The following is a 54818-nucleotide window of genomic DNA, read 5'->3' as shown; positions in this document are numbered from 1 at the left end:
TAAACACCGCGAGCGAATATACCAGAGCTAATCAAGTCGGTAAACTAATACCCCAATTGCTAAAAAGTTCGCGAATTACGTTTAATCCGTTTCAACTGATTGGACTGGCCACCTGATTGCTGCCCAGCAAAAGGTTAAGCGAAACCTTCTGACCATCCAGTAGATTCTGCTCGGGTTTGCCGAATGCGTAGCCCTGGCCGAAGTTTACGCCGATTTCCTTCAGCTTTACCGCCGTACCTGCCGATTCGACGAATTCGGCGATGGTTTTCTTGCCGAGTTTTGAGGCAATTTCCACCATGGATTTGACAAGTATTTGATCGGTTTCGTTGTCGAGCAGGTTTCTGATGAATTGACCGTCGATTTTCACGTAATCGACCGGAAAGGTTTTGAGATAGTTGAACGAACAAAAGCCGGCGCCGAAATCGTCTAGCGCGAATTTGCAGCCTAAGGCTCTGATTTTGTTAATCATGTGCCGGGTTTTTTCAAAATTGTCCACGGCGGCTGTTTCGGTGATTTCGAAGGTCAAACGGTTGGCGTCTATCCAGGTCATTTCCAGTTTATCCTTAATAGTGGATAGTAAATCCGGATACTGAAACGCGGTACTTGAAAGGTTCACGGCCAGGGAAATATAAGACATGTAAGTGGGCAGTGCCGCCAGAAAGTCGATGGCATTTTCAACGACCCACAGGTCTATCGCGTGAATCAAGCCGGTTCTTTCGGCTACCGGAATAAACTGATCCGGCGTGATGACTTCATTGCCTTCGCCGCGCATGCGCAATAACACTTCATAGTGCGAAACATTGCCATCAGACAGCTGTACCACCGGCTGGAACACCAGAAATAGCTGGTTATCCCGCAAGGCCTTGCGAATAAGCGGCACCCAGTAAATGTCGCGGCGTCTTTCCTTGACGATGAGATCATCGCTGTTGTAGACGCAGATTTTGTCTCTGCCGGTGCTTTTTGCAAAGTTGCAGGCTTGGCGGGCATGTAAAATCATTTCGCCCGGATGAAACGCGGAAACGGTATTGTCCAGCGCGGCAATGCCGATGGAAACCGAGGCGCTGTAAGACACTTCGCCGGTGAAGAACCGAAAATTGTCCACGGTGGTTTTGATGGTTTCCGCGAGAATCTGTGCTTGCTTTTTAGTTTTGTTTTCCAGGAATAAACAAAACTCGTCGGCGCCGATACGGGCGAATAAACTGCCGGCTGGTAATAGCTTTCGGACCAGAATGGCCATTTCGACCAGTAAACGATCACCTACTTCAAAGCCTTCCAGTTCGTTAATCAGGCTGAAGCGGTCCACATCAATGAATAATAGAGACCCGTCTTTTTGCGTTTTATTGCTGTGATTTAATACCAATCTCAGCTGACGTTCGAAACTGCTGCGATTGAATAAGCCGGTTAATTCGTCGTGGGCAACCAGAAACTTGAGTTTGGCATCAATAACGTTTTTGGCGGCCAATTCATTGATCAATTGTTCTTCCTGACGGTGGCGCAGTTGGCGTTCCTGTTTCAGGCTCAGCAAAAATTTTACTGCCAGTATCAATTCCTGGGTATTGACGGGGGTGTTGATTTTGTAAGTTAGACAATTGTCCTGTTGCGGTTGACAACTGTCGAGCTCACAGGCAAAGCTGTCGTCGTTCAGAATTACTACCGGAATGACCGATACCGAATTGGCGCTGGATAAACTCTGGCACATTTCCCGAGCTTGGCAAAGCGGCAGCCTTGCGTTCAGCACGATCAGACCGATCCTGTCGGGTTGATCGGCGTAAGGCTTTAATATCTCGTAAATTTGTTCGCCATTTTCAGCTACACGAATATCGGTAAAACCCTTCGTTTTCAATGTGGAAACGATTTTTTGAGCGGAGACTTCATTATGCTCCGCAACGACAATCAGTTTTTCTTTGAGCGCGTCATTGGCAATCATCTAATACCATCCAGGTATTGGCATAAAATCGGGAGCAGTCGGCATAAGGTCAGGAGGAGGGCAGCATTTAATAAGCTTGTATTTTCATATAATTGGTCTAGGTTTAAGCGCAGCCTTTAATGCTATTTCTATGCTATTGGTTTTCAGTATAGGTGTAAATTTAATTTTTTAGAATTATTGATGATAGCTTACTCACCGTCCACATTAACTGTTGCCGATTTGCTGAGAGGTGATTTGCAACTCGCCTCGCCGCCGAATGCCTATTTTTTGTTGAAAAAAATAGTCGAAGACCCGAATAAGACTGCGAAAGACGCGGCTGTGGTGATCGAAGCCGATGCGGCATTGGCGGTAAAGCTACTGAAGATAGTGAATAGTGCTTTTTATGGTTTTCCGTCCCAAATCAGTTCGATTACCAAAGCCATCACCATGATTGGTACCCGTGAGTTGCAGAATCTGGTGCTGGGTACCTTGATTGTCGAACGTTTTTCCGATTTACCCGGACAACATTTCTCCATTCACGATTTTTGGGCCAGAAATTTGCGTTGCGCGTTGATTGCACGCGAATTGGATATTCATTTCGGCAAGCACTATGCCGACACCGCATTTCTGTGCGGTTTGGTCCACAACATCGGACAATTGGTGTTTTATCGGCGGATTCCGGTATTGGCCCGGGAAGTCGACTTATTACTGCAATCGCAAACCCCGCTCGCGGTGGACGAAGAGGTCACGGTAGAGCAGAACGTGATCGGTTTCGACCATTTTCAAGCCGGCGCCGAGTTGTGCAAACAATGGATGTTACCGGACGTTATTGTGGAAAGTATTCGCTTGCATTGCTTTCCTGATTTGATCGGGCCTTACGCCGATTTGGCCGCCATGGTCAGACTGGCGAACTGCTTGAGCCGAATCGAAAACCCCTACGACGCTCACGCAGTAAGCGCATTGAATCTGACACCGGAGCAAATCAGTTTCATACTGGACAAAATCAGCGACGAGTTCGAAGTCATTTTTAAATTGTTTTATCCCACTGTCTAAGCCCGCTTGGGTTCTTATCATTATCGGTATATCTGTTGCTTAAAGGTGACAGGGGCCGAGCTCGACTATCCCATCATCAAGCTGCCGATACGCTAACGACTTGTATCGAATGCGGTTTTTGTCGCAAAAAAACAACGGATAGGCCAATTAAATTCGTTTTGTCATAAAGTTGTCATATTGCCTCCATACAATGCGCTCAAGCTCGCTGGTCGTTGTGATCTTTGAGTAACGCATTGATTTATATAATTATTGGAGAAATTTGATGAGACTTTCTAAGCTGAGCCTGGCAGTGGCAGCCGTTATTGGCTCGGGTATTTGCGCCGAGGCGATGGCGCTGGATTTGTATGTTGATGCCAAAACCAAGCAGATTTTTGCCGAGCCAGGTCCGGGCCGGACCAAGCTGGGTTCATTTGAAAAAGTCGAAGATACCGCCGCGCAAAAAGCTGAAGCGCAAGCGCAGAAGGCTGAAATAGCACAAATCAAGGAAGATTTGGCTTTGAAAAACAACGAGTTGAAAGCGCTGGATGAGCACATTAAAGATCCTAAATTCAGCGAACTGGAGCTTAACGAGAAAGGAATTAAATTCGAGAGTAAGGATGGCAACTTCGAAATGGCTATCAATGGCAGGATGCAGGTTGATGCGCAAATGAATGTTTCCGATGGGTCACCCATTAGTAACTCAACAGCTACACCTAATGACACGCAACAGTTAGCCGATGGTGCCAATATCAGACGTGCCCGTCTCGGTGTTGAAGGTAGCTATTATCACGATTGGGAATACAAATTTGAATATGACTTTAGCCGCGGAGGTAACTCCGGTGTAGCAGCGGGTATTACTGATGCTTACATTAATTGGAGAGGTTACGATCCGCTTGGAGTAAAAGTAGGTTCATTCAAAGAGCCCTTCAGTTTGGAAGAAGCGACCAGCAACCGTTGGCTGACCTTCATCGAACGTAACATGGCAGTCAATGCGTTTTCAGACAATCCAAATGCCTATAAAACCGGTTTTGCTTTGACATGGTCAGATCCTCGCTGGACTGCTGCGGGCGCTATTATGACTGAGCCTGTTGGTGGCGGTTGGGCGTATACCTCTTCTAGGGGTAGCAACGGCAATAACAACCGTAACGGCGGATCTGGAGATATGGGCTGGGAACTGACAGGCCGTGTTACCGCGTTACCTTGGTTTGAAGATAAAACCAAGTTTTTACATGTTGGTGCGTCGGGATCGCAGCGCTATTTGAATGACGCTGGAAACAACAATGCTATGAGATATCAAGCAGCTATAACCAACGTTGATAGAACCGCTATCATTGATACTGGAACAGGCATATTCGACAACGTCTCCACTATTACCAGAATGGGTGGTGAATCTGCATTAGTCTATGGTCCTTTTTCTGCTCAAGCCGAGTACATACAAGCCGACCTTTCTGGCCGTGTTAATAACAACGAAAGCCTCAATGGTTACTACGGATATGTTAGCTATTTCTTGACCGGCGAGTCTCGCGCTTACAAGACTAAAACCGGTGCGTGGGATCGCTTGAAACCTAAACGTCACTTTGACATGAAAGGTGGTTTGGGTGCTTGGGAAGTTGCCGCAGGTTATGACTATCTTGATTTGAATGATAAGAATGTTAGAGGTGGCCGAGCTGCCGTGGCGAAGTTTGGTTTGAATTGGTATCCAAATTCGCATATCAAGATGATGGCTAACTACATTCATGCTCTGGAAATTCAACGCCCAGGTACCAGCAGCTTAACTGCGCCAACAAACGGTGCGGGCTACGATGGTTCCAAACTTGACGCCTTCGAACTGCGCGGACAAGTTGACTTCTAAGCCAAGCTTTGAGAGGCAAGGATAGCCTCGCGTAAAATCAAAAAAACCGCCTCGATCTTGAACGTTCCAGGCGGTTTTTTTATGGATGCGATCTGGAACTATCACGTCAAAGATATCAAAGTATGGGAAATGAATCTTGCTACGGCTCTGTCTGCTAGACTAATAGTCCGTTTAGACTTCGTCAATATTATGACAGAACAACAATCTCTAGCCCGATATGGCTGGCTATCCATTGCTGCCGCCGTCAGCACCATCGCACTAAAAAGTTACGCCTATTGGCTGACCGACTCCGTGGGCTTACTGTCCGATGCGTTGGAGTCGCTGATCAATTTGGTGGCGGCGATCATCATGCTGGTGGTACTGACTATTTCTGCGCGGCCACCCGACGATACACATGCTTATGGGCATGAAAAAGTAGAATATTTCTCCAGCGGTGCGGAAGGCATCATGATTTTGCTGGCGGCTTTTAGTATTGGCTACGCGGCCTGGGAACGCTTGTGGAATCCGCTGCCGCTTCAGCAACTTGATCTGGGGATAGCGGTTTCGGTGTTTGCTTCTCTGATCAATTTGGCGGTTGCCCGAGTTTTGATTGGTGTCGGCCGCCGTCGGCAGTCGATTACCCTGGAAGCCGACGGTAAGCATTTGATGACCGATGTCTGGACGACAGTCGGGATTTTGGTCGGCATCGCCATTATCTCGGTGGCAAACCGTTTCGAGCCGAGTCTGGCGTTTGCCAGGCAATTGGGGCTGAATGGCTGGGAAATACTCGACCCGATTATTGCCATAGGAGTGGCGTTAAATATTGTCTGGGCCGGCTTGCAATTGATTCGCCGGACCGTGTCCGGTTTATTGGATGCGGCCTTATCGCAGGAGGAAATTGCGGAAATCGTCGCTGTGTTGGATGAATATGTGGCCGGCCAACGTATTGCTTATCATGCGTTACGGACTCGTTACGCCGGCGCCAGACGTTTCATGTCGGTGCATGTGTTGGTACCTGGGAGTTGGACAGTGCAGCAGGGTCATGATTTGCTGGAAGCCATCGAGCAGCGAATCAAGGACAGGTTCGACAACATCGACATCGACACGCATCTAGAACCTATCGAAGATGCCGCGTCTTGGGAGCATTGAGCACGCGGTTAGGGATGCAACGGCTTGGATTAAGCTTCAATCAGATTTAATTCCACTTCTTCCGCGCTGTCTCCGGCAATTTTAAAGCCGCGCATTTCCAATACGCCCTTGGTATTTAAGGAAATGATCAAATGCAGTGCGTCCGGATAGCTGGCTTCCTGGATGTCGGTCGCTGACGGTTGGGCCGGCGTGTGCGGGTGCGAGTGGTAGATAGCAAATAGCGTTTCGCCTTTTTCGCGGATTTGGCGCATCGCCTCGATTTGCTGGCTGGCGTCTAATAAAAATCGGGTCTGCGGCGTGGCGGCGCTATTTTCCACTGGATAACAACTCGCCGGCATACCGGTACTGTCCGCGCCGATTAGACCGCAAACCTCGGTATCCGGGGATAGTTGCGCCAAGTGCAGTAACTGGTTGGTGAGCTTGCGCGGTAGAGAAATTTCTTTGTGGTTCATAGTGGTTTCCATATTCCCGATGTCACTCGTGGATTGCCGGATAAATCAGCATGGGTGTTGACCTGCTGGTAGCCAAATTCGTGAAAAATGGCTTGTACCTCGGATTGCTGATTGTAGCCGTGTTCGACCAATAATTGGCCATTGTCTTTTAAATGCAGACGCGCTTGCTCGGCAAGCTGATGAATGTCTTGCAGGCCGTTGTTGGGGCTGATCAACGCGCTGTCAGGCTCAAAGCGCACGTCGCCGATGGTTAGATGCGGGTCGTTATCGACGATGTAGGGTGGATTGCTAACGACTAAATCAAAGTCTGTTTCTTCGATGTTTTCGAACCAGTTCGATTGCACAAAACGCACATTGCCGGTCTTGAGTTGCTGCGCATTGCATTGGGCCAGCTCTAAAGCCGCCGAGCTTAGATCGCTGGCAAATACCTGGGCTAATGGTCGTTCGGCGGCCAAGGTGACGGCAATTATCCCGGAGCCGGTGCCGAGATCGATGATTTTACAGGGCTGGTCGGCAGGTAATAGCGACAGGCTGAGCTCTATAAGCAATTCGGTGTCGGGTCTGGGGATCAAGACATTCGGGCTGACTTTGAAATTGCGCGACCAGAATTCGCGTTGGCCGGTTAAGTAGGCAACCGGCGTGCCCTGCGAGCGCTGCTCTACCAATATTTGAAACTGAGCGTTTTGTTCCGCGCTGGGCTGATGTTCCGGCCAAGCTCTGAGAAACGAGCGGGTTTTGTTTAGGCAGTGGCAAAGCAGAACTTCCGCGTCCAGCATTGCGGTTTCGGATGTGGCGCTTAGCTTTGCGCTTGCAGTGGCTACCAGGCTATGAATCGTATTGCTGGTATCTGTCCATATAGGTTGCTTAGACATTACCCAGCTGAGTCAACAATTCTGCCTGATGTTCATGAATCAGCGGTTGAATCACATGCTCCAATCCGCCTTCCATGATTTCTTCCAGCTTATAAAGCGTCAGGTTGATGCGGTGGTCGGTGAGTCGGCCTTGCGGGTAGTTATAGGTGCGGATACGCTCGGATCGGTCGCCGCTGCCCACTTGTAATTTGCGGCTTTCCGATTGTTCCGCGTGTTGCTTTTCCTGGGCCGCCGACATCAAACGGGCCTGCAATACCGACATCGCGCGGGCGCGGTTCTTGTGTTGAGAGCGTTCGTCCTGGCATTCGACGACCACACCGGACGGGATGTGGGTAATACGGATCGCCGATTCGGTGCGGTTGACGTGTTGGCCGCCGGCGCCGGAGGCGCGGTAGGTGTCGATGCGCAGGTCCGCCGGATTGATGTCGATTTCGTCGACCGCATCGACTTCCGGCATGATCGCCACGGTGCAGGCCGAAGTATGCACGCGGCCTTGCGACTCGGTTTCCGGTACCCGTTGCACGCGGTGGGTGCCCGATTCGAACTTTAATTGCGAATACACGTTTTGGCCGGCCACGCGCATGATGACTTCTTTAAAGCCGCCGTGTTCGCCGCGGTTCTCGTTGATAATCTCGGTGCTCCAGCCTTGCCGTTCCGCATAGCGTTGATACATCCGTGCGAGGTCGCCGGAGAAGATCGCCGCTTCGTCGCCACCGGTGCCGGCGCGTACTTCCAAAAACACGTTGCGGTTGTCGTTCGGGTCTTTTGGCAGCAGCAGGATTTGCAGTTGTTGGGTCAATTCCTCGCGTTGGGCTTCGGCGGCCTGGATTTCTTCTTTGGCCATTTCCCGTAACTCCGGGTCGCTGTCTTTAGCCATTTCCTGGGCTGATTCGAGATTGGCTTCGTTTTCCTGATAGATTTTGTAACAGGCGACCAGCGGCTCGATTTGCGCGTATTCCTGGCTCAGGCTGCGGAATTGGTTTTGATTGCTTTGTACTTCCGGTTGTGACAGTAGGGCGGTGATTTCTTCGAAGCGTTCGCCGAGGTTTTCCAGTTTGGTTTGTATCGAGGGTTTCATTCAGTGGCTTATCGTAATTTGAAAATTTCGCGGGAAGCGGCGATCAGGTCGTGGCGTTCGTTGGCGCCGGCCTCGCGCAGTTGCGCGCAGGGTGTATGGATCAGTTTGTTGGTCAAGGTGTAAGCGAGGCGCTGTAATACTTCGTCGGCGGCTGCGCCGCTGTTGAGTTGGGCTAAAGCTTTTTGCAAGGCTTCGTCGCGAGTTTGCTCGGCCTGAGTGCGGAAATCGCGGATGGTTTCCTGTGCGCCTTGAGAACGTAGCCAGGCCATAAAGTGTTCGACTTGAGTGTCGATAATTTCCTCGGCCTGCTCGGCGGCGCGGCGGCGCGAGTCCATGTTTTGATTGACGGTGTTTTGTAGATCGTCAACCGTATACAGATAAACATCGCGTAGCTGCGCAACTTCGGCTTCGATGTCGCGCGGCACGGCCAAATCGACCATGAACATCGGTTTGTGCTTGCGGATTTTGATCGCGCTTTCTACGCGGCCTTTACCAAGGATCGGCAATTGGCTGGCGGTGGACGATACGACAATGTCTGCTTCCGCCAAGTGATTCGGCAACTCGGCGAGGTTGATCGCGTAGCCGTTGAACTGCATCGCCAAGGCATGGGCTTTGTCGTAAGTGCGATTGGCAATGATGATGCGGCCGATGCCGTGTTGGTATAGATGGCGGGCGGTGAGTTCTATCGTTTCGCCGGCACCTATCAATAAAGCGGTTTGTTCGCTGAGTTTGTCGAAAATTTGTTGTGCCAGTTGCACGGCGGCAAATGCGACAGACACCGGGCTGGAGCCGATGGCGGTGTCGGTGCGGACCTTTTTAGCAGCGGAAAACGTGTGTTGAAATAATTTGCTGAGATTTCGACCCAAGGTGCCGGCTTGTGAAGCGGCATGGTAGGCGGTTTTCATTTGGCCGAGAATTTGCGGCTCGCCCAGGATCATCGAATCCAGTCCGCAGGCCACGCGGAACATATGTCTTATCGATTGGCTATCTTTGTAGCTGTAAAGATAAGGAGTGAAGTCGGCGGGTTTGATCTGTTTGGTGTCGGCTATCCAATTTACCAACGAGGATTGGTTGTCGCTGTCGGCCTGATAGTAAAATTCGGTGCGATTGCAAGTGGATAGAATGGCCGCCTCGCTGATTTCGCGAAGATTCCACAAGTTTTTCAGCGTGTTATCGAGCATGTCCGTCGGGAACGCCAAGCGTTCGCGGATGGCGACCGGCGCTGTATTGTAATTTATCCCTACGGCAAGAAGAGTCATCGGTTGCGAACAATAGCACAAGAAAAGTGCACTATTTTAAGGAATGCGCTGTTTTTGTCCAAATACAATGAAACGACAGTCTGATTCAGGGGCTTTTTCTGGTAATCTATCGACAATAGTTTTTCAAAAGTGGGTCAATTGATTGCATGAAAAAATGGATAGCCATCGCAATGTTTTTATCGATGTCAGGATGTGCGGTTTCTCCTGAGAAAGAGCCTGAGGCAGAAGGTTTGCCAGTCAAGCCTGAGGGTTTGGAAAGCAGAGTTAATCGCAACACAGTGATCGACGAAGAGGTGCTGTATTTGCTGATGGCCGCGGAATTGGCAGGGCAGCGTAATCAGTACCATTTGGCCATGGATGCTTATTTGCAGGCCGCTAAGCGAGTGGATGATCCGCGGATTGCGGAGCGGGCAGTCAAAATCGGTTTGTTTTTAAAAGACGAGCAGCGTACCCGTGAGGCCTTGACGGTTTGGTTGTCTAAGGACGGTAAGAATTTAGCGGCGAGAAAGTTTGCCGTGTTACTGGCGATTAAAAATTCAGATCAAAAGGCGGCTGTCGAAAATCTCAATGCCATGCTGGCAGATGATCCGGCCGGTTTTGAGGCTGGTGTGCTGGAAATGACCAAGTTGATGGAAAAAGAAGGTCGCACACAATTTACCTATGACGTGTTGGAAGAGTTGGCTGTTGAGCATCCTAATCAAGCCAGTGTGTTTTTCTTGCAGGCAGTTTTGGCGTCGGTTCTGCAAAATAACGAGTTGGCCCAGCAGAAAGTTAATCAAGCATTGTTAATCCAGCCTGATTGGAATAAGGCTGTGATCTTGCAGGCACAGCTGGCCGGACGCTCCGGCGACTTGTCTAAGGCGCGCGCCTCTTTGGAAAAGGCGCTTAAGGCGGCGCCGGAAGATAGGATGCTGAGAAAGATGTTGTTGGAAGTGTTGGTTAACGGTCACGACTACGACGATGCGATAAAGCTTTGCCAGAGTGTGCTGGAAGACAAGCCGGATGATGCTGAAACGCTGTTTACCTTGGCTTTGGTATATATGCAGCAAAGCCAGATCGATAAGGCTGAAAACGTACTTGAGAAGTTGCTGAATAATCCCGAGTGGGAAGGGCAGGCTAGTTTTTACTTGGGCAAGATTGAAGTTGATCAACAGCACCCCGATAAGGCATTAACTTGGTTTGATCGGGTGAGCGACGGCAATTACGCATTCGACGCGGATATGGCAGCGGTGTCTTTGTTGATGAATCAAAAACGCTTCGACGAGATCGAGGCCCGCATCAAGCGCATGGATAACAAATATCCTGAGCAGCATTTGCGGGTCTTGATGGTTAAGGCAGAGCTCTACAATCAATTGGGTAAATACCAGGAAGCTTTTGATGTTCTGACACTGGCTTTAAAAGACATGCCCGATAATCGCGAAGTACTATATGCACGGGCATTGGTTGCCGAACGCTTGGATAAGCTGGATGTGCTTGAATCCGACCTGCAGAAAATTTTAGAGCAAAAGCCGGACGATGTGGGGGCGCTGAATGCGTTGGGTTATACGTTGACCGATAGGACACAGCGCTATGAGGAGGCGGCCAAATATTTGGAGCGCGCTCTCAGTTTGCAGCCCGATGAGGCGGTAGTAATAGACAGCTACGGATGGTTGCAGTTTAAGCTCGGAAAGCCTGAGCGGGCGCTGGAATTTTTGCGTAGAGCCTACGAGAAGCAGCCGGAAAATGAAATTGCCGCGCATATTGCCGAAGTGCTTTGGTCTTTGGGTGAGAAAAAGGAAGCAAAAGAGCTTTTCGACAGTGTTTATAAAAAATCTCCTGATGACGAATATTTGTTGGAGTTTAAAAAACGCTTTTTGCAAAACGGGCAATGATTTTTAAGGGCGGTGTGTTCTTGTTGGCTGTGGCGTTCTTGTCCGGCTGTTCTTTATTGTCAGAAAAGCCGAGCGACGCCTACCGTTTGCAAGATATGAGGGTGTTGCAACAGCAACAGCAATGGTATTTTGAGGGGCGATTGGCTCTGGTTGATGAGAAGGATTCGTTTTCTGCGTCGGTGAGTTGGCGGCATCGCTCTGGGAGAGATGATATTGAGCTTTCGGGGCCATTGGCTCAGGGTAAGCTGATGATCACTGTCGAAGCTGATTTCGTAGCGGTGGATGACGGCGACAATCACAAAGAATTTCGCGGGCCTGCAGAAGAGGTGCTGGCGGAGCAGTTAGGTGTCGCGATTCCTGTGAGCGCTTTGAGGTATTGGGTGCTTGGCTTGCCTGATCCGGAGCAGTCGTTTGTCGAGCAGGTTGATGGATTTTTTCAGTCTGGGTGGCGGGTTGGTTTCAGAGAAATTCAGCATGTTAACGCCTTAGTACTGCCGAGAAAAATCAATGCGGAAAAAGATAAGACAAGAATCAAATTAATAGTGGATCAATGGGATTTGTCGTGACGGGAATGCAAGAACAGGTGGTGGGTTGGGGTGAGAAATGGCCTGCGCCGGCTAAGTTGAATCTAATGCTGAGAATCACCGGGCGTCGCCCAGATGGCTATCATTTACTGCAAACAGTATTTCAGATTATTGATTTGTGTGACTGGATAACATTTTATCCTGCGGAAAATGGCCGGGTTTATTTACGTCATCCAATTCCTGGTGTCCCGGAACACGAAGACTTAACCGTTCGCGCCGCCAACTTATTGAGACAATATACTGGGTATGCATCCGGGGTGTGTATTGATGTCGAAAAGAATCTGCCTATGGGTGGTGGCTTGGGTGGTGGTAGTTCCGATGCTGCTACTACGCTGGTGGTGCTGAATAGGTTGTGGAATCTGCATTTACCATTAGAAGCGTTGATGGAGTTGGGCTTGCAGCTTGGTGCCGATGTGCCTGTTTTTGTCTATGGATACACCGCTTGGGGTGAGGGGGTTGGTGAGGAATTAAAGCCCATAACGATTCCGGAACAATGGGTCGTGGTAATCAAGCCGGATTGTCATGTGAACACGAAACAGATTTTTTTGACGGAAGAGTTGACAAGAGATAGCAAATCCATCACAATGCGCGACTTCATTGCAGGCGATTGGCGGAATGATTGTCTTCCGGTTGTTAGCAAATTATATAAGCCGGTGAGTAATGCATTGGATGCATTATCTCAATATGCAGAAGCAAGATTGACGGGGACTGGGGCTTGTGTGTTTGCTCAGTTCGATTCGGAAGAGTCGGCGCGTGAGGCATTTTCTGAGTTGAGTCAGAGTTGGTTAGTTTATTTGGCTCGAGGACTTAATGTTTCGCCTCTGCATGAAAAATTAAGACAAGGATCTGTTTAATCAATTTAATGGGCTGTCGCCAAGCGGTAAGGCACGAGGTTTTGATCCTCGCATACCAAGGTTCGAATCCTTGCAGCCCAGCCATAATCTCCACACAATAGTTCCTTAGGAGTGCTTGAATGCGTGAGGCCTCGGTAATGGTATTTTCCGGGAATGCCAATAAGGCGTTGTCTGAAGGTATTGTGAAGAAGCTCAATATGCGCCTCGGCATGGCCACGGTTGGTCGTTTCAGTGATGGCGAGATTTTTGTTGAGATAGAAGAAAATGTTAGGGGTAGGGATGTATTTGTCATACAGCCTACCTGCGCGCCTACCAACGAAAATCTAATGGAATTGTTGGTAATGATCGATGCTATGAGGCGAGCGTCTGCGGCGAGAATAACAGCCGTTATGCCGTATTATGGTTACGCGCGGCAAGATAGGCGCTCAAGGTCGGCTAGGGTGCCCATTACTGCAAGATTGGTTGCGGATATGATAGGTAATGCTGGGGCTGACAGGGCGTTGACTGTTGACTTGCATGCAGATCAAATCATGGGATTCTTTGGGATTCCGGTTGATAATGTGTATGCTTCGCCAATTTTGCTAGGTGATATTTGGCGGCAAGAATACGAAGATTTGATTGTGGTTTCACCGGATGTTGGTGGTGTTGTGAGGGCTAGAGCCATCGCAAAGCGTCTGGGTGATGCTGATTTGGCGATAATCGACAAGCGAAGGCCGCGTCCGAATGTGTCGGAGATAATGCATATCATCGGCGATGTAGAGGGTCGTACCTGTGTCATGGTGGATGACTTGGTTGATACGGCGGGTACTTTGTGTCACGCGGCAGGGGCGCTCAAGAAAAATGGTGCCAAAAAGGTTGTTGCATACTGTACTCATCCGGTGTTGTCTGGTGCGGCCGCGGAAAATGTTAAAAATTCCGTTCTTGATGAATTGGTAGTTACAGATACGATACCGTTAACTACAGAATTGTCCGGGATTGATAAGATTAGGCAGCTAAGCGTTGCGGAAATGTTGGCAGAAACAATACGTCGAATAGCGGTGGGCGAGTCTGTAAGCTCGCTTTATGTTGACTGATAAGAATTAAAGTAGTGCTTGTGGAACAAGCTTTTGGAGAAAAAAATGGCTAACGTGTTTGAATTTGTTGCAGAAGCTCGCAGTGCCTCGGGCAGTAGCGCGGCCAAAGTTGTTCGTCGTCAGGGTAAGGTCCCGGCAGTAGTATATGGTGGTAGCGGTGCTCCTGAGATGTTATTGCTGGATCATAATGAAGTGGTTAAGCATTTGGTGCATGAGGCGGTTTATTCCCATGTGCTTGATCTTAAAATCGACGGCAAAACAGAAAAAGCTGTTCTTAAGCATATACAAAGGCACCCTGCAAAGCCGATAGTGCTGCATATGGACTTTATGCGGGTTGATGATACGCATAAATTGAAAGTTCATGTTCCTTTGCATTTTATCAATGAAGCTATTTCGGTAGGCGTTAAAAAAGGTGGTTTGGTCAATCATGCAATGGTTGATGTGGAGGTGTTGTGTATGCCTTCTGCTTTGCCGGAATTCATTGAAGTAGATTTGGCTAGTGTAGATGTTGGTTCGACAATACATTTGTCTGATTTGATTTTGCCGGCTGGTGTTGAGATTGCAGCGTTGCAGCATGGTGCTGAGCATGATCATCCGGTTGCTCAAATAGTCAAGCCAAGATCTGTGGAATCTGCTGACTAATAGTGTTTGAAGTCTTGTTTGAATGATTAAGTTGATTGTTGGTCTGGGTAATCCTGGGCGGCAGTACGAAAAAACCCGGCACAATGCCGGGTTTTTGTTTGTGGAGTATCTGGCGGGGCTTGCTGGTGCTGGTTGGTCGAGCAGTAGTCAGTTTTCCGGAGAGGTGGCTGAATGCAATATTGGCGGATACGGGCTTGTATTGCTAAAGCCGATGACTTTTATGAATAAAAGCGGCTTGTCTGTCGGTAAGTTTTTGCGATATTACAAGTTTAAGTCCGAAGAAATGCTTGTGGTTCATGATGAGCTTGAGCTTCCCGAGGGCGTTGTCAAGATGAAAAAAGACGGGGGGCACGGTGGGCATAACGGGTTGCGTGACATTATTGCTCATATCGACACCCGTGATTTCTACAGGTTGAGAATTGGTATAGGTCGTCCTGTCGCGGGGGTGGGTGTGGCGGACTATGTGTTGTCCAGTTTGTCTTGTGATGGTCAGGCTCGAATGCTGGGTTTGTTTGGCGAGTTAGCGAAAAGCATGGATGCGTTGGTTTTGGGTGATTTGAATTCAATTGGAGTTTGATTGTTACTTCAGCTGAATTAAAAAAAACACTTGACTGGGGTTTTTGAAACAAGGATAATTGATCGAATAAGTAACGGAGGGGTTCCCGAGCGGCCAAAGGGATCAGACTGTAAATCTGCCGGTTCTACCTTCGGAGGTTCGAATCCTCCCCCCTCCACCACCAAATTTATGGGATCTGCGGGTGTAGTTCAATGGTAGAACTCCAGCCTTCCAAGCTGATTGCGTGGGTTCGATTCCCATCACCCGCTCCATTTCGGGGTAAATTACTCGCTCATATAGCTCAGTAGGTAGAGCACTTCCTTGGTAAGGAAGAGGTCACCGGTTCAAATCCGGTTATGAGCTCCAGATTTAGGTTTGTTTTTGTCGTAGTTAGGGTGTTCCAAAATGGCTAAAGAAAAATTTGAAAGAAAGAAACCGCACGTAAACGTAGGCACCATTGGTCACGTTGACCACGGTAAAACCACATTGACAGCGGCATTAACAAAAGTCATGGCGGAGCTGCAAGGCGGCGAAGTTAAGGCTTTTGATCAAATCGACAACGCCCCGGAAGAACGTGCGCGCGGTATAACCATTTCTACGTCACACGTAGAGTACGAATCAGCCAACCGTCACTATGCCCACGTTGACTGCCCTGGTCACGCTGACTACGTTAAAAACATGATTACCGGTGCTGCCCAAATGGACGGCGCGATTTTGGTTTGCTCTGCTGCGGACGGTCCTATGCCGCAAACGCGCGAGCACATTCTGTTATCACGTCAAGTCGGTGTGCCTTACATTGTTGTGTTCTTGAACAAGGCCGATATGGTAGATGACGCTGAGTTGATTGAGCTGGTTGAAATGGAAATTCGCGAGTTATTGAATCAATACGAATTTCCAGGTGACGACACTCCCATTATCGTTGGTTCCGCATTGAAAGCTTTAGAAGGCGAGCAAAGCGAAATTGGTGTACAATCAGTAGTGCGCTTGGTTGAAGCGTTGGACAGTTACATTCCCGAGCCAGAACGCGCGATCGACGGCAAATTCTTGATGCCTATCGAAGACGTGTTCTCAATTTCAGGTCGCGGTACCGTAGTAACCGGACGTGTTGAGCGGGGTATCATCAAAGTTGGCGAAGCCGTCGAGATCGTCGGCATCAAAGATACCGTTCAAACGACCTGCACGGGTGTGGAGATGTTCCGCAAACTGCTTGATCAAGGTCAAGCGGGCGATAACGTCGGTGTGCTGTTGCGTGGTACTAAAAGAGAAGACGTGGAACGTGGTCAAGTATTGGCGCACGTTAACTCCATTAAACCGCACGCTCATTTCAAGGCGGAAATCTACGTCCTGTCTAAAGAAGAGGGCGGTCGTCATACTCCATTCTTTAATGGCTATCGTCCGCAGTTCTACTTCAGAACGACCGACGTAACCGGTGCGGTAGATTTGCCAGAAGGCGTGGAAATGGTTATGCCTGGCGATAACATCGCCGTTACCGTAAAACTTATCTCACCGATTGCGATGGAAGACGGCTTGCGTTTTGCGATTCGCGAAGGTGGTCGCACCGTGGGTGCGGGTGTTGTTGCTTCTATTATCGAGTAATAGCCGTTTTTGATTCAAAAAATATTTTCTGAATAGGTCAGTAGTTCAATTGGTAGAGCAGCGGTCTCCAAAACCGCAAGTTGGGGGTTCGAGTCCCTCCTGGCCTGCCATTCAGAAAATCTTCATAATTTAATTCAAGTTGACTAAATGAACGCACAGGCAGAAGAAGTCTCCTCAGTGGTGGACATCGTAAAGTTGGCTTTATCTTTGGTTTTTGTTGTTGTTGGCATATCAGCGTTCTATTATTTTTCTGATTTGCAGCTTCTTTACCGCGTTTTAGTTTTGGTGGCTGTTTTAGCGGCTGCTATAGCTGTTGCTTTTACTACTGCTAAGGGTCGCGGTCTATGGGGCTTTATGCTGGAGTCCAAGCAAGAATTCAAAAGGATAGTGTGGCCCACTAAAGACGAGGCGGTTCGTACTACGCTGATGGTTTTTTTGATGGTATTCATAGTCGGCTTAATACTGTGGTTGCTAGATATGTTTTTGTTTTGGGGTGTTCAGCTTTTGATGAGCCAGGGGATTAAATAATGTCGCTTCGCTGGTATGTCGTTCATGCGTATTCCAATTTTGAAAATAAAGTCAAGCAGGCTCTTGAAGAGCGTATAAAACGCGAAGGTCTGGAAGAGTTTTTTGGAAAAATTCTGGTCCCTACTGAAGAAGTTGTTGAAATGCGCATGGGTCAGCAGCGTAAAAGTGAAAGGAAATTCTTTCCCGGATACGTGCTTGTGCAAATGGAATTGAATGACGAAACATGGCATTTAGTAAGAAATGTTCCTAGGGTGTTGGGCTTTATAGGCGGGGCATCAGATAGGCCGTCACCAATCTCAGAAAAGGAAGCAATGGCAATATTAAATCGTGTCGAAGAGGGTGTGAATAAGCCACGGCCCAAAGTATTGTTTGAAGTTGGGGAAGTTGTTCGGATTACTGATGGCCCATTTAAAGACTTTAACGGCAATATAGAAGAAGTCAATTACGAGAAAAGCCGGTTGCGCGTATCGGTTCTTATTTTTGGTCGATCTACACCGGTTGAATTAGAATTTGGACAGGTTGAAAAAGTCTAGCCTACAATTTGAGATTTTTACGAATCCCTGTCATTTGCATGGCCGGGATTTTTGTTTGTTGGGGAGCTGAAAAGCGTTTGCACCCGTTAGGAGTATAAAATGGCAAAAAAAATTGATTCGTACATCAAGCTGCAAGTTAAAGCGGGTGAGGCTAATCCTAGTCCACCAATTGGTCCTGCATTGGGTCAGCGTGGTGTCAATATTATGGAGTTCTGCAAGGCATTTAATGCAAGAACTCAGGAAGTCGAAAAAGGTCTGCCTTTGCCGGTTGTTATCACGGTTTATAGCGATAAAAGCTTCACTTTCATTACCAAGACTCCGCCAGCGTCAGTATTGTTGAAAAAAGCAGTGGGTATTAAAAGCGGAAGCAGCAAGCCCAATTCTAATAAAGTTGGCACAGTTTCACGTGCGCAGTTGGAAGAAATCGCTAAAACCAAAATGGAAGATTTGAACGCAGCTAATTTGGAAGCGGCCATAAGAATTATTGCGGGAAGTGCTCGCAGCATGGGCTTGAACGTGGAGGGCGTGTAATGGCAAAAGTAACTAAAAAAGCAAAGGCTATCAAAGAAAAGGTAGTTAGAAGCAAACAATATTCGGTTGCCGAAGCTGTAGCACTATTAAAAGAGTTTGCCAATAGCAAGTTTGATGAGTCTGTGGATGTGAGTGTTAACTTGGGTGTTGATCCTCGTAAATCTGATCAGAACGTTCGTGGCGCTTCCGTGTTACCGAACGGTACCGGTAAAACAGTAAGAGTTGCTGTATTTACGCAAGGCCCAAATGCGGATGCGGCTCGCGAAGCGGGCGCGGACATCGTTGGTATGGACGATTTAGCTGAGCAAGTAAAACGCGGCGAAATGAACTTTGATGTGGTAATTGCCTCACCTGATGCAATGCGTGTAGTGGGTCAATTAGGTCAAATCTTAGGCCCAAGAGGCCTGATGCCAAACCCGAAAGTAGGTACCGTAACGCCTGACGTTGTAACAGCAGTTAAAAATGCCAAATCAGGGCAGGTCAGATACCGCACAGATAAATCAGGCATTATTCATTGCTCTATCGGTAAAGTATCTTTCGATGAAACTGCGCTCAAACAAAATTTGGAGTTTTTGATTTCAGATCTTAAAAAAGCTAAACCGACGGCTGCCAAAGGCGTCTATTTGAAAAAGATTGCATTGTCCTCGACCATGGGTCCTGGCTTGTGGATCGATCAAGGCAGTATCGACATTTAAGAATTTAACAAGTTGTAAGGCTTTGGGTTGCCGAGTTATCGGCAACCGTCAAAGACCGTAGGTGCGAAAGCTTAATTTTCCTACGCAGACGGGAGCTGGAGCCGCAAAGTTGGTGAAAGGGACCGTGAAAGGGGCATCGAAAGATGCGTTTCATAGATCCGATGGATAATCGGAAAGTACCGGAGGTAGATGTGGCACTCAATTTAGATAGCAAAAAAGTTGTCGTAGAGGAAGTTGCTGAATTCGCCGCTAAAGCCCATTCCGCGATCGCTGCGGAATATCGGGGTCTGACAGTTACCGAATTGACGGAACTGCGTAAAACCGCGAGAGAAACGGGCGTTTATTTGCGCGTAGTCAAAAATACACTGGCTAAACGTGCTGTCGCTGGGACTGAGTTTGAATGTATGCAGGAAGGGCTGGTCGGTCCTTTAATACTGGCATTTTCCATGGAAGATCCAGGCTGCGCTGCACGGCTCATCAGCGAATTCTCCAAAGGCCATAACAAACTGATCGCGAAAGTAGTGGCAATCGGTGGTCAGGCTTTTGATGGATCGGAGCTAGATAGATTGGCAAGATTGCCAACCCGTGATCAAGGTATCAGTATGCTGATGTCGGTCATGAAAGCACCGGTTGAGAAACTCGCACGTACTCTGGCTGCAATCAGAGACGAGAAAGAAGCGGCATAATCTCGCGTTAACCAGTTAAAACTCATTAATTTTAGAGGAATATACAATGGCAATTTCACAACAAGACATCTTGGAAGCAGTCTCTAACATGACTGTGATGGAAATCGTTGATCTGATTTCAGCGATGGAAGAAAAGTTTGGCGTTTCTGCTGCTGCGGCAGTAGCGGTTGCAGCTCCTGTAGCGGCGGCTGTTGTTGAAGAGCAAACCGAGTTCGATGTTATCTTGACCGGTTTCGGCGAAAACAAAGTAGCGGTTATTAAAGCGGTTCGCGGTTTGACAGGCTTGGGCTTGAAAGAAGCGAAAGACGCTGTTGAAGGCGCACCTACTACTGTTAAAGAAGGTGTTAACAAAGCCGAAGCCGAAGCGGCGAAAAAAGAGCTTGAAGAAGCTGGCGCAACTGCCGAAATCAAATAAGCATCTTGGCTGCATACCAGGCATAAGCCTATCAAACCGGGCTGACGGCATTTTGCCGTCGGCCTTTTACTGTTTCTAAAACAGTAGTAAATAATCTCTGACGACGAAGGTATAGAAGCAATATGGCCTATTCTTTTACCGAAAAAAAGCGTATCCGTAATAATTTTGGGAAGGGTTCCGAAGTATTGGAAGTTCCCTATCTTTTGGCAACACAAATTGATTCGTATGCAAATTTTTTGCAGTCCGGCATAGAGCCGGATAAACGGCGTAATCAAGGGCTGCATGCCGCATTCTCCAGTGTCTTTCCGGTAGTAAGTCATTCCGGCTATGCCGTATTGGAGTATGTTAAATATCGCTTGGGGGAACCCGCATTCGATGTAAGAGAGTGTCAACAGCGCGGCGCTACATTTTCAGCGCCTTTGCGTGTTTTAGTGCGTCTAGTTATTTATGATAAAGACGCGCCTGCTAATACCAAAGTCGTTAAGGATATTAGAGAGCAGGAAGTTTACATGGGTGAACTGCCTCTGATGACCGACAACGGTACATTCGTGATTAACGGCACTGAACGGGTCATTGTGTCGCAGTTGCACAGATCGCCCGGTGTATTTTACGACCACGACAAAGGTAAAACCCATTCGTCCGGCAAGTTGTTGTTTAATGCCCGAGTCATTCCTTATCGCGGCTCATGGTTGGATTTCGAATTTGATCATAAAGACGCCGTTTACGTGCGTATAGACAGACGTAGAAAAATTCCGGCGACTATTTTGTTACGGGCTTTGGGATATGAAAATGAAGAAATGATCAAAATTTTCTTCGAAACCAACAAGTTCTCATTGAGCGCCGAAAAATTAATGTTTCACGTGATCCCGGATAGGTTGCGTGGTGAAATGGCTGTTTTCGATATTAAGCACGACGGTAACGTTGTTATCGAAGAGGGTCGCAGAATTACTGCCAAACATGTTCGCCAACTGGAAAAATCCGGTGTCACTGAAATCGAAGTGCCTAGGGACTATCTGTACGGAAAAATTCTAGGCCATAATGTTGTCGATACATCTACCGGCGAGCTGTTGGCCAGTGTTAATGACGAAATCACCGACAATTTATTGCAGAAGTTGATCGATGCGGGTGTTCGCGAGATCGATACACTGTATGTTAACGATTTGGATAGAGGTCCTTACATCTCCAATTCGATGCGTTTGGATACCACCACAAATCGCCTGGAGGCATTGGTGGAAATCTACAGAATGATGCGTCCTGGCGAGCCGCCTACAGTAGAGTCTGCGGAAAACTTATTCGAAAACCTGTTCTTTACTGACGAACGTTACGACTTATCCGCCGTTGGCCGGATGAAATTCAACCGTCGATTGGGGCGTGAAGAAACCGAAGGCCCGGGCACGCTAAGCAAAGAAGACATCATCGATGTTTTGAAAGAACTGATCAAAATTAGGAACGGTAACGGTACCGTGGACGACATCGACCATTTGGGAAACAGACGTGTACGTTCTGTTGGAGAAATGATCGAAAACCAGTTCCGCATCGGTTTGGTTCGAGTCGAACGAGCTGTCAGAGAGCGTTTGACATTGGCGGATTCCGAGGGCTATATGCCACAGGAGATCATCAACGCTAAACCTGTGTCTGCGGCTGTCAAGGAATTCTTTGGTTCCAGCCAGTTATCGCAGTTTATGGACCAAAACAATCCGTTATCGCAAGTTACCCACAAACGCCGGGTTTCGGCACTGGGTCCTGGCGGTTTAGCCAGAGAACGTGCCGGGTTCGAGGTTCGTGACGTTCACACCACTCACTATGGTCGAGTTTGCCCTATTGAAACACCAGAGGGCCCGAACATTGGTTTGATTAACTCATTGTCTGTCTACGCCAGAACCAACGAATACGGCTTCTTGGAAACTCCGTACCGGAAAGTGGTCGACGGTAAAGTAACCGATCAGGTCGATTACATTTCCGCAATCGAAGAAGGCGAATACGTTATCGCGCAGTCCAGCGTGGCGGTTGACGAAAACGGCAAATTGGTTGAAGGCTTGGTGTCTTGTCGTTACAAAGACGAATTCACCTTGGCTTCGTCCGAAACCGTGCAATATATGGACGTATCGTCCAAGCAGATCGTATCCGTGGCGGCATCCATCATCCCGTTCTTGGAACATGACGACGCGAACCGGGCGTTGATGGGTTCGAACATGCAACGTCAAGCGGTTCCCACTTTACGTGCAGAGAAGCCTTTGGTTGGCACCGGTATGGAGCGTGTCGTCGCGAAAGACTCGGGTGTAACCGTGGTAGCAACTCGTGGTGGTCGTATCGAAGCGGTTGATGCGGGGCGTATCGTAGTACGTGCGAATGACGAAGAGACCGTTGCGGGTGTGCCAGGCGTGGATATCTACAACTTGATTAAATATACCCGTTCTAACCAAAACACCTGTATCAACCAAAAACCACTGGTTAAACTCGGCGACATCGTCAGAGCCGGCGATATTTTGGCGGACGGCCCTTCGACCGACATCGGCGAATTGGCCCTGGGTCAAAACATGTTGATAGCCTTCATGCCCTGGAATGGCTATAACTTCGAAGACTCCATTTTGGTGTCTGAGCGAGTAGTAAAGGAAGATCGCTTTACGACTATTCATATCGAAGAAAAAACCTGCGTAGCTCGCGAAACCAAGCACAGTCCGGAAGAAATTACTGCGGATATTCCAAACGTTAGTGAAGAAGCCTTATCCAAATTGGATGAATCCGGGATTGTATACGTCGGTGCGGAAGTAAAAGGCGGTGACATTCTAGTGGGTAAAGTGACGCCGAAAGGTGAAACGCAATTAACGCCAGAAGAGAAATTGCTGAGAGCCATCTTCGGCGAAAAAGCAGCCGATGTGAAAGACACGTCGCTACGTGTGCCGGGCAACGTGCGCGGTACTGTGATCGATGTTCAGGTTTTCACTCGTGATGGTGTGAAAAAAGACAAGCGAGCCCTGGAAATCGAAGATGCGGAAATCAAGCGTTACCGGAAAGACTTGGATGACCAACTGAAAATCGTCGAGCACGATATTTTCGCTCGGGTAAAAACCTTGTTAGCTGGTAAAAAAGCCGAAAAGGGTCCGAATGGCTTGAAAAAAGGCGAAGAAATTACCGCTGATTATCTGGATGGCTTGGTGCCTTCCGAGTTGTTGAAAATCCGCACACAAGACGAAGATGTCAACGTGCAATTGGAGACCGTTGCCGAGCATGTAGAGCAGCAACGTAAAGAGTTCGACGAGCGTTTCGAGCAGAAAAAGAAAAAAATCACCATGGGCGACGATTTGGCGCCGGGCGTGTTGAAAATGGTCAAAGTTTATTTGGCTGTTAAAAAACGTATTCAGCCGGGCGACAAGATGGCCGGCCGTCACGGTAACAAGGGGGTTATCTCCCAAATCGTGCCGATTGAAGACATGCCGTATACCGCTGACGGTAACCCCGTCGACATTTTGTTAAATCCTCTTGGCGTACCATCGCGGATGAACGTTGGTCAGGTGTTGGAAACGCATTTGGGTTGGGCATCTAAAGGCTTGGGTATCAAGATCGGTAAGATGCTGGAAGCTCAAGCAAAAGTCGCGGAAATACGTGGTTTCATGGAGAAAATTTACAATTGCAGCGGCCGAAAGGAAGATCTGAATTCGTTTACCGATAAAGAAATTCTAGAGATGGCGGTCAACTTGGTTGCCGGTGTACCGATGGCGACCCCGGTCTTCGACGGGGCTTCGGAAGAAGATATTCGTACCATGTTGCGTTTGGCCGATTTACCGGAGCACGGGCAAACCGTACTGTACGATGGCTTAACAGGCGAACCGTTTGAGCGTGAAGTTACTGTGGGTTACATGTATATGCTGAAACTGAATCACTTGGTGGACGACAAAATGCATGCGCGTTCGACCGGCCCTTACAGTTTGGTAACGCAGCAACCGTTGGGCGGTAAAGCGCAATTCGGTGGTCAGCGTTTTGGTGAGATGGAGGTCTGGGCTCTGGAAGCTTATGGCGCCGCGTACACATTGCAAGAAATGTTGACTGTCAAATCCGATGACGTGACAGGCAGAACCAGAATGTATAAAAACATTGTTGATGGCAACCATTCAATGGAAGCCGGCATGCCGGAATCATTCAATGTCTTAGTGAAAGAGATTCGTTCGCTGGCAGTGAATATCGAAATGGAACAAGACTAATTCTGTTCTTTGCGAGATAGATTCTGGACAATATCGGATAACATTTAAAGGGGATAAGCTCTTGAAAGATTTAATGAATTTCTTAAAACGTCAAGGTCGCACAGATGATTTTGACAATATCCGGATTGGATTGGCTTCGCCGGACATGATTCGTTCATGGTCTTATGGTGAAGTGAAAAAGCCTGAGACAATCAATTACCGCACCTTTAAACCGGAACGTGACGGCTTGTTTTGCGCCAAGATTTTTGGACCCATCAGCGATTACGAGTGCTTGTGCGGTAAATACAAGCGTCTAAAACATCGCGGCGTTATCTGTGAAAAATGCGGTGTCGAAGTTACCCTATCTAAGGTACGCCGGGAGCGAATGGGCCATATCGATTTGGCCAGCCCGGTGGCGCATATTTGGTTTCTGAAATCACTGCCTTCCCGGATTGCTTTGCTATTGGATATGACATTGCGTTCGATCGAACGGGTATTGTATTTTGAAACATTCGTCGTGATTGATCCGGGCATGTCTCCGTTGGAGAAAGGCCAGCTTCTGACCGACGAAGAATATTTGAACGCTGTTGAAGAACACGGCGACGATTTCGTTGCAAAAATGGGTGCCGAGGCGATCTATGATTTGCTCAAATCAATTGATTTGAAAGAGGAAATTAACACGCTACGTGAAGAAATCAACGCAACGAATTCCGATACCAAAATCAAAAAATATTCGAAACGTCTGAAAGTTATCGATTCTTTGCTGGCTTCTAATAATCGTCCGGAATGGATGATTATGACAGTGTTGCCAGTATTGCCACCCGAGTTGCGCCCATTGGTGCCATTGGATGGCGGTCGTTTCGCAACCTCCGATTTGAATGATTTATATCGTCGGGTAATCAACAGAAATAATCGCTTAACACGTTTGCTGGATTTGAACGCGCCTGACATCATCGTTCGCAACGAAAAACGCATGCTGCAAGAGGCGGTCGATGCGTTGTTGGATAATGGTCGCCGCGGTCGTGCTATCACCGGTAGCAACAGACGTCCTTTGAAATCTTTGGCCGATATGATCAAAGGTAAGCAAGGTCGTTTCCGGCAGAACTTGTTGGGCAAGCGCGTCGATTATTCCGGACGGTCGGTTATCGTGGTGGGGCCGACATTAAGGCTCCATCAGTGCGGTTTGCCGAAAAAAATGGCTTTGGAGTTGTTTAAACCTTTCATATTCAGCAAATTGCAGTTGCGTGGCTTAGCGACGACGATCAAAGCAGCCAAGAAAATGGTGGAGCGTGAAGGTGCGGAAGTATGGGATATTCTTGAAGAAGTAATTCGTGAGCATCCGGTATTACTAAACCGTGCTCCGACGTTGCATAGATTAGGTATTCAAGCATTTGAGCCGATTTTGATCGAAGGTAAAGCCATTCAGTTGCATCCCTTGGTTTGTAGTGCGTTCAACGCCGACTTCGACGGCGACCAAATGGCCGTGCATATTCCGTTGTCTATTGAGGCGCAGTTGGAAGCGCGTACCTTGATGATGGCAACTAACAATATTTTATCGCCCGCCAACGGTGAGCCAGTAATCAATCCTTCCCAGGACGTGGTTTTGGGTTTGTATTACATTACACGTGAGAAAATTAATGCGGTAGGCGAGGGTAGTGTATTTGGCGATTTGTCAGAGGTAATGTTAGCGCTTGACGCTAAAGCTGTTGAATTGCAAAGTAAAATAGAAGTGCGCGTCACCGAGAAATTGAAAACTCCGGAAGGCGACTTCGAAACCATTGTCAGTAGAAAGAAAACTACGGTAGGGCGCGCAATCGTTTGGGGTATTGTGCCAGACGGTATGCCTTACGAATTGGTCAACGTCGACATGACCAAGAAGAATATTTCCCGGCTGATCAACTATAGCTACCGCTATCTCGGTATCAAAGAAACCGTGATGTTGGCAGATAAGATCATGTACCTGGGATTTAAATATGCCACGCGCTCCGGGGTGTCTTTCGGTATCGAAGACATGGAAATTCCCGTCAAGAAAGCTGACATCATTCGTTCCGCCGACGCCGAGGTTAATGAAATTCAAAACCAGTACGCCTCCGGTTTGGTTACGGACGGTGAGCGCTACAATAAGGTCGTTGATATTTGGTCTCGCGCCAATGATCAGGTCGCGAAAGTAATGATGGAAGGTTTGGGTGAAGACGAAGTTGTCAACTCAAAAGGCGAGAATGTAAAACAAAAATCGTTCAACTCCATCTTTATGATGGCCGAGTCCGGTGCGCGGGGTTCCGCCGCACAGATTCGCCAGTTGGCGGGTATGCGGGGTTTGATGGCTAAACCGGATGGCTCCATTATTGAGACGCCGATTACTGCGAACTTCCGTGAAGGCTTGGACGTATTACAGTACTTTATTTCAACCCACGGTGCTCGCAAAGGCTTGGCGGATACCGCGCTGAAAACCGCTAACTCGGGTTATTTGACTCGACGTTTGGTCGACGTCGCACAGGATTTGGTGATTGCTGAATCTGATTGTGGTACACAAAACGGTCTGACCATGATGCCGATTATTGAAGGCGGGGACGTGGTTGAGCCGTTGGCAGATCGGGTGTTGGGAAGAGTCGCGGCGATAGACGTAACCGATCCCGCCGGCAATAATATTTTGATTCCTGCCGGCACCATGATTGACGAAAATTTGGTCACGGTTCTGGAAGATAACGGCGTTGACAAGATGTTGGTGCGCTCTGTGATTACTTGCGAATCGCGGCAAGGTGTTTGTGCCAAATGTTACGGGCGTGATTTAGGGCGCGGTCATTTGGTTAACATTGGTGAAGCCGTGGGCGTTGTGGCGGCACAGTCAATTGGTGAACCTGGTACTCAGCTGACGATGCGGACCTTCCACATCGGTGGTGCTGCTTCGCGGTCTGCTGCGGTTAGCAACGTGCAAGTTAAATCCAGCGGTACTGCAAAGCTCAATAACCTAAAAACCGTTAAGAACAGAGAGAGCAATCTTGTTGCGGTATCTCGGTCTGGCGAGGTTGGGGTTATGGATGATTACGGTCGTGAGCGTGAGCGTTACAAAATTCCCTACGGTGCCGTATTGTCGGTGGGTGATGGTAGCCCGGTCAGTGCTGGGGATATTATCGTGAACTGGGATCCGCATACTCACCCGGTTATCACCGAGGTAGACGGTTTTATTCAGCTGATTGATTTTATGGACGGGATCACCGTTCAAGAGCAGTCAGATGATGTCACTGGCTTAACCTCGCGAGTGGTTACGGATCCTAAACAAAGAAGCTCAGCCGGTAAAGAGTTGCGGCCTATGGTTCGTCTTCTTGATGAGCAAGGTGGGCAAATCAATTTGCCGGGTACTGATATTCCAGCTCAATACTTTTTACCAGCAGGCGCTATCGTTGGGGTTAAGGACGGTGGGGAAGTAAAGGTTGGTGACGTTTTAGCGAGAATTCCGCAAGAATCCAGTAAAACGAGGGATATTACCGGTGGTTTGCCAAGGGTTGCTGATCTGTTTGAAGCACGAAAAACCAAAGACCCTGCTATTTTGGCGGAGGCAACCGGTATGGTCTCCTTTGGTAAAGAAACTAAGGGTAAGCAGCGCGTCATCATCACGGATTCGGAAGGCGAGCAATACGAAACCCTAATTCCAAAGTGGCGGCATATCACCGTATTCGAGGGTGAGTTTGTTGATAAAGGCGAAACCATCGCTGAAGGTGAGCTGACCCCGCATGATATTTTAAGACTGCGCGGTATCGAAGAATTGGCCGACTACCTGGTAAAAGAAATTCAAGATGTATATCGTCTGCAAGGTGTAAAAATCAACGACAAGCATATTGAGGCAATCATCCGCCAAATGCTCAGAAAAGTCGAGATTACCGCCTCTGGAGACACGGATTTCGTCAAAGGAGAACAGGTAGAACGTACCATGATTAACTTAGTGAACGACCAAGTTGAACGTGAAGGTAAGATTCCGGCTAGTTACGATTCTTTGTTGCTGGGTATCACGAAAGCATCGTTGGCTACCGAGTCATTTATTTCGGCGGCGTCGTTCCAAGAGACGACTCGGGTGTTGACAGATGCGGCGGTAAGAGGTATCAGCGATAGCTTGAATGGCTTAAAAGAGAACGTCATTGTTGGTCGTCTCATACCGGCGGGTACTGGTTTGGCCTACCATGAACAACGACGTAAGAGAAGAGCGGCGGACTCTGGTTCCGGTTCAGAAGCTTCTACCCAGACCATTGAAGCGGTCGATGTGGAGGAAGCGTTGAAACAAGCTTTGAATGTAGAGTAGAGAACCTTAAAAACACTTGACCTAGGTCTATTGTAAAGGTATCATGCTCTGCTCACATCAGCCAATAGGTTTGGGCGGAGCTGTATTGATCTGTGATCGCGCAGATTCCTTTATTGCTTATTAAACATTGCATATTCGGAGTAGTTAAGAATGGCCACGATCAATCAATTGGTCCGTAAGCCTCGTGCTAAAAAAATAGAAAAGACTAACGTTCCAGCGTTGGAGGCTTGTCCGCAAAGGCGCGGGGTTTGTACCAGGGTTTACACCACAACCCCGAAAAAGCCGAACTCGGCTTTGCGTAAGGTTGCTAGGGTGCGGCTGACCAATGGGGCCGAAGTAAGTAGCTATATCGGTGGTGAAGGGCACAATCTTCAGGAGCACTCTGTGGTGCTGATTCGGGGTGGTCGTGTGAAAGATTTACCTGGTGTGCGTTATCACGTGGTTCGGGGGAGTCTCGATACTTCTGGTGTTAAGGATAGAAAATGTGGTCGCTCCAAATATGGCGCGAAAAGACCTAAGAAATAAAGGTTGATAACAGATGTCAAGAAGAAGAGTTGCTGCAAAAAGAGTCATCAATCCAGATCCGCGTTTTGGTAGCGATATGCTGTCAAAATTCATGAATATGATTATGGAGGATGGTAAGAAGTCTGTCGCTGAGAAAATTGTTTACGGTGCTTTGGATGTTATCGAAGGTAAAGGTCATAAAGAATCTTTAGATTTGGTTGCAAAAGCATTGGAAAACGTTCAGCCGCGCGTTGAGGTTAAGTCTCGCCGGGTTGGCGGTGCTACTTATCAGGTGCCTGTCGAAGTGCGTCCTGCCAGAAGGTTGGCGCTGTCTATGCGCTGGTTGATTGATGCGGCGCGTAAGCGTAACGAAAGAACCATGGCGGCTAAGTTGGCGGGTGAGTTGTTGGATGCCTCTGAGGGTCGAGGAGCGGCTGCAAAGAAACGCGAAGACACGCATAGAATGGCTGAAGCTAATAAAGCGTTTGCTCATTATCGCTGGTAAGAAAAGTTAAGCAGGGTAGTTGTTGTGGCTCGTAAGACGCCTATAGAGCGTTATCGTAATATAGGCATTATGGCGCATATAGATGCCGGAAAAACAACCACGACCGAGCGGATACTGTTTTACACCGGGGTTTCGCACAAGATGGGCGAGGTCCACGATGGTGCTGCGACAATGGATTGGATGGAGCAAGAGCAGGAGAGGGGTATAACAATTACTTCTGCTGCGACTACGTGTTTCTGGTTGGGGATGGAAAAACAATACCCGGAGCATCGAATCAATATTATAGATACGCCTGGGCATGTCGATTTCACTATAGAAGTGGAACGGTCTTTGCGTGTTTTGGATGGTGCGTGCGCTGTTTTTTGTGCTGTGGGCGGGGTGGAGCCTCAGTCGGAAACGGTCTGGCGCCAGGCAAACAAATACCATGTGCCAAGGCTGGCATTTGTAAACAAGATGGATCGTTCCGGCGCAAATTTTTTGCGCGTTGTTGAGCAAATTAAATCTCGGCTTGGTAGCAATGTAATCCCAATGCAGTTGCCGATCGGGGCGGAAGAGAGCTTTAAAGGCGTTGTAGATTTGCTGAAAATGAAGGCAATCTATTGGGAAGATGCCAACATGGGTGTGAGTTTTACGGAAACGGAAATTCCAGTAGAAATGGAAGAATCTGCTGTAAATTGGCGCGAGCGAATAATTGAAGCCGCTGCAGATGCGTCCGAAGAATTAATGGATAAATATCTTGAAAAAGGTGTTTTGACAAACGAAGAAATAAAGCTGGGTATAAGGGCGCAGGTTCTGCGGAATAAGTTGGTTCCGGCTTATTGTGGGTCGGCCTTTAAGAACAAAGGTGTGCAGTGTGTTCTTGATGGTGTGATTGATTTTTTGCCATCCCCTCTCGATATAAAGCCCGTAGAAGGTCTGTCAGATGCTGGCATTAGTTCGACTCGTAATGCTTCTGATGATGAGTCCTTCTCAGCGTTAGCATTTAAAATAGCCACTGACCCATTTGTTGGAACCTTGACATTTTTTAGGGTTTACTCCGGTTTGGTAAAGTCTGGAGATGCGGTTTTGAATGCCGGTAAAGGTAAAAAAGAAAGAATAGGACGCATTGTTCAGATGCACGCCAATAGTCGCGTCGAAATCAACGAAGTGAGGGCTGGCGAGATCGCTGCGCTGATCGGGCTGAAAGACGTCACCACTGGTGATACTCTTTGTGATATTGAAAAGCCAATTCTGCTTGAGAAAATGGAGTTTCCTGAGCCTGTAATTGCTGTGGCTGTTGAGCCTAGGACAAAAGCTGATCAAGATAAAATGGGTGCTGCGCTGGCTAAGCTTGCGCAAGAAGATCCCTCCTTTAGAGTTGGTAGCGACCCTGAGTCGGGTCAGACAATAATTTCAGGAATGGGCGAATTGCATCTTGAAATTATCGTTGACCGGATGAGAAGAGAGTTTAATGTTGCCGCAAATGTTGGGGCGCCCCAAGTTGCTTATAGGGAAACTATAAGGCGTGCTGTGGAATGCGAAGGAAAATTCATCAGGCAATCTGGGGGCAAGGGTCAATACGGGCATGTTTGGCTCCGGTTGGAGCCAAAAGAGCCGGGCACTGGTTATGAATTTGTGAGTGAGTTGGTTGGCGGTGCTATTCCCAAGGAGTATATCCCGGCCATAGACAAGGGTGTGCAAGAGCAAATGGAAAATGGCGTTTTGGCAGGTTTTCCGGTTGTTGATGTAAAGGTTAGTTTATTCGATGGTTCATATCATGATGTCGATTCGAATGAAATGGCTTTCAAGATAGCAGGATCTATGTGTTTCAGGGATGGGGCTAAGACTGCAAATCCTGCGTTGCTTGAACCCATTATGAAAGTCGAGGTGGTAACACCCGAGGATTATATGGGTGAGGTAGTGGGTGACATTAATCGACGGAGAGGTGTCATTCACGGAATGGAAGATGTTCCGGCCGGAAAGGTAATAGAGTGCGAAGTCCCTCTTGCCGAAATGTTCGGTTATGCCACGGATCTTAGGTCGGCGACTCAGGGCAGAGCAACGTACAGTATGCAGTTTGAAAGATATAACGAAGCACCTGCAAGCATTGCGGAAGCGATTATTAGAAAAGTATCTTAAATTTTTTACATATCAGGTATTGAATCATGGCTAAAGAAAAATTTGAAAGAAAGAAACCGCACGTAAACGTAGGCACCATTGGTCACGTCGACCACGGTAAAACCACATTGACAGCGGCATTAACAAAAGTCATGGCGGAGCTGCAAGGCGGCGAAGTTAAGGCTTTTGATCAAATCGACAACGCCCCGGAAGAACGTGCGCGCGGTATAACCATTTCTACGTCACACGTAGAGTACGAATCAGCCAACCGCCACTATGCCCACGTTGACTGCCCTGGTCACGCTGACTACGTTAAAAACATGATTACCGGTGCTGCCCAAATGGACGGCGCGATTTTGGTTTGCTCTGCTGCTGACGGTCCTATGCCGCAAACGCGCGAGCACATTCTGTTGTCACGTCAAGTCGGTGTGCCTTACATTGTTGTGTTCTTGAACAAGGCCGATATGGTAGATGACGCTGAGTTGATTGAGCTGGTTGAAATGGAAATTCGCGAGCTGTTGAATCAATACGAATTCCCAGGAGACGACACTCCCATTATCGTTGGTTCCGCATTGAAAGCTTTAGAAGGCGAGCAAAGCGAAATTGGTGTACAATCCGTAGTTCGCTTGGTTGAAGCGTTGGACAGTTACATTCCTGAGCCAGAGCGCGCGATCGACGGCAAATTCTTGATGCCTATCGAAGACGTGTTCTCAATTTCAGGTCGCGGTACCGTAGTAACCGGACGTGTTGAGCGGGGTATCATCAAAGTAGGCGAAGCCGTCGAGATCGTCGGCATCAAAGATACCGTTCAAACGACCTGCACAGGTGTGGAAATGTTCCGCAAACTGCTTGATCAAGGTCAAGCGGGCGATAACGTCGGTGTGCTGTTGCGTGGTACTAAAAGAGAAGACGTGGAGCGTGGTCAAGTATTGGCGCACGTTAACTCCATTAAGCCGCACGCTCATTTCAAGGCGGAAATCTACGTCCTGTCTAAAGAAGAGGGTGGCCGTCATACTCCATTCTTTAATGGCTACCGTCCGCAGTTCTACTTCAGAACGACTGACGTAACTGGTGCGGTGGATTTGCCAGAAGGCGTGGAAATGGTTATGCCTGGTGATAACATCGCCGTTACCGTAAAACTTATCTCACCGATTGCGATGGAAGACGGCTTGCGTTTTGCGATTCGCGAAGGTGGTCGCACCGTGGGTGCGGGTGTTGTTGCTTCTATTATCGAGTAATCAAGATGGCTAATCAAACTATCAGAATCCAATTAAAAGCCTTTGATCATAAATTGATTGATCAGTCGGCGGGTGAGATAGTAGAAACAGCAAAGAGAACGGGCGCCCAAGTAAAGGGCCCCATTCCTTTGCCTACTAGAAAAGAACGTTTTACTGTATTGATTTCACCGCATGTTAACAAAGATGCTCGTGATCAATATGAACTGAGAACTTACAAGAGGTTGCTTGATATCGTTGAGCCAACCGATAAGACCGTTGACGCCCTGATGAAGTTGGATCTGGCGGCTGGGGTTGATGTTCAAATTAAGCTTAAATAGCAGCAAGTAATAATTTAGAGGGATTGGCAGATGTCAATAGGTCTTATTGGTCGTAAATGTGGTATGACCAGAATATTTTGCGAAGATGGCTCTTCGGTACCAGTTACCGTACTTCATGTAGACTCCAATAGAGTCATACAGGTGAAGAGCGTTGAAACTGATGGTTATCGCGCTATTCAGGTAGCGGCGGGTGATGTGAAGTCTTCAAAAGTCAACAAAGCAATGGCTGGGCATTACGCATCTGCCAATGTGACCGCTGGACGTGGTTTGTGGGAATTTAGACTTAGCGAGAGCGAAGCCGCCGAGTTTTCGGCAGGTGCAGAGTTAAAAGTTAACGTGTTTGAGGCTGGGCAGGTAGTGGATGTGTCCGGTACAAGTATCGGTAAAGGCTTTGCAGGTACTGTTAAGCGCCATAACTTCAGAACGCAAGACGCGACGCACGGTAATTCACGCTCCCATCGGGTGCCTGGATCTAGTGGTATGAACCAAACTCCGGGCCGCGTGTTTAAGGGTAAAAAAATGTGCGGGCATATGGGAGCGGTTAAAACTACGATACAGAATTTGACTATCCATGCTGTAGATGCTGAGCGGAACCTGATTTTAGTCAGAGGCGCTGTGCCTGGTGCCAAGGGTGGTGATGTAGTTATCACGCCTGCAGTAAAAATGTTAAATAAAGGTTAATTTATGACTTTGCAAATACCTGCAATCAATAATCAAGAGTCTGTACAGGCGCTAGATGTCTCCGAATTAGTGTTCGGACAGGATTTTAACGAAACCCTGGTGCATCAACTGGTAACCAAATATCTTTCAGCAGCAAGGGCGGGTACTAAAGGCCAGAAGAATCGTGCTGCTGTGAGTGGCGGCGGCGCTAAGCCATTCCGCCAAAAAGGTACAGGTCGTGCGCGAGCTGGAACAACCAGAAGCCCGGTGTGGCGGACAGGTGGTGTAGCATTTGCTGCTCAACCAAGATCTTTTGATCAGAAATTGAACAAAAAAATGTACAAGGTTGGTATTAGATCTATTTTTTCTGAGTTGTTGAGGCAGGGTAGATTGGCTGTGTGCAACGACATAACGCCGGCAACACCAAAAACAAAAGACTTTTTAAGCAAGATAAAGGGTATCGATGCAAAAAGACTGCTGGTGGTTGCGGACGACCTAAATGAAAATTTAATTTTGGCAGCGAGAAATATTCCTTATATAGCGGTAGTCACTCCAAGTAGTGTGGATCCGGTGTCTTTGGTTTCAGCGGATAAGGTGATTGCTACGGCAACAGCGCTGAAACAGATTGAGGAGCGTTTGGCATGAGTATTGAGCAGATCAAATTAGCAAGTGTTTTGTATGCGCCAATTGTGTCGGAGAAAAGTTCCAACGCTGCGGACCAAAGTAATCAGTTTGTATTCAAAGTTAAAAAATCTGCAACAAAATTGCAGATTAAAAATGCTGTTGAACTGATGTTTGGTGTTGAAGTAGCTGCCGTTCGTGTTCTGAATGTTAAAGGAAAAGTAAAACGATTCGGACGAACATTGGGTAAGCGATCCGACTGGAAAAAAGCTTATGTTAAGCTTCAGCCTGGTCATAACATTGAATTAGCGACAGCATAATACTTTAAAGCAAATAAGGAGCGGTAGAAGAGCATGGCTATTCTAAAATCAAAACCGACATCTCCGGGTTCTCGGTTTGTAGTGCGTGTACAAAATAATGATTTGCATAAGGGTAAGCCATTTGCGCAACTACTTGACAAAAAAAGCAATACTGGCGGTCGTAATAATCTTGGTAGGATAACCACTCGGCATATTGGTGGTGGACACAAAAAATTCTACCGGATAGTAGACTTTAAGCGCGACAAAACTGATATCCCAGCATTGGTGGAGCGTATTGAGTACGATCCCAACCGAACTGCGAATATTGCGCTGATTCTTTTTAAAGATGGTGAGCGCAAATACATAATCGCTCCAAAAGGGATAGAGGTTGGTCAAGAGATATTGAGCGGGGAAACAACGCCGGTTAAACCTGGCAACTGTATGCCTCTGCGAAATATGCCTTTGGGCACCACAATTCATTGTATCGAGCTAAAGCCAGGAAAAGGCGCGCAAATAGCTAGAAGCGCAGGAACCTCTGTTCAATTGGTTGCTAAAGACGGCGCATACGTCACTATCCGGCTACGCTCTGGAGAGATGAGAAAAGTTCCTTCAGATTGCAAAGGCGTAGTTGGTGAGGTCTCAAACTCTGAGCACAATCTTATTTCATTAGGAAAAGCAGGTGCGAAAAGATGGCGCGGTGTTAGACCTACTGTTAGAGGTGTGGCGATGAACCCCGTAGATCATCCTCATGGTGGTGGTGAAGGCAGAACCTCGGGTGGTAGACATCCTGTTTCTCCTTGGGGGACGCCAACAAAAGGCTATAAAACTCGAAAAAACAAACGTACTGATAATATGATTGTCAGACGCCGTAAGCAAAAATAAGAGGTATTTGACGTGCCACGTTCAATTAAAAAAGGTCCATTTATAGATCATCACTTGCTTAAAAAAGTCGAAGAAGCGGTGAGAGCGAATAATAGGAAACCGATTAAAACCTGGTCTAGAAGGTCAATGATCAGCCCTGATATGCTGGGATTGACTATTGCGGTACATAATGGGAAGCAGCATGTGCCGGTATTGATTTCAGAAAATATGGTCGGGCATAAGCTGGGTGAGTTTTCACCTACAAGGACTTATAAAGGCCATATAGCAGACAAGAAATCAAGATAAGGAGTGAATGTGGAAGTTTCGGCTAAATTAAGTAATGCTCCTCTTTCTGCGCAAAAAGCACGGCTTGTGGGGGATCAAATACGCGGGTTACCTGTTGAAAAAGCATTGAATTTGCTTAGTTTCAGCTCTAAGAAAGCTGCTGCGATAATCAAAAAAGTTCTAGAGTCGGCAATAGCTAACGCGGAACATAACGAAAGTGCGGACGTTGACGAATTAAAGGTTTCGACTGTATTCGTTAATGAAGGCAGAACGTTAAAGAGAGTTAGCGCAAGGGCGAAAGGACGTGCAAATCACATCCTAAAAAGAACTTGTCATATAACAATTAAAGTAGCAGAGAAATAGAGGTAGCAAATGGGACAAAAGGTACATCCCACTGGGATTCGTCTCGGGATAGTAAAAGACTGGACTTCGAGATGGTATGCAAATAGCCAGAATTACCCTGTATTTCTATTGCAGGATTTGAAGGTTAGAGAATATATCAAACAAAAGTTAGCTCATGCATCTGTTAGCAGGGTGCAAATAAATCGCCCTGCGAATAATGCCAATATTACTGTACACACCGCTCGTCCTGGGATTGTGATAGGTAAAAAAGGCGAAGATATCGATGTGTTAAGGCAGAGCATATCCGCGATGATGGGGGTTCCTGTCCAATTAAACGTCGAAGAGATTCGTAAGCCAGAGCTTGATGCGTATTTAGTCGCAGAAAGCATAGCTCAACAGTTAGAAAAGCGGATCATGTACCGCCGAGCGATGAAGCGAGCTGTGACGAACACCATGCGTTTAGGCGCTGAAGGTATAAAAATCACTGTTGCTGGCAGGCTAAATGGAGCTGAAATTGCCAGAACGGAATGGTATCGCGAAGGTCGTGTGCCGCTTCATACGTTGCGGGCTGATATTGATTACGGAACGGCTGAAGCGAAAACCACTTACGGAATTATCGGTATTAAGGTTTGGATATTTAAGGGTGAGGTTTTTGATATGGATGCTCATGCAGCGTCATTGAACGCCGACTCAAAAAAATAGTTGAAGGGGTATATAAGAGATGCTTCAGCCAAAAAGAACAAAATTTCGCAAACAACATACCGGTAGAAATAACGGTACGGCATTGCGTGGTTCGTCAGTGAGCTTCGGGGAGTATGGTTTGAAGTCAGTTAGCCGTGGTAGAATGACCGCCCGGCAAATTGAAGCCGCGAGGAGAGCGATTAGTCGTCACGTGAAACGGGGTGGGAAAATTTGGATCAGAATTTTCCCAGATAAACCTATTACGAAAAAACCATTAGAAGTTCGTATGGGTAAAGGTAAAGGTAGTGTAGAATACTGGGTTGCTCAGATCAAGCCCGGCACAATGCTGTTTGAAATTGAAGGTGTTTCCGAGGAATTAGCGCGAGAGGCTTTTGAGCTGGCCGCTGCTAAGCTGCCTGTGAAAACTACGTTCTCTACACGGACAATAATGTAATGAAAGCGAAAGATTTAAGAAGCAAAACAAAAGAAGAGTTGAATTCCAGTCTTTTGGAGTTGTCTCGCGAGCAGTTCAATTTGAGAATGCAAAAGGGAACTGGACAGCTTAGCAAGTCGAGTCAAATTAAGCAGGTGAGGCGAGACATTGCCCGCATTAGTACTATTCTAAGTGAAATGGCAAGAGTATAGATATGAGCGAAAATCTAGATACTGTACGTAAGGTAACTGGTCGTGTTGTTAGCAACAAAATGGATAAGACTGCTTCGGTTTTGGTTGAGCGGCTGGTAAAGCACCCTGTGTACGGAAAGTATATAAAACGATCCACTAAGCTTCTCGTTCACGACGAAAACAATATATGCCAAGAAGGCGATGTGGTTTCTATTACCTCGTGTCGTCCTATTTCTAAGAATAAGGCATTCAAGCTGTTGGAAGTCTTAGAAGCTGCCAATAGATAATCAATAATTTTAGTTGGGATTTTAAAAATGATTCAGATGCAAACTAGCCTTGACGTCGCCGATAACAGTGGCGCAAAAAAGGTCATGTGTATCAAGGTCCTTGGAGGTTCGCACCGCCGCTACGCTGGCATCGGCGACATCATCAAGGTGAGCGTCAAAGACGCAATGCCGCGCACTAGGGTTAAAAAAGGCGATGTATATAATGCCTTGGTTGTAAGAACTCGTAAAGGTGTTCGTAGGGCCGATGGTTCGGTTATACGCTTTGACGGTAATGCCGCGGTAATTTTAAATAACCAACTACAACCAATTGGTACTCGTATCTTTGGGCCGGTTACTCGTGAATTAAGAGGCGATAAATTCATGAAGATTATCTCTCTAGCGCCAGAAGTATTGTAGAGGTCCAAAGATGCAAAAGATTAAGCAAGGCGATGAAGTCATCGTAATAGTTGGAAAAGATAAAGGCAAGCTAGGGAAAGTTAGTAAGGTGCTTGAAGGCCACAAGATATTAGTCGAAGGTATTAACTTAGTTAAGAAGCATCAGCGAGGTAACCCAAATCTCGGTGTTTCTGGTGGTATTGTTGATAAAAACATGCCAATTGACATTTCAAATGTTGCTTTATTTAATCCAAAAACAAAAAAAGGCGACAGAGTGGGTTTTAGAATTCTTGATGATGGGAAAAAAGTCAGATTTTTTAAATCTACGAACGAAAACGTTGGTCTCTAAGGTAATAAGGCTATGGCTAGACTACAAAATAAATATAAAACCGAAATTGTTCCTGCTCTGCAGGAGCAATTTGGCTACAAAACAATAATGCAAGTCCCGAAGCTCACCAAAATAACGCTTAATATGGGCGTCGGCGGGGCTATTGCAGACAAAAAAGTTCTGCAGTCCGCTGTTTCTGATATGGAAAAAATATCAGGACAAAAGGCAGTGATTACATTGGCTAGAAAATCTATTGCTGGGTTTAAGATTCGCGACGACATGCCAATCGGTTGTAAGGTTACTTTACGCGCCGATAAAATGTATGAATTTCTGGATAGATTAATTACGATCTCAATACCTAGAATACGTGATTTTAGAGGCATGAGTTCTAAGAGCTTCGACGGTCGTGGTAACTATTCTATGGGAATTAAGGAGCAAATTATTTTCCCGGAAATAGATTATGACAAGATTGATGCGCTCCGTGGTATGGATATTTGTATCACAACAACGGCTAAAACAGATGAAGAAGGTTTGGCGCTGTTGAAATTATTCAATTTTCCATTTAAAAACTAAGGCGTATCGGCATGGCTAAAAAATCAATGATTGCGCGCGAAGTAAAGCGTGAGGGCTTGATAAAAAAATATCAGGCAAAAAGAAGCGAATTAAAAGAAATAATTAGGTCTCCAAATAGCTCCTTTGAAGAGAAAGAGAGCGCTCAAGTTCAACTTCAAAAACTACCTAGAGACTCCAGTCAGTCCAGATTGCGTAATAGATGCAATCTGACGGGGCGTCCTCATGGATACTACAGAAAATTTGGTCTTAGTAGAAATAAATTGAGGGAGGCCACGATGCGTGGCGACGTTCCCGGTTTATCAAAGGCTAGCTGGTAGTTCTGTTTAAGTTTTGGAGAATTGAAAAATGAGTATGACAGATCCAATAGCAGACATGCTAACCAGAATTAGAAATGGTCAATCTGCTGGCAAAAAGAGTGTAAAAATCCCTTCATCGAAGTTAAAGCTGGCTATCGCTAAGGTATTGAAAGATGAGGGATATATTACTGATTTTAAAACCGAAATTACCGGGTGTCATACAGAAATGACCGTTGAGCTAAAGTATTACAACGGGCTTCCTGTTATAGAGAGCGTTAAGCGAGTTAGCCGTCCCGGGCTTAGAATATACAAGTCTAAAGATGAGTTGCCGAAAGTGCTAGGTGGTCTAGGCATAGCCATAGTTTCAACCTCTAATGGTGTGATGACTGATCGCGCTGCGCGTGCTATAGGGCATGGCGGCGAAGTCATTTGCACTGTCTGTTAAATAAAAAAGAGGTATATCATGTCTAGAGTAGCTAATGCGCCTATAACTTTGCCATCAGGCGTTGATGTAAAAGTTGACGGCAAGCAAATGGTAGTTAACGGTAAACTTGGTCGGCTTACGTTTGATCTGTGCGATGCAGTTGATCTTGAAATTGAATCTAACGTAATCAGAATCAAATGGGACGATAGTGTAAAAGGTGCTAAGGCCCACGCAGGTACGGCTAGGGCGTCAATTAACAATATGGTAAAAGGCGTCTCCGAAGGCTTCGTCAAAAAGATGTTGTTGGTTGGGGTCGGCTATAGGGCGCAAGTTAAAGACAATCTTTTAACTCTATCCTTGGGTTATTCAAACCCTGTCGAATATTTAATTCCCGAAGGCGTTACCGTTGAAGCACCAACGCAAACTGAGTTGCATGTGAAGAGCAGTGATAAGCAGAAGGTCGGCCAAGTCGCATCTGAGATCAGAGCTTTTCGCCCGCCCGAGCCTTACAAAGGGAAGGGTGTGAGGATAGCTGACGAATACGTGGCTAGAAAAGAAGCCAAAAAGAAATAGGTGAAGTGATGGATAAGAAGTCATCGAGATTAAAAAGAGCGTTGAGATTACGCTGCAAAATCAAAAAGTTAAATGTAAATAGACTGACCATACATAGGACTTCCCAGCATATTTACGCGCAGGTTCTCAGTGTCGATGGTACAGCTACGCTCGCGGCAGCGTCTACATTACAACTTGATGTAAAGGCGGGTTTGAGTAACACGAGTAATATTAAAGCCGCTACTGAGGTAGGGCGTATCGTTGCTGAAAGAGCGATTGCGGCTGGTGTAACTGAAGTCGCATTTGATCGCTCTGGTTTTAAATATCATGGCCGCGTAAAGGCGTTAGCAGACGCTGCGCGTGAAGCTGGCTTGAAGTTTTAGGGGAATAGCATGGCAACAGCACCATCTCAAGGTAGTACAGACGGATTACAGGAAAAATTGGTTTCGGTAAGACGTGTTGCAAAAGTAGTTAAAGGCGGTCGAGTTTTTGGTTTTGCTGCGCTTACGGTCGTCGGTGACGGCGACGGGCGTGTTGGTTATGGCGTTTCAAAAGCAAGAGAAGTGCCTGTAGCGATTCAAAAGTCTCTTGAGCAGGCTAGAAAGAACATGCGCAAAGTGGCGTTGAAAGAAGGTACGTTACAATATTCAATTATGTCTAACACTGGTGCGGCTAAGGTTTACATGCAACCGGCTTCAGAAGGTACCGGAATCATTGCCGGCGGTGCTATGCGCGCCGTATTCGAGGTCGTCGGTGTGCATAATGTACTGGCTAAATGTATCGGTACGAGTAACCCGATCAATGTTGTGCGGGCGACAATTAACGGTTTGACCGCAATGCATGACGCTAAGAAAATCGCAGCAAAGCGCGGTTTATCTGTTGATCAAATAACAGGGTAAAACGATATGAGTGGCAAAAAATTAAGCGTAATGATGACAAAAAGTAAAAATGGTCGCTTAAAGAGTCATCAGCAGTGTTTAAAAGGATTGGGTTTGAGCAGAATCCGGCAGGTCGTTGAGGTTATCGACACCCCCGAAAACCGCGGGATGATCAATAAAATAGCATATATGCTAAAGGTTGAGGAAGTTTAATGTATCTGAACACAATACAATCTGCATGCGGCGCCAGAAAAAAGGCAAAGCGCGTCGGGCGTGGTATAGGATCTACTGATGGTAAAACCTGCGGTAGAGGTCATAAAGGTCAAAAGGCCCGTTCCGGGGGGTTTCATAAAGTGGGCTTTGAGGGTGGTCAGATGCCTTTGCAGCGTAGACTTCCAAAGGTTGGCTTTACGTCCAGAACAAAGAAATTTACTGCCGAGGTTCGTTTGGCTGAAATTGATGCTCTTCAGGCTGATATTGTAGATATTCAATTACTGATCAGTGAGAACATTATCCCGGTGTTTTCAAAACAAGTTAAAGTAGTGAATACTGGAACAGTTACTCGGTCTTTGGTTTTAAAAGGACTTGGCGTTACGGCTGGTGCAAAGTTAACTATTGAAGCTGCTGGTGGCAAAGTCGAGGCTTAAGTGAGTGCTAAAGGAGTTGATGTTGCTGCGGGCACATTTCGGTTTGGTGAGCTCAAGTCAAGATTGTTGTTTGTTTTAGGCGCATTTGTCGTATACAGAATCGGCGCTCATATCCCTGTTCCGGGGATAGATCCAAAAGCATTATCAATAATGTTTGAGCAGCAGTCGGGTTCTATATTAAACATGTTTAACATGTTTTCCGGTGGTGCGTTGATGCGTTTGAGCCTGTTTGCGCTGGGTATAATGCCATACATCTCAGCGTCTATTATTATGCAGCTTATGACTATTGTTATACCTGCTATGGAACAGCTAAAAAAAGAAGGTGAGTCCGGGCGTAGAAAAATTTCTCAGTACACTCGCTATGGCACCGTCGTTTTGGCGATGTTTCAATCGATAGGCATCTCGGTAGCCTTGCAAAACCAAACTGCGGGTGGTCTAGCAGTTGTTATCCAGCCTGGTATCAGTTTCGTACTTATAACAACTATTACTTTAGTCACCGGTACGATATTCTTAATGTGGCTTGGGGAGCAGGTTACGGAAAGGGGGATAGGCAATGGTATATCGCTAATTATATTTGCCGGTATCGTATCTGGATTGCCTTCCGCAATTGGCGGAACCCTTGAGCTTGCGCGTACTGGTGAAATGAATGGGGCGTTTATTGTTGTGTTGTTCGCTTTGTCGATAGTTGTAACGGGTGTTGTTGTTTTTGTTGAAAGAGGACAAAGACGGATAACTATTAATTATCCAAAAAGGCAGCAAGGCAACAAGGTCTATTCTGGGCAGAGTTCGTTTTTGCCGCTAAAGTTGAATATGGCAGGTGTGATACCGCCGATTTTTGCATCAAGCATTATTTTATTTCCCGCGACAATAGCAGGATGGTTCGGGAATGTTGATGGCTTTTCTTGGCTTCAGGATATTTCGTCAGTGCTTTCTCCCGGTCAGCCTGTGTATGTTCTATGCTATGCGTTGGCTATTGTGTTCTTTTGTTTCTTTTATACCGCTCTGGTTTTCAATTCAAAGGAAACCGCGGAAAACCTTAAGAAATCAGGCGCTTATTTGCCTGGAATTAGGCCGGGGGCTCATACTACCAGTTATATTGATAAGGTAATGACGCGGCTCACTTTGATAGGTGCTGTTTACATCACATTGATATGTTTGTTGCCTGAGTTTCTGATCGTCTATTGGAATGTGCCTTTTTCTTTTGGTGGCACCTCTTTGCTTATCATTGTGGTTGTTGTGATGGACTTTATTTCGCAAATGCAGACGCATTTAATGTCGCAGCAATACGAAGGCTTGATGAAAAAAGCCAATTTGAAAAAATCTTAAAATTTCCAGGAGTTTGCCGTGAAAGTACGAGCTTCAATAAAAGCCATATGCAAAAGTTGTAAAGTAATTAAAAGAAACGGCGTTGTGCGAGTTATCTGTAAAGATGGCAGACACAAACAGCGTCAAGGCTAACTTGTTTTTGTGATTTATTTTGCAGGGTGATATAATCCCCTGTTTAACCTTATAGTACTGTTTTTGGAGTATCTGAATGGCTCGTATTGCCGGTATAAACGTGGCTGACCATAAGCATGCGGAGATAGCGTTGACTGCTATCTATGGAATTGGCAGGCAAACTGCTAGAAATATCTGCGATGAAGTTGGGGTTCAGCCAACCGTCAAGATTCGAGACCTTTCTGAGGATCAAGTTGAATCTATACGTAAGGTTATTTCTGCGATGACTGTTGAAGGTGATCTTCGCAGAGAAGTCTCAATGAATATTAAAAGATTAATGGATCTGGGTTGTTATCGTGGTATCAGGCATCGCCGTGGTTTGCCATTGAGAGGACAAAGAACCAGAACAAATGCTCGGACTCGTAAAGGTCCGCGCAAGTCAGTTACTAAATAAATACATCTAGATAGGCATTTTTGATGGCAACCCAGAATCGAGTTAAAAAGCGTATTAAGAAAGAAGTAGCGGACGGTATCGTTCATGTCCACGCTTCCTTTAACAATACAATCGTTACTATTACAGACAGAAAAGGTAACGCGTTATCTTGGGCTACATCTGGTGGATCCGGTTTCCGTGGCTCACGCAAAAGCACACCTTTCGCAGCGCAGGTGGCTGCTGAGAAAGCAGGAGCGGTAGCTCAGGAATACGGTATGAAAAATCTGGATGTTATGATTAAGGGTCCCGGCCCTGGTAGGGAATCTGCTGTTCGCTCTTTGAACAGTATGGGGTTCAAAATTTCAAATATCGTGGACGTTACTCCCATACCTCATAATGGTTGCCGTCCACCCAAAAAACGTCGTGTTTAGGATAGTGGAGTAAATTTAATGGCAAGATATCTTGGTCCTGCTTGCAAGCTGAGTCGTAGGGAAGGTACTGATTTATTTTTGAAAAGCAGAGGTAAATCTCTGGAAAGCAAATGTAAATTAGAACAAAGACCTGGTCAACATGGTGCTAAGCGTACAAGGAATTCTGATTATGCTATGCAGCTCCGCGCCAAACAGCGCTTGCGCCGCATATACGGGGTTTTGGAAAAGCAATTCCGGAACTATTACAAAGCTGCTGACCTACAAAAAGGCGCTACTGGTCAAAATTTACTTGATTTTTTAGAGTCTCGATTGGACAACGTTGTTTACCGTATGGGCTACGCTGCTACCCGAGCGGAAGCAAGGCAGTTGGTGTCTCACAAAGCGATTTTGGTAAACGATAGATTAATTAATATACCTTCATACCAAGTCGCTGCCGGCGATGTAATTAAGGTTAGAGAAAAAGCTAAGAGCCAACAACGTATTAAAGACTCGCTGATTGTTGCCGAGCAGTATGGCTTTCCAGTTTGGGTAGAAGTTAATTCCAAAGAGATGAGTGGAACATTCAAGTCTGTGCCTGATCGCGTGGATTTAGGCTCTGACATCAACGAGCAGCTGGTTGTTGAGCTTTATTCTAAGTAATAAATAAGTCCAGGATTTAAATTATGCAGAGTTCTATTGTTGGCCTACTTAAGCCTAGACTTGTCGAGGTGATTAACGACTCGGCCAACCACTCGAGAATCGTTATCGAGCCTCTGGAGCGCGGCTTCGGGCATTCTTTAGGCAATGCTTTGAGGCGGGTCATGCTGTCTTCAATTCCAGGTTGCGCAGTTACAGAAATTTCTATCGAAGGCGTGTTGCATGAATTCACCACGATAGAAGGTATTCAAGAAGATGTCATAGATATCATACTGAACCTTAAGAAACTTGCTGTCGTCGTTCATTCTAAGGATGAAGTGACTCTCACGCTGGCTAAATCGGGTGTTGGTGTCGTAACTGCTCGGGATATTGAACTACCCCATAATGTGGAGTTAGTAAACCCGGATCTGATAATCGCAAACATCAACAATCAAGACTGCTCACTCAACATCAAGATTAAGGTTGAGAGAGGTCGGGGTTATGTTCCTGCCAGTCTGAGGAAAGAGATGAATGACGACGCGCCGGTCGGTGTTTTAATGGTTGATGCGGCGTTTAGTCCTATAGTAAAGGTCGCTTATCATGTAGAAAGCACTCGTGTCGAGCAACGCACCAATCTGGATAGGCTCGTTATAGAATTGGAGACAAATGGTACGGTTGATCCTGAGCAGGCGATCAAATTGGCCGCTTCGATTCTTCATGACCAGTTATCTGTTTTCGTAGATTTTGAAAAAGTTAACGAACAGATACATGAGGAGGTGGCAATTGAGGAAGAGTCGTTCGATCCAGTCTTGCTACGCCCTGTAGACGATTTGGAGTTGACGGTTCGTTCTGCCAACTGCCTAAAAGCGGAAAACATTTTCTATATCGGCGATCTGATTCAGCGGACCGAAGTGGAGTTGTTGAGGACACCTAATCTGGGTAAGAAGTCGTTAACGGAAATTAAAGATATTCTTGCAATTAAAGGTCTGTCATTGGGTATGCGCTTGGAAAACTGGCCACCTGAAAATCTGGCTGATCAATCGCAAGCTGGAATTTGAATATAAGGCATTTGAAAAATGAGACACCGTAAATCTGGAAGACAGTTAAATAAAAATAGTAGCCACAGAAAAGCGCTATTTAGCAACATGGCTTGCTCTTTGTTTAGACACGAGTTAATCAAGACAACGTTACCAAAAGCAAAGGAGTTGCGTGTGATCGCTGAGCCTTTGATTACATTATCTAAAAACGACTCTGTCGCGAAACGTCGCCAGGCGTTCTCTAAGTTGCGTGATAGAGATGTTGTAACGAAATTATTTAACGAGCTTGGTCCAAGGTATCAGTCCAGAAACGGTGGGTATTTGAGGATTATTAAGTGCGGATTTCGGCCTGGTGATGACGCACCTATGGCTTACGTCGAGTTGGTAGATAGGCCAGAGCCTGTACAAACTGAAGAATAAATGCCATTGGGTATTTAATATTGGGCTTGTAGCGGCAGATTAGCTATACGGCTTCTCTGCCGTTTTTGTTTGTGTACTGTTCAGCGTTAATTTATATTCCTAGAATATATTTCTTGGTCTGCTTGTTTGGTTTGTTTTTGAAGTCTCTATTGTTTCGCTGTAAGTGGCTTCTGCTATTGCTGTTGTTAATATGCGCCAACTATCCAGCTTTTGTTGAAAAGCCATCGTTGCATGCGCCGGGCTTGTAGAGGGTAATCGGTGGTACGTAAACCGATCTGTGCATATATAAGGTTGAACATGCTTTTGAAAGGTTTTTTCTGCAGTTAAGCCATTAAAGAATATATGCGTAATATAGGGGTGGTTTAGGAAAAATCCTGGAAAATCATTCGTAACAATACTGTTTTTGTCTATTTTTGCATCGAGACTACTGTTGTGCCGATGGCATGACTTAACTACATCCCATAGTGCAATGCCGGCTAATTTGATTGATTCCATTCTCGCTAAGTATGAGCTACTAGGATTGAGTTCCAGAAGTTCGGTTATGATAGGCCAAAATTGATTCTGTGGATGCGCGTAATATCGATTAGCCTCCAGGGATGCTTTTCCAGGGATGCTGCCCAGAATCAAAACTGTTGCATCCGGTGAAGAGGCCGCTGAGAAGCTTGTTATTCGGTTCATTCTGCCAGAATGTGATCGGGTTTCATTGAGTGTTCGGTAAACTTGCGGGCACTAGGGGCTGTTGCCGTTTCACATCGGTAACCATATAAATGCACAAGCCAGGGCGATAGCACCTTCAAAATTGCGTTTTAGTTTGTCATATCGGGTGGCAATAGCTCTAAAATGTTTCAGTCGCGCAAATACGTTTTCAACGAGGTGGCGATATTTATAGAGACACCAGTCCATTTCCTCATTCCCGACTATTGAATTTTGTTTTCTTGGGATGATGGGGACTGTGCCTTGGTCTCGAATTTGAATCCGTAACGGCTCGCTGTCATACCCTTTGTCTGCAATCATGTAGCCCGCCTGGGGGAGCTTGGCCACAAATTCCGGCGCTTCTTTGCAGTCATGTACTTCGCCCCCCGTAATCGAGAACTGGATGGGAAGTCCACCGGCATCAACCGCCATATGGATTTTGGTCGTGTTGCCTGCGACTGATTTCCCGATGGCTGTTGGATTTTCATGGGCGCCGCCGCTACTGTGTTGATGGGCTTTAATAATGCTGCCATCAATAAATAGCCATTCCAAATCAGGCTCAATCACTAGCGCTTGAAAGATACCCCTCAGCTTTTCTTGCAGTGACCAGGCATTGAAGCGCTTGTACACGGCATTCCACTTGCCAAAAGCGACGGGCAAGTCTCGCCAAGGGCAGCCAACACGCAAGCGATAAAAAATCCCTTCGACCGTTTGCCGAAGACCGGGTTTGTCGTAAATGCTGAAACTCAACATAATCGTTTTTAGCTTTTCCCAGTGGGTATCTGTAAGCAGTTGGCGTGGCATTCGCTAGTTATCGTTTGATTGAAAACTCAATCAATATGGCTCGCCAATCGATTTTCAAAGGGATTATGACAAAATGGCAACAGCCCCTAGTTTTATAAAATGCCCAATACGTCTAATACTCGGCAGCAATATGCATACTCATTGTCATGCATTAAAGATAGGCCGAGATGGTGGCCTTGGCTGACAGTCAGATGATGCATCAACAATATTGAGGAATATTGGGTTTCCATATAGTCGATGCTAGCCTTTTGATGGCCCCATGCGCCATAGTCACAATGAATAATTCCTGCTAATTGTTTGTTGGCGTAGTCTTCAAACAGTTCTACACATTCTTCTAGTGACGTTTTCCTAGAAAGAGTGGCTGTTAAATCAATAACTGAGACAATTGCAGTTGGCACTCTGTAGGACATAGCGTCCAATTTGCCTTCCAGTCTTGGTAATACCAATGTCGTGGATTTACCTACGTTCGTGCTGGTTGGGATAATGGAAGACGCGCACCCACGGCCAAGTTGGGATGATGCGTGATAACCATCCAATACACGTTGATCTGAAAGTTGCGGATGGATAGTGATGGCTCGGGCGAAATTGATGCCAATGTGCTTATCAAGTACATGACAGATAGGAACCAGAGCGTTACCCGTGCAGGTACTGGCAGAGATGACGTCATGGTGTAATGGATCGTACGCCGAATGATTTACTCCGAATACCACACTGATATCGCAACCGCTGACATTCCAAGTGCAAAGGATTTTTTTAGCGACTTCCTGCGTTATCAATGAGCGGAAATCATGGATCGTGGCGGTGCCCGTGGCGTCAAATAATACATCGAGATCAAATTGGCGCAATACTCCCCAGCTGCCGTCATCGGGCGAACTACGGCGCCGGTCTACCTTCTGATAGCGAACTCTTTTGCCGTCTATGATTAAATCGTCGCCATCGCAATCTACATTAAATGGGGGGCGGCCATAGGTGCTATCGTTTGCTAATAGGTAAGCAACGTGATCGATAGCCATTACGTCACAGACTACACGTATATCGAATCTGCCGCCTTTTTCTTGTGCGAAATTTCCTCTTAATACCCCGCGACCAATTCTGCCTAAACCCACGATCCCAATGTTAAGGCTCATTGTTGAAAATCCCCGCTTCGATAGTGCTTTGCATAGAAACGCCAATTTCTCCTGTGGTTTGGAGAGGTCGCTGGTGTTGATTTATGGTCATGGCGTTGGTTTCGTTATTATTTTCATGATAAGGAGCAGCAATGCTGAAAAACTAGAGCAACAAGCCGGACAAGTCAAGGCAAAGCAAAATATAGCGAACGGAGTTGCGTTTGTTTGGGTAGAGGCGGGAGATTTTTGAGTAGCCTAAAGGGGCGTTATTGAGGCTCGTCTTCGGATGTCACAAATTTTTCTGATAAGCGTAACAGTACGAACAAGGCACCTGTACCGCCAGCCTTGGGGGGAGCGGAGCAAAACGCCAGGACATCTTTATGTTGGCGTAGCCAGAGATTAATATCATTTTTTAAGACTGGCTGATTATCCGTAGAGTTGTACCCCTTGCCGTGAATGATTTGTACGCAGCGATAACCGTCTTCAACGCAATAGTGTAAAAATCGTAATAGCTGCTGTTGTGCATCTCGGCTACTTAAGCCATGTAAATCTATATCGGCATCCAGGCCGTAATATCCCTTCCGAAGTTTTTTGATGACGCTTTTTTGCATGCCTGGCACCAGGAAGGCGATCTTGTCTTCTTGGAACAGGGTATCCAAGCTACCCTCAACATCTTTTTGTAACGGATCAACCTGCTCGAGCGGCTTATATGAAGGTATTGGCCGCGGTTTCTTATCAGGCTTAAGAATAACGGTATTGGTGTCTATGGTCTGGACTTTGCCGATCGAGTTTCGAAACAAGAGGACATCGTCTGCGGAAGTGGTTTTTTTTGTCACGTAAGCTGCTGGTTTTGCGCTTTTTTTGCTACTATGCGTGAATTTTAAAGCGTTTCACGGCAGTATGCACATACTAATCAGTAACGACGACGGTTATTTAGCGCAAGGCATCAACACATTGGCCGAAGCTCTGCGTCAACACGCCAACGTATCAGTAGTGGCGCCAGATAAAAACCGGAGTGCCGCAAGCAATTCTTTAACCCTGGATATGCCTTTGCGCGCCACTCAATGTGAAAACGGTTTTGTCAGGGTGGATGGTACGCCGACGGATTGCGTTCATCTGGCGATTACAGGATTATTAGCGAACGAACCGGATATGGTATTCGCCGGTATCAATCATGGCGCCAATCTTGGCGACGATGTGCTTTATTCTGGCACCGTGGCTGCGGCTACCGAAGGGCGTTTTCTTGGGTTGCCTGCGGTGGCTATCTCTTTAGCATCCAGCGACCCTAAACATTTCGATACGGCGGCACATGTGGCTGTGACAATAATGCAAAAAATCCTCGCTCATCCCTTGCCGGAAGACACTTTGTTAAACGTCAACGTGCCTGATTTACCGATTGCCGAATTAAAAGGTTATCAATCTACCCGACTCGGGCAGCGGCACAAAGCGGAACCAGTAATACGTTCCCATGATCCGCGGGGGCAGGTTATTTACTGGGTGGGACCGCCCGGCAGCGAACAAGACGCCGGGCCAGGTACCGATTTTGATGCGATAAGAAACGGATACGTGTCCGTAACGCCGCTACAGTTGGACTTAACGCGATATGAACGATTGGAGGGATTGAGTGAATGGCTGGCAATGGAGGCGCTCGTATGAGTAGACGCATCCAGGGTATAGGCATGACTTCTCGGCGGACCAGGGAGCGGATGATTTCTAGGCTGCGCGAGCAAGGCATCTATAACAGTAAAGTCCTGGCGGTAATGTCTGACACACCTAGGCATATTTTTGTCGACGAAGCTTTGGAGAGTCGTGCTTATGAGGATACTGCCTTACCTATCGGCCACAATCAAACTATATCGCAGCCTTATATTGTCGCCAAAATGACCGAATTGCTATTGGAAAAAGGTCCGCTGCAAAAGGTACTGGAAATTGGTACAGGTTGCGGCTACCAAACCGCAATATTGTCGAAGCTGGTAGCGCAAGTCTATTCGGTGGAACGGATTGCGCCGTTGATGAAAAAAGCCCGGGATACCCTATGGGAGTTGGGTATCAAGACTGTGGGTTTTAAGCATAGCGATGGTGGCTGGGGCTGGCCGGAGCACGCGCCATATGATGGGATTTTAGCTGCCGCCGCGCCGGCGGAAATTCCGGAAGCCTTACTTGAGCAAATGGCTGTGGGGGGCGTGATGGTGATTCCGGTCGGGCTGGAAGGGATGCAGGAATTACATCGGGTAACCCGCACCGAGCAGGGCTTTGAGGATGAAGTAATAGAGCGGGTAAGTTTTGTGCCGTTTTTATCAGGTGTCAGTCAATAAGTTTTAATCGCTTTATCGCGCCGGTTTTATTAGCCAATTGGCTTGTCCGGCGCGACGGTGATGATTTTGCTAGAAATTCAGAAGCTGCTTACGTTTGCTGGCAATAAAACCCAATAAAGCAGAGCCGAATAGCCAAACGGCGGAAGGAACCGGCACTGCGGTTACCGAAACTTGCCAGCCCACATCTTTCAGCGCGGCGAGGTCGAGTTGCGTAAATACTTTGCGCGTACCGACGCGCAAAGTAGGGTCCATGGCGGCTTCTTGCTCAATCCCGTTTGCCGTGCTTTTGGTGCCCTCTAACCAATGAACCTTATCGCCCTCCAGTGGTACATTGCCGCCATAAGCCGCTACCGCATTGGCACCGGTAAAGCCGGAGCCTGAGGCTTGATTATCCCACGAGTCCGAACTGCCTAGGCCCAATAAGTGGCCTAACTCATGCAGTGCCACCGAATAAAAATCATTACCGCTAAATGTCTCGGTGGTAGAAAGATCCGTGTCGAAATACCAGTTTGCCGAACTGCTGAAGGTCAATTGACCACCCCATGGCGCAAAATCAGTTGCTGACGGGCCGGTCGTATTTGACTGTCCACGTTGTGCTGCATTGGTCAAAAAATCTTGGGTGCCACTGACGTTGTAACCGCCATAGCCGCCGTAACCCAGGTTGCCTGCTCCCATGGCTTGTCCGCCAACAAACACTGTCAGTGTGTCGGCTGCCACGCTGAAATTGCTCAGAGTCGTGCTGGCGCCGGTATCAGGACGTTGAAATACCGCGCTGAAATTATTGATGCCGCCGGATGTAATCGCAGTCAAGCTGTCGGTTAAGATACCTCCCAAAAACCCGCCTGCGGCATCCAGGATGTCTCGTCTACTTGCGTTGCTGCCGGAGAAAAAGCCGCCGTCGTAGGTGTAGTCGAAATTGATGACGACTGCCTCTGTTGATTGGCTGGCGGCCAGCAACACGACGCCGGCTAATGCGGAAGGTTTAATAAGCATGAATTTAACTCGTTCAAGTTGGTTAATAATTGCTGCGGTGCCTGGTCTTGATTCAGACTCGACTACTTTACAGCGCTAGATCTTGTTCTCGGTGGGCGCATTCAGTAATGCAATGCACTGATGGTTGCCGTAGGCGGAAAATAACATCGCAAACATTAGGCGCGCAAGCATTTTATTCGAAACACATCGAAAGATTGTTCTTTGTGGAAATTTATTTCACCTGGCAACCACGGTTTGGATAGTGCTATCTAGAAAAACGAGAGTGTTCGATCAGAAAGCCGACTAAAATAGGCGCTCGCGCGCGCCTGCTTGAATACTTGTCAGGCTGCCCTACATAATTAGAATAAACATACTAAGTCCTTTTGAAAAACTACACTGCTACTTATTCGGTCGGAATCGATCTAGGTACCACCCATACGGTGGTCGCGTACTCCGATATAGGCGACCCTGCTAAAGCTATTCACTTGTTCGAAATTTCTCAGTTGATCGCGCCAGGCGAAGTGAGCGCCAAGCCACTATTGCCGTCGGTGCGATACCATCCCGCGCCAGGCGAAATAACGGAAGAAGCCGGATTTTTGACTCAGGAAAAAGGCGCTGTGCTTGGTGAAGCGGCGCGCTTGTTGGGGGCAAAGTCGCAAGGTCGATTGGTTACTAGCGCTAAAAGCTGGTTGTCGCACACCTCAGTCGATCACAGCGCGGCCATTTTGCCCTGGGGCAGTGACGACTCGGTATTTAAAGTCTCGCCGCTGGAAGCCAGTGCTAGTTATTTGAGACATGTCTGCGCCGTTTGGGAGCACCGTTTTCCCAAAGCACCACTTGCTCTTCAGGAAGTGGTGATTACGGTGCCAGCGTCCTTTGACGAGTCCGCGCGATCCTTAACATTGGAGGCGGCCAAGATGGCCGGCTTGAGCGGTGTAAGATTGCTGGAAGAGCCGCAAGCAGTCTGTTACGACTGGCTGCGCCGGCATGCCGGTACCATCAAATCCAGTCTGGCCGATAGGCGCTTATTGCTGGTTTGCGATGTCGGTGGTGGTACTACCGATTTGACCTTGATCAAGATTGAGCAGGGGGCTGACGAGCCTAAGCTGACGCGCATAGGTGTCGGCGACCACCTGATGTTGGGGGGCGACAATATTGACCTGGCTCTGGCGCATCTAGCGGAAAGCCGCTTGCGAACCGGCGATAAAAAACTCTCAACCGCCGATTTATCGCAATTGCTGGAGCAATGCCGGATCGCCAAGGAGCTGCTGTTGGCTGACGATGCACCTGAGCAAGTGGCAGTAACCTTGTTAGGAGGTGGTTCCAGGTTGATTGGCGGCACAAAAAGTACGTCGCTGAGCAAAGAAGAGGTTAAGCAAATTGCATTGGATGGCTTTTTACCTATGTCCGGCTTGCAAGACCTGCCGGATAGGAAGCGCAGCGGCGTAGTGGAGTTTGGCTTGCCCTATGCGGCGGAGCCGGCTATCAGTAAGCATATTGCCGCCTTTTTGCAAATGCATGCCCAGGCTGCGCAAATGGCGTTGCGAGGAACCGGGGCAGAGCATCAAATTGTCCCCGACGCCTTATTACTGAACGGCGGCGTGTTTCGCAGTTCGGCCATGGTGCAACGCTTAATCAATTTATTAGCCAGTTGGCGCGGCGGGCAGCCGCCGTTATTGCTGGACAATAGCCATCCGGAATTGGCGGTGGCTTACGGCGCGGTCAGTTATGCGGTTGCCCGCCGAGACAAGAAGTTGAAAATCGGCGGTGGCGCCGCCCGTAGTTATTTTCTGCTGGTTGATCCCGCGGCCAAAAGTGGTGATGGTAAGCCTGGGGGGCATGGCGTTTGTATCCTGCCGAAAGGCAGCGAGGAAGGTCATGAGATTCTGTTGAGTGATCGACAGTTTGCTCTTAGAGTCGGGCAACCGGTACGTTTTCATTTGTTGTCCAGTAGCGGAGACAGTACTTATCAGCCAGGCGACATTGTCGAACTCGATGACGAACGTTTTCATAGCTTGCCTCCCCTGGCGGTGGCATTCGAAGGCCAACAAAAAACCGAAGTGGCGGTGCAATTACTGGCAACTTATACGGAAGTCGGTACCTTGCAAATACAGTGCGTGGCGGTGGACGATTCCAGCCAGCGATGGGACGTAGAGTTTCAGATTCGTAAAAAGGCCCAAATTATCGCCAACGCCGAACTGCCTGGTCAATTACCGCAAGCGCTGGAAAAAATTCAGGCCGTATTCGGCGCCAAATCCAAACAAGTCGATCCGCAGGCGGTCAAAACCCTGCGTGCTGAGTTGGAAAAAATTCTCGCTGCACCGCGCGGCGACTGGCAAACCCCGTTGCTGCGCGAGTTGTTTACGGCCTTATTGGAAGGCAGTAAATATCGGCGGCGGAGCGAACAGCACGAACGCCTCTGGTTAAGTCTGGCCGGCTTTTGCCTGCGGCCAGGTTTTGGCTACCCGCTTGACGATTGGCGGGTAGAGCAGCTTTGGAAGCTATATGCGGAAGGCTTGCAATTCGTCAACGAAAAGCAAAACTGG

General features: G+C 47.3%; 64 protein-coding genes and 5 tRNA genes (1 of these 69 cut by a window edge). 59 read left to right on the top strand and 10 right to left on the bottom strand.

What is annotated here, in order from left to right; genetic code table 11:
- Positions 1–91: 91 nt before the first annotated feature.
- Positions 92–1927, bottom strand: coding sequence for a GGDEF and EAL domain-containing protein (locus tag ACR02O_RS21820; RefSeq protein WP_033156100.1), 1836 nt, complete (start codon positions 1925–1927; stop codon positions 92–94).
- Positions 1928–2107: 180 nt separating this feature from the next.
- On the opposite strand from ACR02O_RS21820, the gene ACR02O_RS21815 reads away from it, so the two are divergent.
- From ACR02O_RS21815 to ACR02O_RS21805, 3 genes are all read left to right on the top strand, one after another.
- A complete protein-coding gene (locus tag ACR02O_RS21815) occupies positions 2108–2959 on the top strand; it encodes an HDOD domain-containing protein (RefSeq protein WP_494522377.1) in 852 nt (283 codons plus the stop codon).
- Between the two features lie 262 nt (positions 2960–3221).
- On the top strand, positions 3222–4790 hold the full coding sequence (locus ACR02O_RS21810; RefSeq protein ID WP_494522376.1) for an OprO/OprP family phosphate-selective porin: 1569 nt from the start codon (positions 3222–3224) through the stop codon (positions 4788–4790).
- 189 nt (positions 4791–4979) lie between these two features.
- Entirely contained in the window at positions 4980–5918 is a 939-nt protein-coding gene (locus ACR02O_RS21805) for a cation diffusion facilitator family transporter (RefSeq protein ID WP_494522375.1), read from the top strand.
- 29 nt (positions 5919–5947) lie between these two features.
- Here ACR02O_RS21805 and ACR02O_RS21800 read toward each other — a convergent pair whose 3' ends face one another.
- Genes ACR02O_RS21800 through hemA form a run of 4 tightly spaced genes read right to left on the bottom strand, consistent with a single transcriptional unit; the run spans position 5948 to position 9579 of the window.
- Positions 5948–6370 (bottom strand): M67 family metallopeptidase, encoded by a 423-nt coding sequence (locus tag ACR02O_RS21800; RefSeq protein WP_319960417.1) that lies wholly within the window; start codon positions 6368–6370, stop codon positions 5948–5950.
- Entirely contained in the window at positions 6367–7242 is an 876-nt protein-coding gene (gene prmC / locus ACR02O_RS21795; protein WP_458138306.1) for a peptide chain release factor N(5)-glutamine methyltransferase, read from the bottom strand. Before prmC ends, ACR02O_RS21800 begins: the two co-directional genes overlap by 4 nt.
- Positions 7235–8320, bottom strand: a complete 1086-nt coding sequence (gene prfA / locus ACR02O_RS21790; protein WP_033156105.1) for a peptide chain release factor 1 — start codon at positions 8318–8320, stop codon at positions 7235–7237. Before prfA ends, prmC begins: the two co-directional genes overlap by 8 nt.
- Positions 8321–8328: 8 nt before the next feature.
- The gene (gene hemA, locus ACR02O_RS21785; protein WP_033156106.1) at positions 8329–9579 is read right to left on the bottom strand and encodes a glutamyl-tRNA reductase; all 1251 of its coding nucleotides are present in this window, start codon (positions 9577–9579) and stop codon (positions 8329–8331) included.
- A 146-nt stretch (positions 9580–9725) separates the two neighbouring features.
- Between hemA and ACR02O_RS21780 the strand changes: the two genes are divergently transcribed.
- The 52 genes from ACR02O_RS21780 (at position 9726) to rplQ (ending at position 46382) form a co-directional block, all read left to right on the top strand.
- Positions 9726–11450: a tetratricopeptide repeat protein gene (locus ACR02O_RS21780; protein ID WP_458138303.1), complete on the top strand. Its 1725-nt coding sequence runs from the start codon at positions 9726–9728 to the stop codon at positions 11448–11450.
- Positions 11447–12016 (top strand): lipoprotein insertase outer membrane protein LolB, encoded by a 570-nt coding sequence (gene lolB / locus ACR02O_RS21775; protein ID WP_458138302.1) that lies wholly within the window; start codon positions 11447–11449, stop codon positions 12014–12016. The genes ACR02O_RS21780 and lolB overlap by 4 nt, the downstream gene beginning before the upstream one ends.
- The gene (gene ispE, locus ACR02O_RS21770) at positions 12001–12888 is read left to right on the top strand and encodes a 4-(cytidine 5'-diphospho)-2-C-methyl-D-erythritol kinase (protein WP_458138301.1); all 888 of its coding nucleotides are present in this window, start codon (positions 12001–12003) and stop codon (positions 12886–12888) included. The genes lolB and ispE overlap by 16 nt, the downstream gene beginning before the upstream one ends.
- Before the next feature lie 9 nt (positions 12889–12897).
- Positions 12898–12972, top strand: a tRNA-Gln gene (locus ACR02O_RS21765).
- 35 nt (positions 12973–13007) lie between these two features.
- A complete protein-coding gene (locus tag ACR02O_RS21760) occupies positions 13008–13961 on the top strand; it encodes a ribose-phosphate diphosphokinase (RefSeq protein WP_033156109.1) in 954 nt (317 codons plus the stop codon).
- 45 nt (positions 13962–14006) lie between these two features.
- Positions 14007–14603, top strand: coding sequence for a 50S ribosomal protein L25/general stress protein Ctc (locus tag ACR02O_RS21755; RefSeq protein WP_033156110.1), 597 nt, complete (start codon positions 14007–14009; stop codon positions 14601–14603).
- A 22-nt stretch (positions 14604–14625) separates the two neighbouring features.
- On the top strand, positions 14626–15180 hold the full coding sequence (gene pth / locus ACR02O_RS21750) for an aminoacyl-tRNA hydrolase (RefSeq protein WP_458138300.1): 555 nt from the start codon (positions 14626–14628) through the stop codon (positions 15178–15180).
- 75 nt (positions 15181–15255) lie between these two features.
- Positions 15256–15340 (top strand) — tRNA-Tyr (locus tag ACR02O_RS21745).
- 17 nt (positions 15341–15357) lie between these two features.
- Positions 15358–15431: transfer RNA gene (locus tag ACR02O_RS21740), tRNA-Gly, on the top strand.
- Positions 15432–15449: 18 nt separating this feature from the next.
- Positions 15450–15525 (top strand) — tRNA-Thr (locus tag ACR02O_RS21735).
- Between the two features lie 39 nt (positions 15526–15564).
- A complete protein-coding gene (tuf, locus tag ACR02O_RS21730; protein WP_020484790.1) occupies positions 15565–16755 on the top strand; it encodes an elongation factor Tu in 1191 nt (396 codons plus the stop codon).
- A 34-nt stretch (positions 16756–16789) separates the two neighbouring features.
- Positions 16790–16865, top strand: a tRNA-Trp gene (locus ACR02O_RS21725).
- 37 nt (positions 16866–16902) lie between these two features.
- Complete coding sequence (gene secE, locus ACR02O_RS21720; RefSeq protein WP_033159600.1) at positions 16903–17283, top strand: preprotein translocase subunit SecE; 381 nt, start codon at positions 16903–16905, stop codon at positions 17281–17283.
- Positions 17283–17816, top strand: coding sequence for a transcription termination/antitermination protein NusG (gene nusG, locus ACR02O_RS21715; protein ID WP_033159599.1), 534 nt, complete (start codon positions 17283–17285; stop codon positions 17814–17816). The genes secE and nusG overlap by 1 nt, the downstream gene beginning before the upstream one ends.
- Before the next feature lie 99 nt (positions 17817–17915).
- Positions 17916–18347: a 50S ribosomal protein L11 gene (gene rplK / locus ACR02O_RS21710; RefSeq protein WP_020484793.1), complete on the top strand. Its 432-nt coding sequence runs from the start codon at positions 17916–17918 to the stop codon at positions 18345–18347.
- Positions 18347–19042 carry a 50S ribosomal protein L1 gene (rplA, locus tag ACR02O_RS21705; protein ID WP_033159598.1) on the top strand — a complete coding sequence of 232 codons (696 nt, stop codon included), beginning with the start codon at positions 18347–18349 and terminating at the stop codon, positions 19040–19042. Before rplK ends, rplA begins: the two co-directional genes overlap by 1 nt.
- A 191-nt stretch (positions 19043–19233) precedes the next feature.
- Positions 19234–19728, top strand: a complete 495-nt coding sequence (gene rplJ / locus ACR02O_RS21700) for a 50S ribosomal protein L10 (RefSeq protein ID WP_026147170.1) — start codon at positions 19234–19236, stop codon at positions 19726–19728.
- A gap of 46 nt (positions 19729–19774) precedes the next feature.
- Positions 19775–20143, top strand: a complete 369-nt coding sequence (gene rplL, locus ACR02O_RS21695; RefSeq protein WP_020484796.1) for a 50S ribosomal protein L7/L12 — start codon at positions 19775–19777, stop codon at positions 20141–20143.
- 122 nt (positions 20144–20265) lie between these two features.
- Complete coding sequence (gene rpoB, locus ACR02O_RS21690) at positions 20266–24342, top strand: DNA-directed RNA polymerase subunit beta (RefSeq protein ID WP_033159597.1); 4077 nt, start codon at positions 20266–20268, stop codon at positions 24340–24342.
- 61 nt (positions 24343–24403) lie between these two features.
- Positions 24404–28615: a DNA-directed RNA polymerase subunit beta' gene (gene rpoC / locus ACR02O_RS21685; protein WP_301539351.1), complete on the top strand. Its 4212-nt coding sequence runs from the start codon at positions 24404–24406 to the stop codon at positions 28613–28615.
- Between the two features lie 150 nt (positions 28616–28765).
- Positions 28766–29140: a 30S ribosomal protein S12 gene (gene rpsL / locus ACR02O_RS21680; protein ID WP_013820393.1), complete on the top strand. Its 375-nt coding sequence runs from the start codon at positions 28766–28768 to the stop codon at positions 29138–29140.
- 13 nt (positions 29141–29153) lie between these two features.
- On the top strand, positions 29154–29624 hold the full coding sequence (gene rpsG / locus ACR02O_RS21675) for a 30S ribosomal protein S7 (protein ID WP_020484799.1): 471 nt from the start codon (positions 29154–29156) through the stop codon (positions 29622–29624).
- A 24-nt stretch (positions 29625–29648) separates the two neighbouring features.
- The gene (gene fusA, locus ACR02O_RS21670; RefSeq protein ID WP_458138299.1) at positions 29649–31742 is read left to right on the top strand and encodes an elongation factor G; all 2094 of its coding nucleotides are present in this window, start codon (positions 29649–29651) and stop codon (positions 31740–31742) included.
- A gap of 26 nt (positions 31743–31768) precedes the next feature.
- Entirely contained in the window at positions 31769–32959 is a 1191-nt protein-coding gene (gene tuf, locus ACR02O_RS21665) for an elongation factor Tu (protein WP_020484790.1), read from the top strand.
- A gap of 5 nt (positions 32960–32964) precedes the next feature.
- Entirely contained in the window at positions 32965–33276 is a 312-nt protein-coding gene (gene rpsJ / locus ACR02O_RS21660; RefSeq protein ID WP_020484801.1) for a 30S ribosomal protein S10, read from the top strand.
- Positions 33277–33306: 30 nt separating this feature from the next.
- Complete coding sequence (gene rplC, locus ACR02O_RS21655; RefSeq protein ID WP_205453359.1) at positions 33307–33957, top strand: 50S ribosomal protein L3; 651 nt, start codon at positions 33307–33309, stop codon at positions 33955–33957.
- Between the two features lie 3 nt (positions 33958–33960).
- Entirely contained in the window at positions 33961–34581 is a 621-nt protein-coding gene (gene rplD, locus ACR02O_RS21650; protein ID WP_205453360.1) for a 50S ribosomal protein L4, read from the top strand.
- 2 nt (positions 34582–34583) lie between these two features.
- Positions 34584–34877, top strand: coding sequence for a 50S ribosomal protein L23 (rplW, locus tag ACR02O_RS21645; RefSeq protein WP_458139192.1), 294 nt, complete (start codon positions 34584–34586; stop codon positions 34875–34877).
- Between the two features lie 33 nt (positions 34878–34910).
- Positions 34911–35738, top strand: coding sequence for a 50S ribosomal protein L2 (rplB, locus tag ACR02O_RS21640; RefSeq protein ID WP_084153317.1), 828 nt, complete (start codon positions 34911–34913; stop codon positions 35736–35738).
- Between the two features lie 12 nt (positions 35739–35750).
- Positions 35751–36023, top strand: coding sequence for a 30S ribosomal protein S19 (gene rpsS / locus ACR02O_RS21635; RefSeq protein WP_081607975.1), 273 nt, complete (start codon positions 35751–35753; stop codon positions 36021–36023).
- 9 nt (positions 36024–36032) lie between these two features.
- Positions 36033–36365 (top strand): 50S ribosomal protein L22, encoded by a 333-nt coding sequence (gene rplV / locus ACR02O_RS21630; RefSeq protein ID WP_033157220.1) that lies wholly within the window; start codon positions 36033–36035, stop codon positions 36363–36365.
- A gap of 9 nt (positions 36366–36374) precedes the next feature.
- On the top strand, positions 36375–37046 hold the full coding sequence (gene rpsC / locus ACR02O_RS21625) for a 30S ribosomal protein S3 (protein WP_033157219.1): 672 nt from the start codon (positions 36375–36377) through the stop codon (positions 37044–37046).
- Positions 37047–37065: 19 nt separating this feature from the next.
- Entirely contained in the window at positions 37066–37479 is a 414-nt protein-coding gene (gene rplP / locus ACR02O_RS21620; protein WP_033157218.1) for a 50S ribosomal protein L16, read from the top strand.
- Complete coding sequence (gene rpmC, locus ACR02O_RS21615) at positions 37479–37670, top strand: 50S ribosomal protein L29 (protein ID WP_458138298.1); 192 nt, start codon at positions 37479–37481, stop codon at positions 37668–37670. Before rplP ends, rpmC begins: the two co-directional genes overlap by 1 nt.
- Before the next feature lie 2 nt (positions 37671–37672).
- Positions 37673–37936 carry a 30S ribosomal protein S17 gene (gene rpsQ, locus ACR02O_RS21610; protein ID WP_171696508.1) on the top strand — a complete coding sequence of 88 codons (264 nt, stop codon included), beginning with the start codon at positions 37673–37675 and terminating at the stop codon, positions 37934–37936.
- 27 nt (positions 37937–37963) lie between these two features.
- Positions 37964–38332 (top strand): 50S ribosomal protein L14, encoded by a 369-nt coding sequence (gene rplN, locus ACR02O_RS21605; RefSeq protein ID WP_013820378.1) that lies wholly within the window; start codon positions 37964–37966, stop codon positions 38330–38332.
- Between the two features lie 10 nt (positions 38333–38342).
- Positions 38343–38660: a 50S ribosomal protein L24 gene (gene rplX, locus ACR02O_RS21600; protein ID WP_171696507.1), complete on the top strand. Its 318-nt coding sequence runs from the start codon at positions 38343–38345 to the stop codon at positions 38658–38660.
- Between the two features lie 12 nt (positions 38661–38672).
- The gene (gene rplE, locus ACR02O_RS21595; protein WP_171696506.1) at positions 38673–39212 is read left to right on the top strand and encodes a 50S ribosomal protein L5; all 540 of its coding nucleotides are present in this window, start codon (positions 38673–38675) and stop codon (positions 39210–39212) included.
- A gap of 11 nt (positions 39213–39223) precedes the next feature.
- The gene (gene rpsN / locus ACR02O_RS21590) at positions 39224–39529 is read left to right on the top strand and encodes a 30S ribosomal protein S14 (RefSeq protein WP_033157213.1); all 306 of its coding nucleotides are present in this window, start codon (positions 39224–39226) and stop codon (positions 39527–39529) included.
- A gap of 28 nt (positions 39530–39557) precedes the next feature.
- Positions 39558–39953, top strand: a complete 396-nt coding sequence (rpsH, locus tag ACR02O_RS21585; RefSeq protein WP_319960430.1) for a 30S ribosomal protein S8 — start codon at positions 39558–39560, stop codon at positions 39951–39953.
- 18 nt (positions 39954–39971) lie between these two features.
- A complete protein-coding gene (gene rplF / locus ACR02O_RS21580; protein ID WP_458138297.1) occupies positions 39972–40505 on the top strand; it encodes a 50S ribosomal protein L6 in 534 nt (177 codons plus the stop codon).
- Positions 40506–40513: 8 nt separating this feature from the next.
- On the top strand, positions 40514–40867 hold the full coding sequence (gene rplR / locus ACR02O_RS21575; RefSeq protein ID WP_458138296.1) for a 50S ribosomal protein L18: 354 nt from the start codon (positions 40514–40516) through the stop codon (positions 40865–40867).
- Between the two features lie 9 nt (positions 40868–40876).
- Positions 40877–41383 (top strand): 30S ribosomal protein S5, encoded by a 507-nt coding sequence (gene rpsE, locus ACR02O_RS21570; RefSeq protein WP_020484817.1) that lies wholly within the window; start codon positions 40877–40879, stop codon positions 41381–41383.
- 6 nt (positions 41384–41389) lie between these two features.
- Complete coding sequence (gene rpmD, locus ACR02O_RS21565; RefSeq protein WP_020484818.1) at positions 41390–41575, top strand: 50S ribosomal protein L30; 186 nt, start codon at positions 41390–41392, stop codon at positions 41573–41575.
- Entirely contained in the window at positions 41575–42009 is a 435-nt protein-coding gene (rplO, locus tag ACR02O_RS21560) for a 50S ribosomal protein L15 (RefSeq protein ID WP_458138295.1), read from the top strand. Before rpmD ends, rplO begins: the two co-directional genes overlap by 1 nt.
- A complete protein-coding gene (gene secY, locus ACR02O_RS21555) occupies positions 42010–43335 on the top strand; it encodes a preprotein translocase subunit SecY (RefSeq protein WP_033157208.1) in 1326 nt (441 codons plus the stop codon).
- 18 nt (positions 43336–43353) lie between these two features.
- The gene (gene rpmJ / locus ACR02O_RS21550; RefSeq protein ID WP_081607976.1) at positions 43354–43467 is read left to right on the top strand and encodes a 50S ribosomal protein L36; all 114 of its coding nucleotides are present in this window, start codon (positions 43354–43356) and stop codon (positions 43465–43467) included.
- A gap of 76 nt (positions 43468–43543) precedes the next feature.
- Positions 43544–43900 (top strand): 30S ribosomal protein S13, encoded by a 357-nt coding sequence (gene rpsM / locus ACR02O_RS21545; RefSeq protein ID WP_020484821.1) that lies wholly within the window; start codon positions 43544–43546, stop codon positions 43898–43900.
- Between the two features lie 23 nt (positions 43901–43923).
- Positions 43924–44310: a 30S ribosomal protein S11 gene (gene rpsK / locus ACR02O_RS21540; protein WP_020484822.1), complete on the top strand. Its 387-nt coding sequence runs from the start codon at positions 43924–43926 to the stop codon at positions 44308–44310.
- A gap of 18 nt (positions 44311–44328) precedes the next feature.
- Positions 44329–44949 (top strand): 30S ribosomal protein S4, encoded by a 621-nt coding sequence (gene rpsD, locus ACR02O_RS21535; protein ID WP_458138294.1) that lies wholly within the window; start codon positions 44329–44331, stop codon positions 44947–44949.
- A gap of 23 nt (positions 44950–44972) precedes the next feature.
- Entirely contained in the window at positions 44973–45983 is a 1011-nt protein-coding gene (locus ACR02O_RS21530; RefSeq protein ID WP_458138293.1) for a DNA-directed RNA polymerase subunit alpha, read from the top strand.
- 18 nt (positions 45984–46001) lie between these two features.
- Complete coding sequence (gene rplQ / locus ACR02O_RS21525; RefSeq protein ID WP_033157205.1) at positions 46002–46382, top strand: 50S ribosomal protein L17; 381 nt, start codon at positions 46002–46004, stop codon at positions 46380–46382.
- 99 nt (positions 46383–46481) lie between these two features.
- On the opposite strand, the gene ACR02O_RS21520 is transcribed toward rplQ, so the two are convergent.
- The 3 genes from ACR02O_RS21520 to ACR02O_RS21510 form a co-directional block, all read right to left on the bottom strand.
- Entirely contained in the window at positions 46482–47060 is a 579-nt protein-coding gene (locus ACR02O_RS21520) for a DNA-deoxyinosine glycosylase (protein ID WP_458138292.1), read from the bottom strand.
- Between the two features lie 69 nt (positions 47061–47129).
- Entirely contained in the window at positions 47130–47879 is a 750-nt protein-coding gene (locus ACR02O_RS21515) for an IS5 family transposase (protein ID WP_129871393.1), read from the bottom strand.
- A gap of 92 nt (positions 47880–47971) precedes the next feature.
- A complete protein-coding gene (locus ACR02O_RS21510; RefSeq protein WP_033157204.1) occupies positions 47972–49006 on the bottom strand; it encodes a type I glyceraldehyde-3-phosphate dehydrogenase in 1035 nt (344 codons plus the stop codon).
- Between ACR02O_RS21510 and ACR02O_RS21505 the strand changes: the two genes are divergently transcribed.
- Entirely contained in the window at positions 48993–49235 is a 243-nt protein-coding gene (locus ACR02O_RS21505; protein WP_129871343.1) for a hypothetical protein, read from the top strand. The genes ACR02O_RS21510 and ACR02O_RS21505 overlap by 14 nt on opposite strands.
- Before the next feature lie 16 nt (positions 49236–49251).
- Here the strand turns inward: ACR02O_RS21505 and ACR02O_RS21500 are convergent, their stop codons facing one another.
- Entirely contained in the window at positions 49252–49821 is a 570-nt protein-coding gene (locus ACR02O_RS21500; RefSeq protein ID WP_033157203.1) for a Smr/MutS family protein, read from the bottom strand.
- A 64-nt stretch (positions 49822–49885) separates the two neighbouring features.
- Between ACR02O_RS21500 and surE the strand changes: the two genes are divergently transcribed.
- Positions 49886–50641, top strand: coding sequence for a 5'/3'-nucleotidase SurE (gene surE, locus ACR02O_RS21495; RefSeq protein WP_033157202.1), 756 nt, complete (start codon positions 49886–49888; stop codon positions 50639–50641).
- Positions 50638–51300 carry a protein-L-isoaspartate(D-aspartate) O-methyltransferase gene (locus ACR02O_RS21490; RefSeq protein WP_033157201.1) on the top strand — a complete coding sequence of 221 codons (663 nt, stop codon included), beginning with the start codon at positions 50638–50640 and terminating at the stop codon, positions 51298–51300. The genes surE and ACR02O_RS21490 overlap by 4 nt, the downstream gene beginning before the upstream one ends.
- A 69-nt stretch (positions 51301–51369) precedes the next feature.
- Here ACR02O_RS21490 and ACR02O_RS21485 read toward each other — a convergent pair whose 3' ends face one another.
- A complete protein-coding gene (locus ACR02O_RS21485) occupies positions 51370–52293 on the bottom strand; it encodes a matrixin family metalloprotease (protein WP_494522374.1) in 924 nt (307 codons plus the stop codon).
- 362 nt (positions 52294–52655) lie between these two features.
- On the opposite strand from ACR02O_RS21485, the gene ACR02O_RS21480 reads away from it, so the two are divergent.
- A protein-coding gene (locus tag ACR02O_RS21480) for an Hsp70 family protein (RefSeq protein ID WP_494522373.1) crosses the window boundary here: on the top strand, positions 52656–54818 show its 5' portion. 606 nt of this gene lie beyond the right edge of the window; 2163 of the gene's 2769 nt are visible here — the first part of the coding sequence; it begins with the start codon at positions 52656–52658; its stop codon lies off the right edge, out of view.

The organism is Methylomonas sp. PHL2-19 (assembly GCF_059331595.1).
Note: the sequence above shows the minus strand (reverse complement) of the source record. Positions and strands in the feature narration are given on the sequence as shown.

Bases quoted from the DNA above. Each gene is read 5' to 3' on its own strand.
- rpsC (WP_033157219.1), top strand. From the start codon at position 36,375: ATGGGACAAAAGGTACATCCCACTGGGATTCGTCTCGGGATAGTAAAA.
- hemA (WP_033156106.1), bottom strand. From the start codon at position 9,579: ATGACTCTTCTTGCCGTAGGGATAAATTACAATACAGCGCCGGTCGCC.
- ACR02O_RS21485 (WP_494522374.1), bottom strand. From the start codon at position 52,293: ATGCTTATTAAACCTTCCGCATTAGCCGGCGTCGTGTTGCTGGCCGCC.
- ACR02O_RS21780 (WP_458138303.1), top strand. From the start codon at position 9,726: ATGAAAAAATGGATAGCCATCGCAATGTTTTTATCGATGTCAGGATGT.
- ACR02O_RS21755 (WP_033156110.1), top strand. From the start codon at position 14,007: ATGGCTAACGTGTTTGAATTTGTTGCAGAAGCTCGCAGTGCCTCGGGC.
- rpoB (WP_033159597.1), top strand. From the start codon at position 20,266: ATGGCCTATTCTTTTACCGAAAAAAAGCGTATCCGTAATAATTTTGGG.
- rplP (WP_033157218.1), top strand. From the start codon at position 37,066: ATGCTTCAGCCAAAAAGAACAAAATTTCGCAAACAACATACCGGTAGA.
- lolB (WP_458138302.1), top strand. From the start codon at position 11,447: ATGATTTTTAAGGGCGGTGTGTTCTTGTTGGCTGTGGCGTTCTTGTCC.
- prfA (WP_033156105.1), bottom strand. From the start codon at position 8,320: ATGAAACCCTCGATACAAACCAAACTGGAAAACCTCGGCGAACGCTTC.
- pth (WP_458138300.1), top strand. From the start codon at position 14,626: ATGATTAAGTTGATTGTTGGTCTGGGTAATCCTGGGCGGCAGTACGAA.
- rpsD (WP_458138294.1), top strand. From the start codon at position 44,329: ATGGCAAGATATCTTGGTCCTGCTTGCAAGCTGAGTCGTAGGGAAGGT.
- ACR02O_RS21515 (WP_129871393.1), bottom strand. From the start codon at position 47,879: ATGCCACGCCAACTGCTTACAGATACCCACTGGGAAAAGCTAAAAACG.
- ACR02O_RS21800 (WP_319960417.1), bottom strand. From the start codon at position 6,370: ATGAACCACAAAGAAATTTCTCTACCGCGCAAGCTCACCAACCAGTTA.
- rplD (WP_205453360.1), top strand. From the start codon at position 33,961: ATGACTTTGCAAATACCTGCAATCAATAATCAAGAGTCTGTACAGGCG.
- ACR02O_RS21815 (WP_494522377.1), top strand. From the start codon at position 2,108: ATGATAGCTTACTCACCGTCCACATTAACTGTTGCCGATTTGCTGAGA.
- rplQ (WP_033157205.1), top strand. From the start codon at position 46,002: ATGAGACACCGTAAATCTGGAAGACAGTTAAATAAAAATAGTAGCCAC.
- rplK (WP_020484793.1), top strand. From the start codon at position 17,916: ATGGCAAAAAAAATTGATTCGTACATCAAGCTGCAAGTTAAAGCGGGT.
- rpsN (WP_033157213.1), top strand. From the start codon at position 39,224: ATGGCTAAAAAATCAATGATTGCGCGCGAAGTAAAGCGTGAGGGCTTG.
- rpsL (WP_013820393.1), top strand. From the start codon at position 28,766: ATGGCCACGATCAATCAATTGGTCCGTAAGCCTCGTGCTAAAAAAATA.
- ACR02O_RS21520 (WP_458138292.1), bottom strand. From the start codon at position 47,060: ATGAACCGAATAACAAGCTTCTCAGCGGCCTCTTCACCGGATGCAACA.
- surE (WP_033157202.1), top strand. From the start codon at position 49,886: ATGCACATACTAATCAGTAACGACGACGGTTATTTAGCGCAAGGCATC.
- rpmD (WP_020484818.1), top strand. From the start codon at position 41,390: ATGAGTGGCAAAAAATTAAGCGTAATGATGACAAAAAGTAAAAATGGT.
- rplB (WP_084153317.1), top strand. From the start codon at position 34,911: ATGGCTATTCTAAAATCAAAACCGACATCTCCGGGTTCTCGGTTTGTA.
- rplN (WP_013820378.1), top strand. From the start codon at position 37,964: ATGATTCAGATGCAAACTAGCCTTGACGTCGCCGATAACAGTGGCGCA.
- ACR02O_RS21810 (WP_494522376.1), top strand. From the start codon at position 3,222: ATGAGACTTTCTAAGCTGAGCCTGGCAGTGGCAGCCGTTATTGGCTCG.
- rplA (WP_033159598.1), top strand. From the start codon at position 18,347: ATGGCAAAAGTAACTAAAAAAGCAAAGGCTATCAAAGAAAAGGTAGTT.
- rplO (WP_458138295.1), top strand. From the start codon at position 41,575: ATGTATCTGAACACAATACAATCTGCATGCGGCGCCAGAAAAAAGGCA.
- tuf (WP_020484790.1), top strand. From the start codon at position 15,565: ATGGCTAAAGAAAAATTTGAAAGAAAGAAACCGCACGTAAACGTAGGC.
- tuf (WP_020484790.1), top strand. From the start codon at position 31,769: ATGGCTAAAGAAAAATTTGAAAGAAAGAAACCGCACGTAAACGTAGGC.
- ACR02O_RS21760 (WP_033156109.1), top strand. From the start codon at position 13,008: ATGCGTGAGGCCTCGGTAATGGTATTTTCCGGGAATGCCAATAAGGCG.
- rplR (WP_458138296.1), top strand. From the start codon at position 40,514: ATGGATAAGAAGTCATCGAGATTAAAAAGAGCGTTGAGATTACGCTGC.
- rpsH (WP_319960430.1), top strand. From the start codon at position 39,558: ATGAGTATGACAGATCCAATAGCAGACATGCTAACCAGAATTAGAAAT.
- secE (WP_033159600.1), top strand. From the start codon at position 16,903: ATGAACGCACAGGCAGAAGAAGTCTCCTCAGTGGTGGACATCGTAAAG.
- rplL (WP_020484796.1), top strand. From the start codon at position 19,775: ATGGCAATTTCACAACAAGACATCTTGGAAGCAGTCTCTAACATGACT.
- rpmC (WP_458138298.1), top strand. From the start codon at position 37,479: ATGAAAGCGAAAGATTTAAGAAGCAAAACAAAAGAAGAGTTGAATTCC.
- ACR02O_RS21490 (WP_033157201.1), top strand. From the start codon at position 50,638: ATGAGTAGACGCATCCAGGGTATAGGCATGACTTCTCGGCGGACCAGG.
- rplC (WP_205453359.1), top strand. From the start codon at position 33,307: ATGTCAATAGGTCTTATTGGTCGTAAATGTGGTATGACCAGAATATTT.
- prmC (WP_458138306.1), bottom strand. From the start codon at position 7,242: ATGTCTAAGCAACCTATATGGACAGATACCAGCAATACGATTCATAGC.
- rpsM (WP_020484821.1), top strand. From the start codon at position 43,544: ATGGCTCGTATTGCCGGTATAAACGTGGCTGACCATAAGCATGCGGAG.
- ACR02O_RS21510 (WP_033157204.1), bottom strand. From the start codon at position 49,006: ATGAGCCTTAACATTGGGATCGTGGGTTTAGGCAGAATTGGTCGCGGG.
- rpsG (WP_020484799.1), top strand. From the start codon at position 29,154: ATGTCAAGAAGAAGAGTTGCTGCAAAAAGAGTCATCAATCCAGATCCG.
- rpsE (WP_020484817.1), top strand. From the start codon at position 40,877: ATGGCAACAGCACCATCTCAAGGTAGTACAGACGGATTACAGGAAAAA.
- ispE (WP_458138301.1), top strand. From the start codon at position 12,001: ATGGGATTTGTCGTGACGGGAATGCAAGAACAGGTGGTGGGTTGGGGT.
- rpsQ (WP_171696508.1), top strand. From the start codon at position 37,673: ATGAGCGAAAATCTAGATACTGTACGTAAGGTAACTGGTCGTGTTGTT.
- ACR02O_RS21805 (WP_494522375.1), top strand. From the start codon at position 4,980: ATGACAGAACAACAATCTCTAGCCCGATATGGCTGGCTATCCATTGCT.
- ACR02O_RS21530 (WP_458138293.1), top strand. From the start codon at position 44,973: ATGCAGAGTTCTATTGTTGGCCTACTTAAGCCTAGACTTGTCGAGGTG.
- ACR02O_RS21505 (WP_129871343.1), top strand. From the start codon at position 48,993: ATGTTAAGGCTCATTGTTGAAAATCCCCGCTTCGATAGTGCTTTGCAT.
- rplE (WP_171696506.1), top strand. From the start codon at position 38,673: ATGGCTAGACTACAAAATAAATATAAAACCGAAATTGTTCCTGCTCTG.
- rplF (WP_458138297.1), top strand. From the start codon at position 39,972: ATGTCTAGAGTAGCTAATGCGCCTATAACTTTGCCATCAGGCGTTGAT.
- rplX (WP_171696507.1), top strand. From the start codon at position 38,343: ATGCAAAAGATTAAGCAAGGCGATGAAGTCATCGTAATAGTTGGAAAA.
- nusG (WP_033159599.1), top strand. From the start codon at position 17,283: ATGTCGCTTCGCTGGTATGTCGTTCATGCGTATTCCAATTTTGAAAAT.
- ACR02O_RS21820 (WP_033156100.1), bottom strand. From the start codon at position 1,927: ATGATTGCCAATGACGCGCTCAAAGAAAAACTGATTGTCGTTGCGGAG.
- rpsJ (WP_020484801.1), top strand. From the start codon at position 32,965: ATGGCTAATCAAACTATCAGAATCCAATTAAAAGCCTTTGATCATAAA.
- rpsK (WP_020484822.1), top strand. From the start codon at position 43,924: ATGGCAACCCAGAATCGAGTTAAAAAGCGTATTAAGAAAGAAGTAGCG.